Here is a 57,671-nt window from a genome sequence, read left to right as displayed (position 1 = left end):
GAAGTTCAACTCCTTTCATACGCTCCTGTAAAAGTCTGAATTCCATATCCGCATTCTTGGTCTTGGCATAGATGGAAGAAGAAACACGAGAGTAAATCTCCGTTCCTGTCAACTTTTCCAATATTTCAGCCTTCTCTGCCTGTTTAGCTTTCAGAAAAACGGCAAAATCGCCCTGCGCCAATAAGACCGACCGATTGAATTGCTCGAAAGACAGGCCGATGAGTTGGGATACTTTAGCAAGTAGTTCCTTCCTCGTGCCCTGCTCTTCAGTGTTCTTGGAAAGATTCATCAGGCGCAAACCGACACTGCGCAACACACCCGAAGGCTTACCTCCGGCACGACAGACTGTCCAGGTGGAGCGGTAGGTTTCTCCTGTCAAAGCGATGAAGTCCACTTCGGCATAACCTTCGGCTGTTCCGCGACGCAAGACGGAACGGCTGTCACTTTGAGCAATCGTCTTATTACGAACATCGGCCAGCTCCACTTTCGCTTCTCTTGCTTTGGTCATACGCGGAGTGGAATCGAACAGTGCAAGACACAAAGCATCCAGCAAAGTAGACTTACCGGAACCGGTGCTACCGGTAATGGCAAAGATGCCGGCATTTTTCAATGGTTCGACTGTAAAATCCACCTCAAATTCTCCTGCCAAAGAAGCAAGATTCTTTCCACGAATAGTTAATATCTTCATAATGAACGGTTGTCTTAATTACTCTTTACCGGCCTCGCTGATGACTTCCTGCAATAACTCTTTCATAGCAGCAGGCATCTTCTGTCCTTCGTATCTCCTTTTATAATAATCGAGCGCCACATCCAACGGACGAATCCCCCGTAACTCTTCATAGCTCACAGCCCGGAGGCCACTCTCCTTTTGGACAGGCATCACCGCCACCACACGCGCCAACCTCACCGATTTGCCTTGCAGAGCCGATTCTATTTTATATTTATAAGAAGTATCGGGTTCTGTCATCTGTATTTTCACTTCCAGATAGGGCGAACGCGCACTTATCTCTCCATCGGGCAGTCCATGAATGGCTTCCAAAACTTCCTCCAACACCGCAGGCCGGTCAGGAATACTCAGCAGGCGGGCATAGGGCGGCACGTCAATCTGAAGAATCTTCGTTTTATCTTCTTCATAGTCCACCATCACCACACCGCTTCTGTTGCCTTTTTCAGAGAACGACATGGGAATGGGAGCTCCCGAATAACGTACATTCTCTCTTCCGGAAACTCGCTGCGGACGGTGAAGGTGTCCCAACGCCGTATAAATAATCTGCGTATCAAAAGCCTCCGGCGAGATGCCTTCCACACCCCCGATAACGGTACGTTCGGAACGGTCTTCACCGGATATCTCCGAGCCTGTCGCCTGCAGATGCCCCATGGCAATAACAGGTTTTCCTTCATCTTTCAATTCGGCAAACAGTTGTCGGTAGAGGCTCTGAACGCCTTGCGCATAATTTTCGGCAGGCGGATAATCTCCTTGCCGCAGAAAAGGAACGGCAAGGCAGAATGCAGCTATATCGTTTATATTCATATCCTCTTGCGAACGTCCGGCACCGGGTTTGTAAATCGGTACAATGAGGTGTGCCAAGTCTATGTCACCGTCCGCATCCCGCTTCACCACTCCCCTCACAGTGATGTTCATCTCCTCCAGCAATGGGTTCGGCGCTTCCAACCGTGCTGCCGAATCATGATTACCGGCCGTAATAATGATTTGCAGCATAGGACACTCGGTTGTCACCCGGCGGAGAAAGGAGTAATACAGCCGTTGAGATTCGGCCGAAGGATTCGGCCCATCAAATACATCTCCGGCAACGAGAAGAACGTCAATCTTACGTTCTTTGATTAGCCTGCACAACCAGTCAAGGAAACGGACATGCTCATCATGGCGGCTGTATTCATAAAAAGTCTGACCCAAATGCCAGTCTGCGGTATGTAGGATTTTCATATTTCTGATTATACATTCTTAGTGGCTTGTACTTTTGGCACGCATTCCAAATACAGGAGCTAATTTAATAACTGAAGTTTCCTGTTTTCACATATACCTTATAGTCTTTAATCATGCCCGGCGCTCCCTGTTCTGCACGTGGCAGGATACGGAAACCGGTGACATTGTATTCCTTTCCCAAATCAATAACCACCTGATGGGGATAGGCCACATTATCTACCGTCTGCCAGAAAGTGCTTTCCTGCAAATCATAAATCTTATCGGCTGTACGGTTACCGCTGCGGGTTTCCTCGCTGTCGGCATACACAATCTTCCAATTTTCGCGCGGAATCTTCTGTCCTTTTTCATCCAAGACATCAAACTCAGCCACTGCCGCCACATTTGTCCCATCGAAAGAAGACAAACCTTCCAAACAGAAATAACGTCCTTTGACAGCAGGTACTTTTACTTCCTGCCAACCGTTGCCTTTATTAAAACTGCCGGCAGCTGCAGGTGTCTCATTCATCAGCTTCAGGTTTTGTCCCTCTTTCCGATGAGTCTCGGGAACATCTACCCGAAGCATATCCAAAATCGGTTTATCCAGACCGCTGACAGTTGTTTCACGCGGACCTTTCAGGTCAAGGACAATAATCTCATTCACTCCCTTCTTGAGCCAGCATCCCGGCATATAGAGTGTCTGTTGAGGACCGATTTCCCAAAAACGTCCCATCGCATGACCGTTCACCCATACCATACCTTTTCCCCACGATTCCATATTGAAGAAAGTATCTGCCACTTTATCCAAAGTAAAAGTGGCACGGTAATAGGCAGGTACAGACTCGTCGTTTTTCTCGATACCGCAGAAAGCAGAAGAGTTCATATCCTGATAATTCTTGGCTGCCACAAAATCATAGTTCACCGGGAAGTTATAGACTGTCCAGTTCTTCAGCACCTCCGTATCCTTGCCTTTGACGAGTTCCACCTTTTCGGTAATACCTTTGCGGTCATGAATAGACTTGTCGAAGTTCACACGTCCCATCGCTTCTACCAGCAGGTCAAGCTGTGTACCAGCTTTCAGGTCGGGCAGAACGACTTCCTGTTCACCGACACGGCGGTCGAGGCGTGCCAGCAGTTTACCATCGGCAAAGACTTGTGTCCAGTCATGCTGTTCCGTAATTCTCAATACTGTACCCGCTTTTACTTCCTCCGGCAGGTTAGTGCGATAAAGGATGGTTCCCCAGCCCTGATCGAATTTCTCCATCGGCTTGATATCTTCGGTCTGTTTCGGTGTCGGGAGATTATTGATTAACGGAGCAATCTGTGTAAACTTGATGACAGGTACCTCCATAACAGGAAGTGCTTGGGGCACTTCGGGCAGTTTTTCATCCTCTTGCAAATAGTTCTTCAACATATCGCGAAGAGCAAAGTATTTGTCGGTAGTCCAACCGGCCTCACTGATGGGAGCATCATAATCATAACTGCTACACATGGCTGAGTATGCCGGATTATTGGCACCGCCCCACCAGCCGAAAGTAGTACCGCCATGAGTCATATACAGACTGAACGAGATACCCTTGTCGAGCATTTCTTTCAAACCTTCCACCATCACTTCTCCGGGACGAGTCTCGTGTTTGCGTCCCCAATGATCAAACCATCCACTCCAAAACTCACTGCACATTAGCGGAGCTTCGGGACGAACTTCACGCAACTTAGCAAATTGTTTGTCAATATTGGCTCCGGTTCCGAAGTTGACTGTCCAAATCAGGTCGTCAAGACCATTATTGAGGAAATTGGAACTCCAGTCACACTGGAAAAGAGGTACTTCGGTAAATCCTGCCGCACGGACTGTATCGCGGATAGCAGATACATAAGGTTTGTCTGTTGCATAAGAACCGTATTCATTTTCCACCTGCACCATGATAATGTTTCCGCCCCGAGTGATTTGCAAATCCTCCAACTGCTTGCCCACTTCGTGCATAAACATACCGACACGTTCCATGTAGTACGGGTCAAGGGTGCGCAACTTAATACTATCGTTCTTCAACAACCACCAGGGAAGACCGCCCATTTCCCATTCGGCACACACATACGGTCCGGGACGAACGATTACATACATTCCATGCTTCTGCGCCAGTTTACAAAAAGCGGCAAGGTCTTTATTACCCGTAAAATCATAATTCCCGGGTGTTTCTTCATGCAGATTCCAAAAGACATAAAGACAAAGAGTATTCATGCCCAATGCCTTACACATTTCAATGCGGTGCTCCCAATATTCACGCGGAATGCGCGGGTAATGCACCTCGGCAGCCTTAACAATAAAAGGTTTTCCGTTCAACAGGAAGGTATTCTTTCCGGCTTCAAATGTACCGGGCTTATTGCCGCTACATCCTGCCAACAGGAGCACCGCCAATAGCAATGTCAGTAATTTCTTCATATAATAGTTATTCTTTTTAATGTTTTTCCACTCTCATCATGACAAAAGACCAGGCTCGGTCAAATAGAAAACCCTTTCAATCCAATGTCCAACTGTCCTTCCATTCCACCACCGGTACACCATCTTTAAACTGAATAGGCAACCAAATATATCGGGCATCACTCGGATGTTCGGGACGCCAAATGTCTCCCATAAAGATAAAACAATCCTTGCGTCCCTCCACTTTCAGAATATAAGTGCTTTGACCGCCAAAAGTAATTTCCCGGTTCGGCCCCACACAAGGATTAGGGTGCTGTGTCCACGGTCCCCAAATGGATGGGGCGGAGAACATCCGGGCTTCATTGGGAGCCCAGCCGGTGCAACCGGAAGTTATCATCCAATACATGCCCTCCTTCTTAAAAATGGCAGGAGCCTCGTTCTGTCCGGCAGGTGCCACACGCGCATATTTCCCGGTGTGTGAAAGATAGTCGTCACTCAGTTCGGCAATGTGCAGGGTAAGATTCTCTTCTGAAGCAAAAATATGATAAGCCTTACCGTCATCATCCACATACACTGTCATGTCTCTTGCCATCTGTCCGCCTTCGAGGTCGCGTTTCAAGATAAGTCCCTTGCCGACAGCATCCACCCACTGCGGAGTCCACCACTTGGCATAGTGCAATTCATTCAGTGTATCCATTGTCGCCTGTGCCTGTTCGTCCATATCGAAAGGAAGTTTTCCGGCATTGACACGGCCGGAACGGATAAAGTGATAAGGGCCTGTGGGAGTGTCGCTCACCGCCACACCCGAACGAGCTGCTTCATAACCCTTGCCTTTCAGCTCAAGATGAAACCACATCACAAACTTCCCGGTCTTTGCATTATATACTACTTTAGGCCGCTCAAGGATACAGCCGCGTGCAATGTCGCTGCTGTCATTGTCTTCTACGGCAAGTGCTACACCTTCATTTTTCCAATCGGTAAGATTCTGGGATGAGTAACACATCACTCCCACCATGGCACTGCTGGTGGTGTCACATTTATTTTCGCCAAACCAATAGTAAGTACCGTCGTGATACATCACTCCACCGCCATGAGCGTTGATATGTTCTCCGTTATTGTCTGGCCACAATTCACCTGAACGGATGGGAGACGGCTGTGTGCTACAACTGCACAGTAAAATTAATCCCCAAAGGATAACAGCCGAAAGAATCTTATTCATGCTATTCATAGTATATATGTTTTTTTCGTTTACGGATACAAATATAATGAGTTTTATGGAGAACGAGAGCCTAATATCCGGTCATTAAAGAATAAAAAACGGTCATTTTACAATTCAGCCGCCCCGGAACGCTATCCGAGACGGCTTAATCAGTTTCTCTCATTAACAAAAAATTTTTATTGCATAAATTACTGCCTTTACAGCTAAACAGCAGCGTATCACAGATGTACCTTGTTTATAATCTTAAATTTCCACCCTATTAAGATGGTATAAAGGTAGAAAAAAACAACCATATAAGCAAGAAATGTTATTGAAAAGAACTGAAAAATTTACTTTTCGGGAATCAAAACCAATAAATAAAGTCCCGGCGAACGCCTCATCGACGGTCGGAAGAAGGAGGGCGGCTGTTACGGAAGAGCAACGGATACTTCACGCCCCCAGTCCGCGAACTCTCCCTTCTCCCGATTATATGAAGCGGCAATGAGAAGCTCTACCACCTGACCATAATTTTTCTTTCCTCCCGAAACACGGTTCCCTTTCAGAAAAAGATTATAAGCAAAATCCTGTATCCCGCCGAGCAAAGGACTGTACTTCCCGCTCCAATATTTCTGTTTCATCTCGTAATTATGCCATATTTCAGGACGGACACTTTTTCCCCACTCCCGAAACCTGTCATCAGACAATAACTTTTTGGCACTGACCGCCACATAAGGCAGCAGACTAAAGTATCCGCTATATTTCATTGCTTCAGAACCAGACTGTACACAGACCAGGAAAGCAAAATAATTCGCCTCTGCCTCACTGCCTATTCCCAACAAATGGGCAAACTCATGTGCCATCGTAAAGGGATATTGTTCGGGCAGTAACTCTTCATTCACTTGCGCCTCAGCAAAGAACGGCCCCATAGAACCCAATACGCCCACACTCGAATACAGCGGAGTAAATCCAAAATGCTTGACGTGCTGCCACGGCTGCGGACGGGCCAACCCATAACAAGAAGAAATATCGGCATAGCTTCTTTTGACGACAGCCTCCACCTTCTCTCTTTCCATACCTGTGTCAGGTGTAAATGAAGCGTTCAGACCTTCCGTGTAGACATCCAGGAATTTCATGAATATCTCCTCTTCATATTCCACGGGCTTCAAATGGCAACGTGCATAAAAACTCGGACGGAAGTAATTCAATCCCCATGCCATATAGAACCAGATGATTATCCACAGTACCAGCATAGCCAAACGCCGGGAAATGACACGCCAACCATCTCCACGCCTGCGTGCCGCGACGGGAATAAATATCATCAGGAACACCACAACTGCAGCCATTATCTCCTCCCAGGAAACAGGGATAACGGACGAAACGGCCGATAACACAAAGGATACAGCCGGATAGACATAATCGGCATATCCGCGTGCGCAACCGGGAAAGAAGCGGCAGAGCATCATATAAATTAATAACGCAACCGGAAGAATAACACCCCAACGACGCAACATACCCATACTAATTTACTCTTCTTTCGTCAAAATACGTTCCAATTCCTCGGCGGTGAGCCTGAGATGAAACTGCCCCTTATAGGCAACTGAGATACCTCCGGTTTCCTCAGATACGATTATGGCCAGCGCATCCGTCTCCTGCGACACTCCCATGGCTGCACGGTGCCGCAATCCCAACTCCTTGGGAATATTCAAATCATGAGACACGGGAAGAATACAACCGGCCGCCTCGATACGTTTGTGGCGGATAATCATTGCCCCATCGTGTAACGGACTGTTCTTGAAAAAGATATTTTCAATCAGCCTTTGGTTGACATTGGCATTAATTACCTCACCCGTGCGGATAATATCATTCAGCGGCATCGTCTTTTCGATAACAATCAACGCCCCCACCTTGCCTTTGCTCATACTCATACAAGCAAGCACTATCGGCATAATGTCCGCCTTCTCGGTCTTCTCCTGCTTATTTCCCGTCAGAAAACGGAAAAAGCTACCCAACCGCTTATGCGAACCCAGCGTAACAAGAAAACGGCGCAACTCGTCCTGAAATAAAATAATCAGAGCCAGCACACCCACGCTTACCAACTTATCAAAGATAGAGCCCAAAAGCTTCATCTCAAGAACTTGCGACACAATCAGCCAAATGCCGATGAAAACCAGAATCCCCGTAAAAATATTGATTGAGCCCGAATCCTTCATCAGCCGGTAAGTCTGATATAGCAAGTAAGCCACCAGCAGGATATCAATAAGGTCTTTTATACTAAAGTCGATAAACATCTTTCGCTATATTATTATTCAAGATTATACTATTAACAGTCGATAGCACATGACTTCATCTGCTGCACAATCCGCACAGTTTCCACAGCCTCCTTCACGTCGTGCACCCTCAAAATGTTAGCACCCTTCATGAGTGCAATGGTATTGAGTGCGGTCGTGCCGTTCAGTGCATCTTCGGGAGTAGCGTCCAAAAGTTTGTAAATCATCGACTTGCGCGATATCCCCACCAGTATCGGAAGGTCAAAAAGACTGAAGTCTTCCAGACATTCCATGAGCCCATAGTTATGTTCCAGTGTCTTGCCGAAACCGAAGCCGGGGTCAAGAATAAGGTCTTTCAGCCCCAACTCATGCAACTGATGTATCTTCCGTGCAAAATACTGGAATATTTCCTTTACCAAATTATCATAATGCGGAGCCTGCTGCATGGTTTGCGGAGTGCCCTTCATGTGCATGATAATGTAAGGAACGCCCAACTTGGCTACGGTAGAAAACATCCTGGAATCCATCTCTCCGGCCGAGATATCATTAATGATGGCCGCACCGTATTCTTCGACACACATCCGTGCCGCATCCGCCCGGAAAGTATCTACCGAGATGGGAATCGAAGGACATACATCAGTAATCACTTCAAGCCCCATCCGCAGACGACTCATTTCTTCTTCCAATGAAACATGGTCGGCATTCGGACGAGAGGAGTATGCACCGATATCAATAAAGTTAGCGCCCTCATCTACTATTTCCACCACGCGTGCGGCAATCTTTTCCACTGTCTGAAGACGGCTTTCACTGTAAAAAGAGTCGGGCGTTACATTCAGAATCCCCATTACCCGCGGCTCTGACACGTCCATCAACTGCCCCTTTACATTAATATATTTGCTCTCTTTGTTCATTATCTCTACGAAGCGTTATTTACATCGTACAAAAGTACGCACAATTCTTGAGTTTTTGTTATTTCCTGAACTATTTTTCAGCTATCTTTGCCGCAACTAATATTAATAGAAAGGTAAAATGGATATTTCAACTTTATATAAATGTTTTACAGAGTGCAGTGGAGTAACCACCGACAGCCGTAACTGTCCCGAAGGCTCCATGTTCATAGCCTTGAAGGGAGAGACATTCAATGGAAACGCCTTCGCTGTACAAGCGCTGGAGAAAGGTTGCCGATATGCGGTAGTGGACGAAGAACAATACACCGGCGGAAACCCGCATATACTTTTGGTAGACAACTGCCTGCAAGCCTTACAGGAACTGGCCAACTTCCACCGTCGTAAGTTAGGCACCTGCATTGTAGGCATCACCGGTACCAACGGAAAAACTACTACCAAAGAACTGATAGCCGCCGTACTTCAAAAAAAATACCGGGTACTTTACACATTGGGCAATCTGAACAACCACATCGGCGTGCCGCTCACCCTGTTGCGCCTCACCTCCAACGACGAACTTGCCGTGATAGAAATGGGTGCGAACCATCCGGGTGAAATTAAATCGCTCTCTGCCATTGTCGAGCCCGATTATGGTATCATCACCAATGTAGGCAAAGCACACCTCGAAGGATTCGGCTCTTTCGAAGGAGTGATAAAAACCAAAGGAGAGTTGTACGAACATTTGCGTTACGGAGGCAAGCACGTCATCTTTATTGACAGGGATAACGAGCATCTTAATAAAATTTCACAAGGACTGACCTGTATCACCTATGGCACAGAAAACGAAGCGGAACTCTACGTCAGTGGCCGAACGGGGGCATGTGCCCCATTCCTCACTTTCGAGTGGGAGCATGAAGGCAGACAGCACAAGGTAAGCACTCATCTGATAGGCTCTTACAATCTTAAAAATGCCCTTGCCGCCATCGCTATCGGACGTTTCTTCCATGTAACGGAAGAACTGATTTCGGAAGCACTGGAAGAATATGTTCCACACAACAACCGTTCGCAACTCACCCCGACAGCCGACAATAATCTGATTGTGGATGCCTACAATGCCAATCCTACCAGCATGATGGCGGCATTGGAGAATTTTCGTCGGATGGAAATGCCGCACAAGATGGTCATTCTGGGCGATATGAAAGAATTGGGCAAGAGCAGCCATGAAGAACATCAAAAGATAGCCGGTTACCTGGGTGAATGTGAATTTGAACGCGTCATTCTGGTCGGAGAAGAATTCGGGCAAGCGACTTCCTCTTACGAGCATTATCAAGATGCCGGCCAATTGGCGGAAGTTTTGAAAAAGTCTAAGCCAAAGGGATTCTACATTCTCATAAAAGGTTCAAACAGCATGAAACTCGCCCCGCTACAGGAGTTGCTTTAAAGCAGTTCAATATATCAGGAGGATGTTTCTAAAGTAACATATTTTGTAGTATTCGGGAGTGTGTCAAAACTAAACCAGTCTATCCAATCGTCAGCTGTAGGGGCAGGGTTTGCCTGCCCGAAGACACAAAGTAAACTGTTTTCGGGCGAGCAGACCTCGCCCCTACGAACGAAACGACAGCATTATCCACGTTTTGACACATTTACAGTAACTTTATAATCTTAATCCGCCTTTCTTCAGTTAAGCATCAAACTCATGTAAGGGTGCTCCGTCTCAAGTAACTTGGCTGTGAGGCTTTCTATCGTATAACGATGATATTCCCTTCCTTCCCGATATCCATGATAACAATTACCATTTTCCACTATATAGTAACCATTATTTTCAGGAATAGCATCATCGCCCTCTATTTGAATGGAAAAACTCAGCACCGGATGTTTCCTTGCAAGTATGGACAGCATCTTTTCCACATGAATCAAACGTGCCATTCCCAACGTGGACGAATCCCCGGAGGAAGGATGGATATACTCGATAACAGCTTCAGGATATAGGATTGCAGCGGCCGACAACAAGGTATCTTTGACCGCCTCAAAGCCTGCCTGTCCGGGAATACCGTCTGCCAATAACTCTTTAACATACAAAATTCCGGTGTCCATTACCACAAAAGCCAGCCCTGCTATCCGGTCTGCCTTGCGCGCCACAAGCAATTTACCTCCTCCCAGCCGCAAGTCCGCCATAATCACCAGAAAATCTTCATAGCTATGTTGCACACAGCAGACGCGCTCGCGCATACGGCTATCAAAGTACTGATACAATTCAACCCAATCCCCATCTTCCTCTTTCACCCTGTAAGAACCGGAAGGGGTAAGTTCCTCTACGTTTATCCTTTCCATCACATAACCGAATCGCGGAGTATATCCCGACTTTGCATAATAGCCAAGCAACCATTTCTCTGCCGGTATAAGGGTGCTGAGCAAAATACCGTCATCATACATACGGCGGTGAGTCAGCCCCAACAAGCGGCGCATGGCTCCATGCGACCTATAGTCGGGATGGGTGCACGCACCCGAAATGTAAGAAGTAGCAATCGTTTCCCCGCAAAAGGTCATCGGGTAGGGAATCATCTGCAAAGCGGAAATGATTTTCCCCTCTTCGCGAACAGCCATATTGATATCATCTCTATATCTCAGGTCAAAATACAGGTCAGTAAACTCCTCGCTGTCCGTGAAACAGAGTTTCCACAATACTTTTACTTCATCCTTTGTGGTCATTGAGCTCAGCTATACATTTTTCGAGTAAGATAGTCGGCTGATAAGAAAGCTTCGCCTTACGCAGTCCCTCCAGTCCGAGGTCTTCCTCACGATTGATATACATATACTGTTCATCGATATGATTGGCATACTCATAGTTTATCATGGCGTAAGAGCCTTCGATATCGGTATTCGCTTTTTCCACACATGTATCCCATGTCTGATAGTTGATGGGAGCACCATAAGTAAATGCGGCTATCTTGCCGTTCACGTGTAATACTCCTCCGGTCAGTCCCAACTCTTCCAGGTGATGAAGGGCGAAGGTCATGGACTGCCGTTCGGCCCCCAAAGCCATTTGTTCATCACAATTATTGGCACGACACCACTCCTCTTCCATCTTCAGGCATTCAGGAACAAGCTCAGGAGTCAGAGATCTGTACTCGTAATCGGGATACTGTTTCTTGAACTTGTTAATATGATTACGTTTGGACTGATATTTCTTGCCCTTCAAGGTAGCCAGATCAGTGCGCAGATAAAGATAGTCGAAATAGTCACGGTCTTCGGTAAAGGTGAAACGGCCCGGCATCACTGCTTCAAGGTCTGCTTTCATTCCTACGCATACACCCAGCATACGAAACTTTGCCCCCAATGCTTCAGCATCCTCAATCAGTGCCTCCAACACCGGTTTTACGTCTCCCGTTCCTACCGGCATCATGTAGGCCAGTTCTTCACCGGCATAGAAGCGTAGCAACAGATAGCCGTCCAAAACGGCATACTTGGTCTGGTATAGGAATGTCCAACTACAGAGGTTGGCAAATGATAAGTCACAATTGCGACGTTGGCTGTTCAGCGTAAATGACTGTATCAGCTCTTTATCCGCTAAAGTAATGTCTTTGAATTCTATCATAAAATGTTTGTTTCTCTAATAACAAAGATAGAAGCGTTTTTGTTAAATGACACCCAATAATTTGAGAATTGTTGGAGTGAAAATAGCTGTCATTATCCCATTCAGTGTCAATCCCAGACTGGCATAAGCTCCGTATTTTCCACTGATTTCCATAGCCGTAGATGTTCCCACTGCATGAGTAGCCGTCCCCATAGACAACCCTTGAGCTATGGGGCTGCCTACATGTCCCACACGCAACACCTTAAAACCGAACACCGCTCCAAATAATCCCACAACAACGACAACGGCCGCTGTCAATGAAGGAATTCCTCCGGTGGTTTTCGACACCTCCATCGCAATAGGGGTAGTGACTGACTTCGGAGCCAACGAACAGATAATATCGGGTGTAGCTCCCAACAACTTGGCAATGACAACCACAGCCACCAATCCCACCAGGCATCCCGCCAACTGCGAAATGATAATCGGCAATAATTGCTTCTTTATCATCTCCAACTGCAAGTACAGAGGAACACCCAATGCCACTACCGCCGGTTTCAGCCAAAATTCGATGAGCTGTCCGCCCTCATTATAAGTTTCATAACTGATGCCGGCAAATTTCAAAAATAGAATAAGCACGGCAATGGTAAGCAATATCGGGTTCAAGATAACCCAGCCTGTCTTCTTCTGAATGACGCGCGACAGAAAAAACACCCCAAAAGTGACCGCCAACAGAAAGAACTTATTTTCTAAATATTCCATTTGATTTACGAACTAATTGATGAACCCATCCGGTAACCACAAGCACCAGAACAGTACTGACTAAGGTAGCAATCGCAATCGGCCAAAACTGTGCCGCGATTACATCAAAATAAAGCATCAGCGCCACTCCGGGCGGCACAAAGAAGAAGCCAAGATTAGCAACCAGGAAATCGGACAACCCCTGCACCCATTGCAGTTTTATCCAACCCAACTTCAAGAAAAGGGTGAGAAGCAGCATCCCTATGATACTGGAAGGCAGCTTAATGCCTGTCAGAAAAACAATCAGTTCACCCAAAGCCAAACATCCGAAAAGGATAGCGCATTGACGTATCATACCTTATTAATTTAATAAAAACTTATTGAAAACTGCGCAAAGTTAAGGAAACATCCTGTTTGGTGTTCAATAACATACGTTTTTTGCATACTTTAAACCAAAAATAATACAGGTTTTGCAATGTAGATATTGCAAAATTACCTAATTTTGCACCGTGAAAAACAACACTCGTCTTTAGAACGTACATAATTAATATATATCATGGATTTAATATCTGAAATCGTAGAGCGCGCGAAAGCAAACAAACAGCGCATCGTTCTTCCTGAAGGAACAGAAGAACGTACATTAAAAGCTGCCAACCAAATATTGACAGACGGTGTTGCCGACCTTATTTTATTGGGTAATCCCGATGAAATCATGAGCCTGGCTAAAGAATGGGGTTTGGGAAACATCGGTAAAGCCACTATCATCGACCCCGAAAATCACCCTAAGAAAGAAGAATATGCACAACTGCTGTGCGAACTTCGTAAGAAAAAAGGTATGACTATCGAAGAAGCTCGCAAACTGGTAGTCGACCCGTTGTATTTGGGATGTTTGATAATCAAAGCCGGAGATGCCGACGGACAGTTGGCAGGTGCCCGCAACACTACCGGTAACGTGCTTCGTCCTGCATTACAGATTATCAAGACAGTACCGGGCATTACCTGTGTATCAGGCGCCATGCTGCTGTTGACCCATGCTCCCGAATATGGAAATAACGGCGTTTTAGTAATGGGTGATGTTGCAGTAACTCCGATGCCGGATGCCAACCAGTTGGCTCAGATTGCCGTTTGTACCGCCCAAACTGCCAAAGCAGTTGCAGGCATTGACCCGCGTGTTGCCCTGCTGAGTTTCTCAACCAAAGGTTCTGCAAAACATGAAGTAGTAGACAAAGTGGTTGAAGCCTTAGCCATCGCCAAAGAAATGGCCCCCGATTTAAAAATCGACGGTGAACTGCAGGCTGACGCCGCTTTAGTTCCACATATCGGTGCAAGCAAAGCTCCGGGTTCGGAAATTGCCGGAAAAGCCAATGTGCTGGTAGTTCCTTGTCTGGAAGTCGGTAACATCTCTTATAAACTGGTAGAACGTTTAGGACACGCTACAGCTATCGGTCCGATTCTGCAAGGTATCGCCCGCCCGGTGAACGACTTGTCACGCGGATGCTCTATCGACGATGTTTATAAGATGATTGCAATTACTGCAAATCAGGCTATTGCTGCCAAAGCAAACAATTAATATAATAAAGAAACAACATTATGAAAATATTAGTGCTTAATTGCGGTAGTTCTTCTATCAAATACAAGTTGTTTGATATGACTACCAAAGAAATCCTGGCACAGGGTGGTATTGAAAAAATCGGATTGGTAGGTTCTTTCCTGAAGTTGACTTTACCTAACGGTGAAAAGAAGATTCTCGAAAAAGATATTCCCGAACATACTGCAGGTATTGAATTTATCCTGAACACATTGGTCAGCCCTGAATATGGCGCAATCAAATCTTTGGAAGAAATCAATGCAGTAGGTCACCGTATGGTACACGGCGGTGAACGTTTCAGCGAATCTGTGAAACTGGATAAAGAAGTACTGGATGCATTTGCCGCTTGCAACGACCTCGCTCCGCTTCATAACCCGGCTAACTTGAAAGGTGTCAATGCCGTTTCAGCTATCTTGCCCAATGTACCTCAGGTAGGTGTATTCGACACTGCATTCCATCAAACAATGCCCGACTATGCATATATGTATGCCATCCCATACGAACTGTATGAAAAATACGGCGTACGTCGTTATGGCTTCCACGGAACCTCTCATCGCTATGTTTCAAAGCGTGTATGCGATTTTCTGGGCATCAACCCCGAAGGTTCTAAAATCATCACTTGCCACATTGGTAACGGTGGCTCCATCTCGGCCGTTAAAGACGGTAAATGTGTAGATACCAGCATGGGACTTACACCGCTTGAAGGACTTGTAATGGGAACCCGCAGCGGTGACATCGATGCAGGTGCTGTTACCTTCATTATGGAAAAAGAAGGTTTGACTCCGACAGGCGTTTCCAATCTGCTGAACAAGAAGAGCGGAGTACTCGGCGTATCAGGAGTATCCAGTGATATGCGTGAATTGGATGCAGCTTGCAAAGAAGGCAATCCGCGTGCTCTGCTGGCAGAAAAGATGTATTACTATCGCATCAAGAAATATATCGGTGCTTATGCTGCCGCTATGGGTGGTGTAGACGTTATCTTGTTCACCGGCGGTGTAGGCGAAAACCAATCACAATGCCGCGAAGCTGTGTGTGACGGCTTACAATTCATCGGTGTGGAATTGGATAAGGAAATGAACAACAAAATTCATGGTGACGAAGCCATCATCTCTACTCCCGAATCAAAAGTCAAGGTAGTAGTTATCCCGACAGACGAGGAATTAATGATTGCCAGTGACACACAAACAATCTTGGATAAGTAATTTTATTGTTTGGTTAAATAAATATCGAAGGCCGCTTGCGCGAGATGCGTAACGGCCTTCCTTTTTTTTAACTGTTCTTTATTGAGCGATAAGCTCAACTACACGACTTTGTGTCTGTCCGCCGGTAAATACATTCAGTCCGACCTTCATCAGATAATCTCCTGAGAAAGTTCTACCATTGGCATCCAGTCTTGATTTCTTTCCGGGCATCAGATTAATCTCTTCCACCTTATACATCTTCGCCGGATCCAATCCCTGCAATTTCACAGGCAACAGTTTCTCGCCAAAACGGGGATGGATATCATAAGCATACAGCACTGCTTGCTTCCGTCCTTCGCCCACATACATCACAGACATGTGATTGCCTTCATACGGAGAAATCAAGCGATAAAGTTCTCCATCCAGAATAACGGGCTTCAAACGGTTAAAGTTGGCAACCGCATTCTGGCAGTAGGCCAATTCGTCTTCACTCAATTCTTTCAAGCCCATATCGAAACCGAGTTTACACATAGAGGCTACATCAGTACGGAATTTCACACTGGTCTTGCTATTCCAGCTAGTGACATGAGCACACATAGCCTTAGCCGGGAAGAATTGTGAGAATCCCCATTGGATATACAAACGTTCGATAGGATCGGTATTATCACTACACCAAAATTCAGTAAAATATTTCAGTGCCTCATAATCACAACGTGCACCACCGCCCGAACACAGCATCATCGGCACATTGGGATACTTGGCTTTCACTCTTTCCAAAACATTATAAACGCCACGCACATGGTTAATATAGAGTTGGCCTTGCTTCTCTTTCAGATAGGGAGAATAAACATTGGTAATAGGGCTGTTGCAGTCCCACTTAAAGAAAGCCACACCCGGATTCTCAGTCATGATATTATCTACTACACCAAATACAAAATCCTGCACTTTCGGATTGCTCAAATCGAGTACCAGCTGATTACGGTAATAGTATGTTTCACGATTAGGCAGATGGATAGCCCATTCGGGATGCTTCTCAAAGAGCTCACTCTTCGGGTTTACCATTTCCGGCTCAATCCAGATACCAAACTTCACACCGGCTTCTTTGGCAGCAGCCACCAACGCAGGCACTCCATTAGGTAGTTTACTTTTTGTAGCCTCCCAGTCTCCCAAACCGGTATGGTCATTGTTACGAGGATACTTATTGGCAAACCAACCGTCGTCCAGCAAGAACATATCCACGCCCAGATGCTTGGCTTCCTTCATCAGTTCCACCAAGACTTTCTCATCAAACTTAAAACCGGTATTTTCCCAGTTATTGAGCAATGTCATACGATCACCCTTACCATCTTTCAACTGATAGTTACGCGCCCATGCATGAATGTTCCGGCTCGCCTTACCCGTTCCCTCCTTACTCAACGTAAAGATAAACTCGGGAGTCTTGAACACATCCTTCGGAGCCAGTTCATAATAAGAAGCATAAGGATTAATGGCAGGAATCACTCTCAAATTGCCTTCGTTATCAACTTCAAACGTAAAGCGGAAATTTCCGGTCCAACCGATTGTTCCCAACAGCACATCCCCCTGATGCTCATTGGCAGGCCGATCAAAGCCCAACTCAAAGAAAGGCTGGACAAACATAGCCGCACGGCTGCCCAACTTAGTATCCAGAATCTTTTTTCCGAATTGCAACTCTTGCGTACTCATCTGTACCTCTTTGGCCCAATCACTGCTGAACTCAGTCAGGAAATACTTCCCTGCAGAGAAATACAGCATAGTGGACGAATAACGTGAAAGCATCACCGGCTTTTTTTCCTGATGACTGATTTCACTCCAAGTCTTTATGACATCCTCTTTGGGATAAGCTACATAATGTAAGGTTACATCTACAGGATACTGATCATCGCGCAAGCGGATAATTGTTTCCGTCCCTCCCTCTACTGCCTTGCTTTCAGAAGACACATAACGCAATATGGTACACGGATTTCCATCGTTGTGAGTAATGGCAACGGCAGGTTCAAAATAATCTTCGGCACCCGAACCGGCATATACCTCCCAGCCATTGACCGAAGCATCCTTGCCCGAAGCAGACGGAAGACTGACAATATCCTCTTCATTCAGCAGTTTACTGCCCAAATAAGATTGATACAAACGTCCGTTAGGAGCCACTTTCAAGATTAAATCCGTATTGTTGGTCGACACACGAATTGTTTTTCGGTTTTCTGCATTCACTTGAAGATAAGCAAAGAATACAATTAGTAATAGAAAGATTTTCTTCATGGTATAAATTAAAAGGGGGTTATATAATATTCAATCAAGAATACTGACTTTCTCCTTCTATAAACTGCTCTAGGAACATATTTTCACCGTCAAAAACGGCATAAGAAAAGTCTTGTATCCAGTCTCCCAAAATAAGCATGCGCGACGTGCGGCTCAGCATCAGGTCAAGCATTATGTGGCGATGGCCGTAAATAAAATAATTAATATCAGGATGGTTCTTAAGGTACTTCTTGGTAAAAAGCACTAAAGGTTCTTTGTCCTCTCCCATATATTCAGGTTCTTTGCCTCCTTCGCGCTTCATGCGACTGTGTTTCGCCCACTCCAATCCCAAGTCCACACTCCAGCGAGGATGTAAAGTAGAAAAAAGACGCTGCAAAGTGGTACTATGAAACATGGAGCGCAACAACTTGAACTTACGGTCGCCATCTCCCAACCCATCACCATGGGCAAGAAAGAACTCTTTACCATAAATTTCACAGGTAAGCGGCTGGCGATGAATAGTCACGCCACATTCCTTTTCCAGATAATCTCCACACCAGATATCATGATTTCCGATAAAGAAGTGGACTTCCACTCCCATATCGGTCAGTTCGGAGATTTTTCCCAAGAAGCGGGTATAGCCTTTCGGCACTACCAACTTGAACTCATACCAAAAGTCGAACATATCTCCCAATAGATACACTGCTGCGGCATTATGCTTGATTCTGTCCAAAAAGTTCACCAACCGGCGTTCCTGTGTCCGTCCGTGCGCTATTGCACGCGACCCCAAATGTGCATCCGAAAGGAAATATATATTCTTCATAATCTTAAAGGAATCCTAATTCAAGTTTTGCTTCTTCACTCATCATGTCCTTATCCCATTCGGGTTCGAACACCAAATTAATAACGGAAGAGTTTACTCCTTCCACCGAATCCACCTTCTGACGCACATCCTCCATAATGAAGTCGGCAGCGGGACAGTTGGGAGCAGTAAGTGTCATATCAATACTTACATCTCCATCGTCTTGCAAATCAATCTTATAGATTAATCCTAAATCGTATATATTTACCGGAATCTCGGGGTCATATACGGTTTTCAACATCGCTATTATTCTCTCTTCTATTTTCAAACGGGTCTCTGCATCCATAATTCTCGTTATTTTAATTGCAAATTTAATGATTTTGCGACAGTATACCAAACGTTTCCACATATATCTATAGCAGGCGTGCAGACGATGTTTTACCTTGGCCCAACCTCAAAAGAACAGAATAGCCTAATACTTTTTGCCTTTTAAATTTAAACCGGTATATTTGTCACAAAAATCTAATAATCTATCTCTATTATGAACAAATTATCGTATGGTGTATTGTGGGCCGTTACAGTCTTATTGGCCGCCTGTGATGCACAACCCAAACAGGAACCTATCGAAGAGGTTATCGACCGCGGCCTGAAGGCTTCGACCGAACAGGCCCTATTAATGGCAAAAGAACTGGAAACACAGGAAGGTCGTCTGCCAAAAACAATCAATAAAGAAGGTAAGCTTGAAACCAGCGATTACAGTTGGTGGTGCAGCGGTTTCTTCCCGGGTGAATTGTGGTATTTATATGAATACAATCCGACCCCTGAAATGAAAAAATATGCAGAAATGTACACCGACCGTGTAGAAGAGGTAAAACATATCACTTACAGCCATGACGTCGGTTTCATGCTATATTGCAGCTATGGCAACGGTTACCGCCTGACCGGAAAACCGGAGTATAAAGACGTGATGCTGACCGGAGCCAATTCACTGGCTACCCGTTATGACGAACGGGTGGGAGCAATCCGTTCCTGGGACTTCAATAAAAAAATCTGGCAGTTCCCGGTCATCATTGACAATATGATGAATCTGGAATTCTTCAGTTGGGCTTCGAAGGCATCCGGTGACGACCGTTTCCGCAAAATGGCCATTTCTCATGCAGACAAGACCATGCTTCACCATTTTCGTGATGACTATAGCTGTTATCATGTAGTTTCCTATGATACGATAACCGGCATGCCGCATAAAAAGCAGACCCATCAGGGAGCGGCTGACGAATCAGCCTGGGCCCGCGGACAGGCTTGGGCTTTGTATGGCTTCACTATGATGTATCGTGAGACAGGCAAAGCAGAGTATTTGACGCATGCCAAACATATTGCCTCATTTATTATGAACCATCCGAATATGCCGGCCGATAAAGTTCCTTATTGGGATTTTGACGCTCCGGGCATTCCCGATGTACCCCGTGACGCCTCCGCCGCTGCAATCATGGCCTCTGCCCTAATAGAACTGAGCCAACTGGACAAGAGTACGGAGGCAAAGAGTTACCTGGACTTTGCAGAACAACAGATTCGTTCGTTAACAAGTCCCGACTATCTGGCTGCAAAAGGTACGAACTGCAATTTTGCCCTGATGCATTCCACCGGCCATTTTCCCGGAAACAGTGAAGTTGATGTTCCCTTGAGCTATGCCGATTATTATTATGTAGAAGCTCTGATGCGTTTAAGAAACCAGCTGAAGAACTAAATTCTTATCACCAACCCGCCTCCATCCGGCCTATGCGCTTGCTGAACCTTCACAAGGCACAGGCCGAGGCGGTTCTATATTCTTCCCTCATCGGCATAACTATAATATTTGCCGTCTGTTAAAATAACATGGTCAATCAACCTTATATTCATTATTTTGGCAGCTTTATCCAACTGTTCGGTCAGGCAATCATCTTCCCTGCTGGGACGCAGACTTCCCGAAGGATGATTATGGCAAAGCGCCATCGACACAGCACGCTTCATCAATGCCTCTCGCAAGATACAACGAATATCCACAGCAGTGGCAGCCAGTCCACCGGCACTTATTTTCACCCTGTCTATTACTTTTGAGGCTTGATTGAGCAACAACACCCAACATTCTTCCGTAGGCAAATCGCACATCAAAGGATAAAAATATTGATAAACATCACAAGAACTGAGTATCCTTTTCCGCTCCTTCACCTCTTCTTCCTTACGTCGCTTCCCCAGTTCGGAAGCAGCAAGAATACTGATGGCTTTAGCCGGACCTATTCCCTTATAATGGCACAAATCATCAATACTGCATTTGCCCAACTCGTTCAAATTATTATGATAGTCACCCAATATCTTCCGCATCAGTTCCACGGCCGAGTCTTCCGTATTTCCCGAACCTATCAGAATAGCCAATAATTCGGCATTGGAAAGCGCAGCCACCCCATGATGAGCCATCTTTTCACGCGGCCGGTCCTCCTCCGCCCAACGGTTTATAGCCAGTTTCTCCCCCATTATTTATAAAAGTTCTTTTCAAACGCCGCAAACTCGTCTTTCTTCAGCACACAACGCTTCCACCATGCCCGTAAAAAACCCGTTCCGTATCCAGTCAACTGAATGAACGAAGCCACAATAGAAAGCAATCCTATTTTCAAGCTCCTATTTTGCAATGTCGAGTCAATACATATAATGACAGCAAAGAGCAAAAGTAACGACAAACTCCATGCACAGACCAACGAACCCAATAATAAAAACAGTACCCCCAATGTAAAGACTGCCGGTAACAAATGTACTATTTTCAATGATTCCGGATATTTTTTATACAGATTGATGCGTGCAATACCCGAGTTATGCACCTGTTTGAAGAATTTCTTCAAGTCCGTACGGCGTTTGTGCCACACCCATGCCTCGGGAAACAACCGGCAGGCATAACCTCCCTTGAATATCCGGATGCTGAAATCAATATCCTCTCCAAAACGCATTTTGGAGAAGCCGCCCAACGCTTTATATACTTCCGCCCGCACTCCCATATTGAAACTGCGCGGATAGAACTTGTCCATTTTCTTTTTGCCACCGCGAATACCTCCGGTCGTAAAGAATGAAGTCATGGCATAGTTGATAGCCTTCTGCACATCGGAAAACGACTCATGTGCACGGTCGGGTCCCCCGAAAGCATCCGCCCTTTCCCTTTGCAACTCTGCTCCGACCGCCGCCAGATAACCTTCGGGCAATATACAATCGGAATCCAGAATAATAAGATATTCCCCATTACTGCGCTCGGAGCCATAATTACGAGTTTGTCCCGGCCCGGAATTAGGTTTATTATAATAATGTATATCCAAACAATCGACATAACGCTCCACCACCTCTTTACAAGGAACAGACGAGCCGTCCTCCACCACTATCACTTCAAAGTCCTTCTCCGTCTGCCGCGTGAGACTTTCCAGCAACTCATCCACTTCATCCGGACGATTATAAACCGGTATAATAAAAGAATATCTCATAAACTGCTATCATTTTGTCGTACAAAGGAACACAAAAAAGGCGGAGCTTGCAACAAGTTCCGCCTTTTTATATACTGGTTTACAGAGATTATGCTTTCACACGACCCACGTATGAACCGTCACGAGTATCGATTTCGATTGTTTCACCTTCATTGATGAACAAAGGAACGCGAACCGTTGCACCCGATTCCACTGTAGCAGGTTTCAATGTATTTGTAGCTGTATCACCCTTCAATCCCGGTTCTGTATAAGTAATCTTCATCTGTACTTTAACAGGAACATCAGCAAAAAGAACCGTTTCGGTAGAAGCGTCAGAAACTACATCTACCACCATTCCTTCCAGCAGGAAGTCCACACCGTTAATCAAATCGTGAGCGATAGGAATTTGGTCGAATGTTTCCTGATTCATAAACTGATAGTTGTCGCCATCATGATAAAGAAACTGATGCGGACGACGTTCCACACGTACATCTTCCAGTTTTTCACCGATATTGAAACGACGTTCCAGGACGTAACCATTAACTACATCTTTCAATTTAGTACGCATGAACGTATTACCTTTTCCCGGTTTTACATGCAGGAAGTCAATACAGAAATACAACTTGCCGTCCATACGGATAGCAGTTCCGATTTTAATGTCTTGAGCATTAATCATACTTTTCTTTGCTTATATTTGATTATTATTTCAGATTATATTCACTTACGGTCGTGATTTCGGGTGCAAAAGTAATGTAAATCAAGAAAAAACGCAAAAAGAAATCACTAAAAATGAGTTATCTCTTTGTTTATTTCAAAAAAGTCACTAATTTTGCAGCCCGTTACAGCGTGAATAATAACATAAAAATAAGTATATACAATGAAAAGAACATTCCAACCCTCTAACAGAAAGAGAAAAAACAAACACGGATTCCGTGAAAGAATGGCAACTGCTAATGGCCGTCGCGTATTGGCGAGCCGTCGTGCAAAAGGTCGTAAGAAATTAACTGTATCTGATGAATACAACGGAAAATAATTCATCTGACCGGAGAAAATAAAAGGAGTAAAGTGAATCACTTTACTCCTTTTATTTTTTATTCATTCTCGCGTATCCAGTCCATCACGTTTGCCGGGGCACGCTCTGCCAACAGTTCTTTTTTCATGAAATCCATATAGGGAGCTACATGATCAAAGAATTTATAATATCCTTTGCACAGATAGTTCAGTCCCGGTTCTCCGTCCTCCGTCACAGCAAAGCGGTTCTTGGGACATTCGCCGTGGCAGGCAAACTCATATTGGCAATTCAGACATTGCTGCGGCAGGCTGTTGTGCTTCATGGCCCCAAATGCTTCCTGTTCTTTGCTATACATCATCTCTACCAACGTCTTTTGATAGATATTTCCCAATTTATATTCAGGAAATACAAAATGGTCGCACGAATAAACATCCCCATTAAATTCCATCACGGCAGCATGGCCGCAATATTTTGCCATCGAACAGACCCCCGGCTGCTGTCCTACCCAGTTGGCCAGTGTGGAATCAAATATCTGAATAAAGTAATTTCCTACATCCTTCTTCACCCATTCATCAAAAATGGTACAGAGAAATGTCCCCCATTGCTCGGGCGAGACAGTGAAAGGCGCCAATTCTCCGTCTTTTTGTTTCAAAGAAGAGAGTTTCAGTCCGTCCGTACGTTTGGAGAGACGCTCCACGATAGGAGTAAACTGAATATAATGACAATCAAGCTCATCGCGGAAAAAGCGATAGAACTCCAAAGGGTAATCGGCGTTGTAGTCATTCACTACCGCCATGGCATTCCATTCCACCCCATGTTTTTTCAACAAGTTAATGCCACGCATCACCTTCACAAAAGAAGGCTGTCCCATCTTATTCTTCCGATATTCGTCATGAAACTCTTGCGGACCATCAATAGAGATGCCTACCAGAAAATTGTTCTCGCGAAAGAACTCACACCATTCATCGGTCAGCAGTGTACCGTTAGTCTGGATGCAATTATCAATCGTACGGCCTCCGGCATATTTCTTTTGAAGCTCCATCGCCTTTTTATAAAAGGACAAAGGACGCATCAGGGTTTCCCCTCCATGCCAAGTAAACAGCACTTGAGGCATGGTTTGCGATTCAATATATTCCTTTATGAACTTCTCAAGCAGCTCGTCACTCATCACATGGCGAGGTTGTTCTTCATATAACTTTGCTTTTTCCAGGTAATAACAATAGTCGCAAGCCAGATTGCAGACTGCGCCCACAGGCTTGGTCATCACATAAAGCGGCTTTGCAAAAGGGGTTATGGTTGCTTCTTTCATCAGTCTTTCATTTATATCTTAGCGTTCATGTTACAAAGATAAATCTATTTTTCAATCAACAGAGGAGAAAATGCAATTTTCGACATGAAATTCATAACGACCTTCCATCTACTCATATTACATAAAAGTCTTTGAGATAGTGCTAAAGTCTGCCTATAGCATATACAACTCTATATTTTTTTCACCCTACAAGCAGAAATATGTTTCTTCCTTCCTCCTTTCATTAGTCGTTGAAACGCCCTGTTGATGAGGCTTCCGGTAGTGAAGGGACATCCCGTCACCGTCCTTTCAGCCTCCTTTCACTTGTGAAACTTCTTCCAGCTTTTTAACTTTTTCGATAACGCTTTCATTTTCTGTAGGGGCGGACCCATGTGTCCGCCCGATAGCTTAAAGTGAACTGTTATCAGGCAGACACATGGGTCTGCCCCTACAGAAAACGGCAGACTGAAAAGATGTATAGAAAATACACAGGGAATCGCTGAAGGCAGATTGTAAAGGGACTTGGAAAGCACGGCTGAAGGGAGGATGAAGGGATGTGCTGTCATCTTTAACCGTCTGATAGCCAGCGCGCTTTGATTAAAATGTAAGGATGAACGGAGAAGAGGGAATGACCGGTCTAATGAGGGAATACTCCCATCTGCCCCTACATGAAAAACACACCGAGCTTTTTGAAAAAGATGGTGAAGTTTTAAAAAAACACACCGAGCTTTTCTGAAAACTTCAAGGTCTTTTTGTATCCTTCAGCATGTACGTATGCATCGGGCTACACATACGGTGGCATAGGCCTGCACGTATATACGCATAAGCTCACACGTATATACGTATCGGGCTACACGGACGTACGCATCAGCCTACACATATATCGCTGCTGCCGACGACAAAAAAGGAGAAGGATGGGACGTTTGTTTTCCAATATGCCGGCTAGATTATGAGGGGCCATCGCCAGATACTCGATGCGTAAACCAAAACAAAATGAGAGCATAAGAATATATGATACACCAACCCTATATTCTCCACAAAATTCGGAATAAAACTTCTCTCCCTCTTAGTGGAAGGTTAGAATAATACCTGTTGATGCCTGTATTTTGTGTTACTGTATACGACTGGGTATTCAGCAAGTTAGTGACCGAACTCTCATAATTAAATACTTATTCTTGTTCCAACACCAAGCGGACAGGACGCATAAATTCCTTTCCCTGATGCGAAATGCCGTGCAATGAAATGGTATGTTGACCGGCTTTTAACGAAACGGTCCCTAACCGGAGCCTAGCCACTTTATTTGCGGAGCAACCCTCATACTCAAAAGGATAATTCTTTCCCGCAATTCTCAATTCCATCTTTCCTGCATCTCCGCTTCCTGTACCCGTGTACTCCAACGTAAGATTATAATTGGCGGAACGAAGGCTCTTTATCTCCCATGACAGTGTTTCATCCGATTTTGTCCAGTTGGAGATATAGTTACGCAACACTTTACCATCGCCATGCTGAAAGTTGCCACTATTCATATCGGCCTCAAAAGCAGGCAGTTCATTCACCATTCCCGGATGAAGCAATCGCTGTGACGAAGGACGTATATCACCCGACTTGCGAAGCACTACTACCGTATCCATACAGGCCACCTCCGCTTCCGGCAGTTTTATTTTCCACTCGGATGCACTCATGCGGTGCACCTTGACCGGATGTCCCGAAGCCAGGAAACGAGCCTCATTCAAACGGACACCTTCCAGACCGTTTACCAACAGGATGCCATCTTTAGGATAGTGAAAGATATGCAAAAAGAGCGAGTCACCTTTCAGGGTAGTTTCTCCCCATGACTGGGAAGGCAAGCCCGAAGCAACCGTACCATATAAGCTTGAACCACTATGCTGCATCCATCGACCAATACCCTTCAATATCTGTATATCCACATCGTCAATCGCTCCATCACCTTTCGGCCCGACATTCATTAATAAGTTTCCTCCTCGTGCAGCAGCAGATGCCAACAGGCGGATGAAATGACTCACCGGTTTGTGCGAACGGTCGTTGGCATTGTATCCATACGAATCGTTGGTAGTCGGAATCGATTCCCATGCACCGGGAGTAGGGAAAAAGTAAGCAGCCCGGTCACCGGTATTGGTATAATCCCCATACTGACGGTCGCCATTGCGTGCCAACCGCCCGTTAATGACTACATCGGGGGCTATTTTGCGCAGATACTGCAATATGCGTAAGTTCTCAGCCAACGGCAACTTATGAGGAGTATCAAACCAAAGGATATCAGGATGATAGCGGTGTACCAATTCTGCCAATTGGGGCAAACACTTTTCATTGACATATCTGCGGGCCACCGGTAAGAACTGGGGATAATTAATCCACCATTCCGCGCCGTGGAGCAGCTTGTCTCCACCCGGATTATCATACATCCAATCGTTTCCCGGAGCATCCTGATGTTCCCAATCAAACGCATGCGAGTAATAAAATCCGAATTTAATGCCATAACGCCGCGCCGCATCCGCCAACTCCTTCATCGGGTCACCTTTCATTTTTGTCATTCGGATATCATAAGGATACACATCGCTCGGAAACATGGCAAATCCATCATGGTGCTTGGCGGTAATTATGAAATAACGCATTCCGGCTTCATAAGCTAACCGCATCCATTCGTCCGCATCAAAAGAAACCGGGTCAAACGGACGGACCAGTGAATCGGTATACTCTTCAAGTGTTATTTTTTCACGGCGCATTAAATGTTCCGAATATCCCAGCAGTTTCTTTCCTTTCCATGTGCCTCCGGCCTTTGCATATACCCCCCAATGCACAAAACAACCAAACTTGGCTTCATTGAACCATTTCATACGTTCGGCACGTGTGGAATCGCCAAGGCGCCACCAACCGTTCAGTGCCTCTTCCTCCGCACGCTCGTTCAGACCGACCGCCGAATAGACACTCTCCAAACCTTGTTCATCACCCGAATTATTTTGCGCACTGACTGTTTGCAATCCTACCCCGAAACACATAGTCACTATCCATGTAAAGACACAGGCTGCCTGTTTCACGTATTGTTTATTCCGATTCATAAATTCCATTATCAGATATAAGGTTATTATAAGTAACTCACATTAACGAGAGCAAAGTTATGCCCTTTTCTGATAATATATAGTATAAAATCATCCGAAATAAAAAGAATATTTTCCACATTTAGTGTGTAAGGAATTACCGACGGAGGGGATAAGCAGCTAATAATAAAGCATTTTGGGGGATAATGAGGCCAACGTAGTCGCCAGATCGTCTGCCGTGGGAGTGTGTCAAAACTAAACCAGCCTATCCAATCGTCAGCTGTAGGGGCAGGGTTTGCCTGCCCGAAGACACAAAACAAACTGTTTTCGGGCGAGCGAACCTCGCCCCTACAAACTAAACGACAGCATTATCCACGTTTTGACAACCACCACTGCAAAACGATAATGAGAATCACTTTCGGCCACTGCCAAAAGAATATAAAGAAGTTATGTTTCCGTTTATTTCAACAAGACTCCAACCTCGCCAACGGTTGTTGCCGGCTTGTTGTTTATCTCGGCAGTCGGCTCCAGTTTAAAGTAGCGTGCCGGATATTTCTTACCGAACCGGACAAAATAAGGAACAGGATTGTGCATGATGTTGCTGAATTCTCCACTGGCATCACACTTCGTCCAGTTCTTTCCATCGGTACTGACATAGAAGTTATACTTATAAATCGTTCCCGTAAGGTCTTCTTTTTGTGCAGGTGCATAGCTGAAACCGATTATCTCCGATTCTTTACCCATATCCACTACCAAAGGAGTTAGAGCATTGGCAGTCCATGCTGTCTGGGAATCTCCGTCGATAGCATTAGCCGCTTCCGCCGGCATTCCCACCGTTTTCCAATCTTTCACCGAGACATCACTTAATTTCACTTTCGCATTCTTTTCTGTCAAAGGCTGTGCATAATAAAGACCGATGTTGGAAATATTGGCTGTCCCGCGAGCAGCATTTACGGTCACTCTCAACTTTTCCGCTTTGCTGTCGGAGAAGCGTACAAGACGTTTATAGCCAACCGTCGTTCCTTCTGCCACATGACGCCACGCACCATTGGTAAACACCTCAATCGTAAAATCTTCTATACGCTGTCCCTTGGAGATATCTTCCTGAATGAGGAATGTATTGACCAAAGCATCTTTTTTCAGTTTATACACTTTCGACTCACCGGCTTTGGCTGTCCATGCGGCATTACCCTTTTCTACCTGATTGTCGGCAAATGTTTTTTTGACATAAGCAGCCAGTTCCTTGATGCGGTTGGCATCATTCTCGTGAATCAAGCCGCGTCTGTCGGGAGGGATATTCAGCAACAGTACAGAGTTATAGCCCACCGACTTGAAATAAATATCAGTCAGATGCGCCAATGATTTTACCTGATTATCCTGCTCGGCATGGTAGAACCATCCCGGACGGATAGACACATCCACTTCCGACGGATACCAATACAAAGTCGGAGCCTTCTCTAATAAAGCACGGCTTCCCAAGTCTTTTCCGGTTCCTTTAATGCCCAACTTGGCATAACTTTCGTCGGCACCCGCATAAGAATGTGGCATAAGAGCCGTAGCGCTCCACTCGGTTTCACGCCCGATACCGCGTTCGTTGCCCACCCAACGGACATCATCACCCATAATGGCTGTCACAGCTTTCGGTTGCAGACGGCGGATGGTTTTCAAGATGGCATCCCAATCATAAATCTGCTTCTTGCCGTTAGGACCTTCTCCGTTCGCACCGTCAAACCAAACCTCGTGCACTTCTCCGTAATTGGTCAGAAGCTCGGTGAGCTGTTCGATAAAGAATTTATTGTATGCGGGAGAATCGCCATAACATTCGGCATTACGATCCCACGGAGAGAGGTAAACACCAAACTTAATGCCGTACTTGTCGCAGGCGTTGCGCAACTCACGGACGACATCTCCTTTTCCATTCTTCCACGGAGAATTGGCTACGGAATGTTTAGTTGTCTTGGTAGGCCAAAGACAGAAACCATCATGATGCTTGGCCGTAATAATCGCCATTTTGAAGCCGCCTTCTTTCAGTGAGCGCACCCATTGCTCACAGTCCAGTTCGGTGGGATTGAAGATAGCCGGGTCTTCTTTTCCGCTTCCCCATTCATTGCCGGTAAACGTATTGATACCAAAATGGAGGAAAGCGGTAAACTCCATTTGTTGCCACGCCAACTGTTGCGGAGTGGGCACCAGGCGAGAAGCCATATCCACTTTCTGTTCCAAGGTCGCCCCGGCAGGGAAGGTCACTTGCTTCTCATAATACTCCTGAGCTGGTGCACCTAAAAAGGCACAAACCAAAGCTGCGGTCAGAATTGTTTTTCTCATGTGTCTTGTTTTTATTTTGTTAAAGGGCGAATCATAAATTCAAATGTATGTTTTTGCACCGGGACAAGGTATTGAGGCAGCACACCCGGCCCGCAAGTAGCGGTACCCACTCCCGACTGTTCTGCATCGAGATGAACGGTTACGACACCTGTCCGTTGCAGTTCATTGATGTGGGTTGCTTTGTCCACATTCATGTCCGTGAAAGGAATGACGCTGAACTGAAAATGCTTGTCCGAACGGAAAGCCAATCCGTTACCCGCTTCATCCGTCAGGTTCATCCAACGTACATCCGTGCGATTTCCTGTTGCCTGCGGTTTTACATAATAATGGAACATACGCTCTGCATCTGTATGATAAATACCAATACGTCCCGACTGGTTACGGTCTGCATAAGTTTCGTGCTCACCGCGTCCCAAATATGAAACCTGGTTATAAGTATCCGGCATTTCAAAAGCCAGACCGACTCTCGCCAACGAGGTAACAACGGCTGTATCAGGAACAAACGTTGTCTTCACTTCCAGCGTACCGTCCTTTTTCAGCGCATACAGGAAGTCGGCAGTACCCACTTTACGGCCCTCGGCATTCAACAGCTCCACTTTGGCTTTGCCGCCTTTTGCAGACGATTCGACAAAGGTTGCCTTTTGAACCAGATTGTCCAAGCCCGCTTTTTTCCAGGCCCGTGCGCCACCTGTTCTCTCACGGTTGTCATTATCTGTGACAGGACGATAAAGACTCAGCACAACGGGAGATGCCAGCATTTCCTTACCATTATAAATATAAGAGCGCAATGCGCCTGTTTGCCGGTCAATATCCCACTTCACTTCTCCTTCCGGTTTGGGAGCTTGCGCATGGAAACTCTTGTTGGCAGGCAAGACAAACTGGTCATAAGCCACTTCAAAATCTGTACCGATAAATGGTTGGGGCGTATCAGGCGTCCAACTCAGATTAAGATAAGCTTCACGGATATCCGACGGCAGCTCTATACGTCCCAAAGCAAAATCAGCGGTTGCGTGGGGAGCACAGTCTATTTTGTGAATACCTTCTTTGATGACGGTTCCATTATCACCTACCACCTGCCAATGCAGCGTATATGCATTCAGATTGGTGAAGTCATACCAATTCTTCACCTTCAATGCAAGGTTGCGCCGGTCTGTCAGTGCCGACTTGATATACTGATAGTCTTTCTTCACCTCAATCAGATGAGGATGCGGTTCGCGAACGGCATTCACCAGTCCGTTACAACAGAAATTGCCGAAACTGGGTACCCCTTCGGGACCATAATCGCCTCCATAGCTCCAATACCATTTACCGTTTTCATCTATCTCGCGGAACGACTGGTCTACCCAATCCCAAATACAGCCGCCCTGTACAATAGGTTCAGACTCAAATACATCCATATATTCTTTCAATCCGCCACCGCTGTTACCCATTGCATGCAGATACTCGGTCATTATAAAGGGACGGTAAACTTTCGGTTCGGTCTGGCGTGCATACGCTCTGAGTACGTCCACACCGCGATACATACGGCAGTAAATGTCCGTATTGTAATTCTGCTCCGCGCGTTCATACTGTATCGGACGAGATTGCTCTATAGACTTCATCCAATCATAAGTACGTTCAAAGTTGATACCGTTTCCGGCTTCATTACCCAATGACCAAATCACAATGGCAGGATGGTTCTTTGAGCGTTCATACATACGCTGTATACGATCCATGTGAGCCGGCAGCCAGGTAGAGTCTTTTGCCAAAGATGCCGCACCGTACCCCATACCGTGAGATTCGATATTCGCCTCATCAATCATATACAGTCCGTAACGGTCGCACAACTGATACCAATAGGGATGAGTGGGATAGTGAGAATTACGGACAGTATTGATATTATGCTGTTTCATCAGTTTGATATCTTCTTCCATCAGTTCTTTGCTCACAGTACGCCCCAATTGGGAATGCTCATGGCGATTGGTTCCCTTTACCAGCACAGGCACACCGTTGATGCAGAACCGTCCGTCCTTTATCTCGGACGTACGGAAACCGACCGCACATCCGGTCAGCTCGGAAATTTTTCCATCGGTGTCCTTCAGCTCCAAAACCAACGTATAAAGATGGGGATGCTCTGCACTCCAAGGTTTTACATCAGGTATCCGTTGTTCTTCAAAAGCTATGAAGTTGCTAAGGCCTCTCGACTTAATCGGTTGCTCACCCTTCAGTACGGTTTTTCCCGCAGCATCCTCCAAGCGGTAAGACAAGGAAGAGACTGAAGCAGACGGCCCCTCAACAGTCGCTTCCACCCCGAATATACCTTCTTTATAATCTTTCTTATCCAAAGAAGAAATCACTTTATAGTCCGAAATATATTGTTTGGGAGTGCTGTAAAGATATACATCCCGCTCAATGCCGCTCAGCCGCCACATATCCTGACACTCCAGATAAGAACCTGCACTCCAACGGTATACTTCCAACGCAACCGTATTCTCGCCCTCCTGCAACTTGTCCGTAATATCCCATTCTGCAGGAGTCTTCGAACCCTGGTTATAGCCAAGCAGATGGCCGTTCACCCAAATATAATAAAAAGAGATTACCCCTTCGCAGCAAATTACCACCCGGCGGTCTTTCCAGTCTGCCGGTATGCTGAATGTGCGACGGTAAGAGCCGACTTCATTTTCCTCATAAGGCACCAATGGAGGATTCTTTTTGAAATGGAACATTTTGTCATCGAACTCATAAGTCTCGTTGACATAAATGGCTGTTCCATAGCCTTGCCGTTCCCAGTTGCCCGGCACACTGATTTCCGCCCAGCCTCCGTCATAGAAAGAAGGCTTATAAAAATCTTTCGGACGGTTGTCGGGGTTCTTCACCCAATGAAATTTCCATTTTCCATTCAGACTCATATAATAAGGAGAATCCTCATAATTTCCGTTCCGCACATCGGCTGCATTTTTATAAGGCCATACATACGAATGTGGAGCCAGTTTATTCAGCCCGACAGCATACTGACTTTGCCATTCAGGTTGTTGCTGTGCCATCATGGGAAGACACCATACGAAAGCCCAAAGGCCCAGTAGGGTTTCTGTTATTCGCTTCTTCATCGTTCTAAGTATTTTTGTTTATTCTATTATCAACTCGTCCACACATACCCGCGCTTCCTGCCCCGGACGCACGTGGGTAAGCGGACAGCCACCTGCACCAAAGAGGATGACACGCACATAGCGACCGGCATCATCCAAGTTGAACGGCAAGTTTTCTATAAATGTACCTTCGCGGAATATCTCCTCCGGCTCAAACTCTTTGGAAGCCACTTTCCAATATTCAATATCTTCATTGGAAAGCCACACCTCAACACGTTTGGGCTTATGCACTCCCATACCATAATTATTGATGCAGCCCAATACCAATTTATTCAGATGCTCTCTTTTTCTCAAATCCAGCGTAAAGGCAATGGAATCATTCCGTGTCCACGACGCCCATTCCGAATCGGTATATTTCAGGCTGCCGCGAACACCATTCACCATCACACGCTCCACCGGGTTACTGCGCAACATCCGTTTAGCCGTCGCCTTGTTCCATTGAATGGGTAAAGTCAAGGTCTGTCCCATCTGTTTACCGTTTTTAAAGGTAGCGCTTTTGATGGTTTGAGGAGTGGTAACTTGCCATTTGCGTTCATAAAGAGAAGACTTGGCTGTGGGCTGACTTCCGTTTGTGGTATAACGTATCTCCACATCGGGGCGGATACATTCCAACTCTACTTGCAGGCTGCCGTCCATCGGAGTCACTTTATGCTGTATATTGTACATGGAACGGGCATAAGTAATTCCTTTTACATCAAGATGTCCGGTAAAGTTATCCAGAGCCACCAAGAATCTGTCCCAGTCCTTGTGCACCGGGAAAGTCCACGCGCCTTCGGCTACTGCTGCCAGACGAGGGAAAATCAGGTATTCCACTTCTTCAGGCTTGTTGCAGAATTCAGTCCACATAGACCCCTGTATACCCATCAGCAATGAGCGCATCCCGGCTGTCCAACTTCGTTCCACCGGTTCATAATCATATACATCCTTCAATGTATTATTGCCGAAATAAGTGACCGGCTCAAACCATTGCGGACCTTGATAACGAATGAGGTACAACACGCGTGCCGGAGTCATCACGAAACGATGTCCCTGTTTGGCTGCCTTCAATGCAGACTGTCCGTATCCTTGCCAGCCAAAGATAACAGCACCATCGGGAATCTTGGTATTTGTCAGTTCATCCCACCCCATGACTTCGCGCCCTTTGCTCTTCACATAACTGCTCATACGTGCCATGAAGTAACCTTGCAAGTCTTCTTCATCCTTCAGTCCTTCTTTTTTCATCCGCGCCTGACACAGCGGACACACCTTCCAATGGGTTTTACGGGCTTCGTCACCACCCAAATGAATGTATTTGGAAGGAAACAATGCAACCACCTCGTCAATTATATTTTGCAGGAAAGTAAAGACACTGTCGTTGCCGGCACAATAAATGATATCCGCATGATTTCCGCCCAACCCGGGAAGCACACCGATAAATTTATCCACCACCGGACAAGCCAACAAAGGATAAGCAGCCAACGCCGCATTGCTGTGTGCCGGCATCTCTATTTCGGGAATCACCTCTATCCGGCGTGCAGCCGCATAAGCAACAATCTCACGAATATCATCTTGAGTATAGAAGCCTTTTTCCACTGTCGGTTCACCTTGACGCTGATTCCGCCGTTCGGGGAAAAGTTTGCCCGGACGCTCCACCCGGCTAGTCCCAATTTCCGTCAGCAACGGATATTTCTTTATCTCGATACGCCAGCCGTTATCATCCACCAGATGCAAATGCAACGTATTCAGTTTCAACATTCCCATACAGTCAATGATACGAAGCAAATTCTCCTTCGGAGTGAAAAAGCGGGCGACATCCACCATCAGTCCGCGATAGCCGAACCGAGGCTCGTCGGTGATAGTCATTGCCGGCACCACCCATTCCACATCATTCACTTTAACCGCACTTTCTATTGCCGCTGGCAATAGCTGGCGGATGCTCTGCAAAGCATAAAAGAAGCCTTTGGCATCAGCCGCCTTGACGGTTATTTTCTTGGGAGTAATCTCCAGACAATAAGCTTCGCTTTTTATGTTCTTGTCTGTCTGGAACACTAAATCTCCCTTTTTACTGTCAACTTTCAGTTTCGGGGTAAAGCCGGCGGCACAGGCAAACTGCTCGGAAAGCAAACGGATAACGGCAGCCTGTTCCTCCGTTTCGACCGCAAAAACTGTTTTGGGAGTAAATTGAAAGTTTCCCGTTCCAGGCACAACACTGGTCGGACGAGGCACTAAGGGTATGGAAGCGGAATTATCCGCCTCCATATCGACTATGGAAAAAAATAAGCCTAAAATTATCAGATAAATGTATCTCATCATCGTATTTTACTCTTTATCCCTGTCGGGAGAAAAACGGACAGGGTCATTATACTGTTCCTGCAACTTCAGTAATTCTTCTTTCAGTTCCTTCACCACAGGCTCATATTCAGCCTGTCCGTAGAGGTTATGCATTTCTGTCGGATCTGCCTGCAAGTCATACAGTTCCCACACATCGATGTCATTATAGAAATGAATCAATTTATAACGGTCGGTACGCACACCATAATGGCGTTTCACCATGTGCTCTGCTGGATACTCATAAAAATGATAATACAATGCATTACGCCAGTTCTGCGGATGCTCGCCTTTCAGTAACGGAAGCAGTGATACCCCATGTATGTCCTCGGGAACAGGAGCACCTGCCAGTTCAAGGAATGTAGGCGCATAGTCTATGTTCTGAACCATTTCGGTGATATCTCCTTTTCTGTCGAATCCTTTCGGCAGACGCATAATCAATGGTGTGCGCATGGACTCTTCATACATAAAACGTTTGTCAAACCAACCGTGCTCACCCATATAAAATCCTTGGTCGGAAGTATAGACCACCAATGTATTATCCAACAGATTCTTTTCTTTCAGATAATCAAGCACGCGGCCTACATTGTCATCCAATGTCTTCACCACCTTGGCATAATCACGCATATAACGTTGGAATTTCCAATCGGCGAGCTCTTTTCCTTGTGGATTCTTCTGATAGAACTCCTTGATGATAGGCGCATAGAAATCATCATATTGTTTGCGCTCTTCCGGTGTCAGACGCCCGATAAAGTTCAAATAAGCCGATTTCAAGCGTGAATCCTTATTCATATCCAGCATCTTGGTATCATACATGATATCCATATCTTTAAAGATACTCATCTCCTGCGCAGCGGCAGCCGGACGTCCCTCATAATCATCATAAAAATTATCAGGCATGGTGAAGGTTTTGTCTTCGTATTCGTTCAGATATTTCAACTCGGGCAACCAGTTGCGGTGAATGGCCTTGTGATGAATCAAAAGACAAAACGGCTTATCTTTATCGCGTTGGTTCTCCATCCAGTCTATACTCATATCGGTAATGAGGTTCGTCAGATATCCCTGCTTCTCTATCGTATCGTTTTGCATCGTAATGAAACGGGGATTGTAGTAATCTCCCTGTCCGGGCACAATCTCCCAATAGTTAAAGCCGGTCGGCAAGCTTTCCAAATGCCATTTGCCCACCAAAGCAGTTTGGTAACCTGCTTTTTGCAACAACTTAGGAAAAGTCTGCTGTGAAGAGTCAAATACACACGTCGTATTATCATAAAACTTATTGGCACAACTGTGCTTGCCGGTTATCATACAGGCACGACTGGGGCCACTCAAAGAGTTTGCCACAAAACTGTTGGTAAAGCGTACCCCATCATTAGCAATTCTGTCAAGGTTAGGTGTTTCCATATAACGTTTGTCATAGCAGCTCATCATCTGGGCAGTATGGTCATCCGTCATGATATAGACAATATTAAAAGGTTTCTGCTCCTCCGTTTTCTTCTGAGAAGCACATGAAGACATAGATGCCAAAGCCGTGACACCCGTCAAAGAATAAAGTAGGCCGGAATGTAGGTTATTCATAATATAATATTTTAATAATGCATAGATTTAATGCAAATATACAGATTATGAATCACTATCGGGAACAATAATTACTTTTTTAGCATCAAAAAACTCCGCATGGAGCAAGTTTTTCTAACTTACCGGCCATGCGGAGTTCCTTATAGATTAATCAACAGACTACCACTCAATAAATTTACCTCGTGCTTTGCGTTCTTCCAATTCTTTCTGAAGAAACTCCCGACGGTCTTTGGCAATATAACGGCGCGCAAAGATGTTGGGCACAGCAACACCCAATGATATACACAAAATAATAAGTGCAGAATTAATGCCGTTTGAGAAGGCGTTTGTCACCTCACCTATCACACCGTGCATATTAATAAATGCCAACAAGGAACGATACATCAATACACCCGGAACCATCGGAATGACCGAAGGAATTGTCAATACGTGATTCGGCACGTGAAACCAGTGTACGGCCTTCACCGCCAACAGGCTGACAACGAAACTTCCCATAAACGAACCGATGACCGGACCGTATCCCAGTTCAAAGTTCACAAAGTTACGGGTACACACGGCAATTATTCCACCTATAGCCACCACCCACAAAAGGCGGCGTTGAATATTAAAGATAGTGGCAAAGCCCATCGCTGCAATAGCCGCTGCAATAGCATACACCCAATATCCGTCATGCGGAACCATACTCAGTTCACTGAATTTCTGGTCAATCGTCACATCATTCATCACTAAAAGCCTCATCGCAAAGGCAATACCGAATGCCATGCCCCCTACCATCATGACCGTATTGGCGGCACGAGTGATACCCACCAGCAAATGATTATCAATCATGTCATCCACAAAGTTAATTAGCGGGACTCCCGGAACGATATACAGCGTACATGCCAATAAGGGATGATAAGGTGTTACAGACCATCCTGTAAACGAAAAGGCATACGCCAGACACGTGCAGACAAATGCCGAAATAGCAATACTCATGTACACATTTATCCCGAACTCTATGCAACGGGCACGGGTACGGAATCCGACAAAAGTACAGAGTGCGGTTATCAAGAAAGCAATCCAGTCACCACCAAACAATTTACAGAATCCGCCACAGGCAAATCCGGTACAGATGGCAACAACGTAAGGAGTATAATTACGTTTCTGATGGGCAATCTTCTCCAGTTCCTCCTCATACTTATCCAACGAATAATCCTGTTCGATGGCACGCCATGACAATTTACTGATTTTTGAAATGGCTTCCATGTTAATGCCATGTTTCTCACATTTTTGGAACTTGGAAAAAGAATGTTTCTCGTCACTTACATTAACCATCAACATAGTCCACCGGATATCGATGTGCAACTTATCTTCGGGGATGCCGAGATAGGCAGCGACACGCTTCATATTCCGCTCAATTCGATTAGTATCCGCAGCGCTCTCCATGAGCATTTTTCCTGTACGCAGCAACAGGTCCAGTTTGCGGCGTAATAATAGGACCTCGTGCTCGTTTGTTGTCTCGTTTGTCATCTTTTTAGCTTAAAATGTTAATCCTGAATTTAGAATAGGTTCGTTTTCGGGCCGCAAAGGTACAAAAATATCCATTATAATTATACGAAACAGGAGAAACGCTTTAATATAAATACGCTCTTCAGAAGAAAGAAGAAAAGATATTCGGCTATTTACAGATGATATTCGACTATAAATATAGGAACAATTCTGAATTTGTCGTATCTTTGACGCGGAATAATCTAACTAGTTATGGTAACATTCAAAGAATTCTTTTCGTTCAAGAACAACCGCTTCTTTTGGCTCAACCTGGTGGCCATGATTATTGTTGTGATAGCAATAGCTTTAGGAACGCTGCAATGGCTGGACAATTACACCCGCCATGGTGAAGCAGTGGTCGTTCCCAATGTAAAAGGATTGCCTATACGTCAGGCCGAAAACGAAATCTATAAACAAAATCTCAAGGCGGTCGCCATCGACTCCAGTTATGTCAAAGGGATGCCTCCCGGTGCCATACTGGAACAGAATCCTGCCGGAGGTTCAAAAGTAAAAGAAGGAAGAACGGTTTACCTCACCGTCAACATGGACAGTGCGCCCAAAGTGAGTGTTCCCGATATCATGGACAACAGTTCACTGCGCCAAGCCGAAGCCAAGCTGCGCGCTTTAGGCTTCAAGGTGGCCGAACCGGTATACATCAGCGGTGAGAAAGACTGGGTATACAGCGTCACTTACAAAGGCCGCACCCTGAATGCCGGCGACAAAGTTCCTCACGAGGCTTTATTAACCTTGCATGTGGGTAACGGCAATGACGAGTTGACCAATGACTCGACCTTGATAGACTCCACAACCACCGGTGACGATGATACTCCCGTGATAGACAAATCTTGGTTCTAACTATTCCAAATAAAGTGATGATGACAGAAGACTATGCGGATGAAATAGACGATACGCTGGATGATATAGAACGAGTGGTGGAAGACCCTTCGGAGCTATATGAACACTTCCGGGTAGTGGTGGACAAAGGCCAGTCGCAAGTGCGGATAGATAAATACTTGTTCGAACGGTTGGTCAACTCTTCGCGCAACCGAATCCAGAAAGCCGCCGATGCCGGTTTTGTCATGGCAAACGGCAAACCGGTGAAAAGCAGCTATAAAGTGAAGCCCTGTGACGTGCTGACAGTCATGATGGACCGTCCGCGTTACGACAATGATATTATCCCCGAAGACATACCACTGGACATTGTATATGAAGACAATGACCTGATGGTGATTAACAAACCTGCCGGACTGGTCGTACATCCGGGATGCGGCAATTATCACGGCACATTGGTCAACGCCATCGCCTGGCATTTAAAAGACAATCCCAAATATGATCCGAATGATCCGCAGGTGGGACTTGTCCATCGTATTGACAAAGACACTTCCGGCCTGCTGGTAGTGGCCAAGACTCCCGATGCCAAAACACACCTCGGGCTTCAATTCTACAACAAGACCACCAAACGTAAATATAATGCGTTGGTTTGGGGAATAGTAGAAAATGACGAAGGCACTGTAGAGGGCAATATCGGCAGGAATCCGAAAGACCGTATGCAAATGGCGGTATTAAGCGACCCCACACAAGGAAAGCATGCCGTCACCCATTACCGGGTTCTGGACCGGTTAGGCTATGTCACGCTGGTGGAATGTGTACTCGAAACCGGACGCACCCACCAGATACGTGTACACATGAAACATATCGGACACACCTTGTTCAACGATGAACGCTACGGTGGAAACGAAATTCTAAAAGGAACACATTTCAGTAAATACAAACAATTCGTAAACAACTGTTTCGAGACCTGCCCCCGTCAGGCACTTCACGCCATGACGCTGGGCTTTGTCCATCCCCGCACCGGCGAAGAGATGTTTTTCACCTCTCCGTTGCCCGAGGATATGACAAACCTGATAGACAAGTGGAGAAACTATATCAGCAACAGAGAAGAACTATGAAACGTACCATTGCGATAGTAGCCGGAGGAGATTCCAGTGAACTCCCCGTTTCCCTGCGCAGCGCACAGGGAATTTACTCTTTCATTGACAAAGAGCGTTATAACTTATATATAGTAGAAATGGAAGGCCACCGTTGGGAAGTCATCTTGCCCGATGGCACTAAAACTCCTATTGACCGTAACGACTTCGGATTCATAGAGAATGGCGAAAAGAAACTTTTCGATTTCGCTTATATCACCATCCACGGCACCCCGGGTGAGAACGGTATCCTGCAAGGCTACTTTGACTTGCTGGGTATTCCTTATTCCAGTTGCAACGTATTGGTTTCGGCAATAACATTCAATAAGTTCACCTGCAACCAATACCTGAAAGGATTTGGAATACGGGTATCCGAGTCCCTGATTCTCCGCAAAGGTTTTGAAATCACCAACCAAGAAGTAATCAGCAAAATCGGTCTGCCTTGTTTCATCAAACCGAATGCCGGCGGTTCCAGCTTCGGCGTGACGAAAGTCAAAACAGAAGAAGAGATTCAGCCAGCCATCGAAAAAGCCTTCCATGAAAGCGATGAAGTGATGATTGAAGCCTACATGAAAGGCACGGAAGTGACTTGCGGATGTTACAAGACAAAAGATAAAGAAGTGGTGTTCCCCATTACCGAGGTAGTAACCGACAATGAGTTCTTTGATTACGATGCCAAATACAACGGACAGGTACAGGAAATCACTCCCGCACGTCTTCCCGAAGACACGGCAGAACGCGTACGTCTGCTCACTTCCGCCATCTATGATATATTAGGTTGTTCGGGCATTATCCGCATCGATTATATCATTACCGAAGGCGACAAAGTCAACCTGTTGGAAATCAACACCACTCCGGGCATGACCGCTACCAGCTTTATCCCACAGCAAGTGCGTGCCGCCGGACTGGACATCAAAGATGTAATGACCGATATTATCGAAAATAAGTTTTAACTTAAATTAGAAGAGCCATGAACATACCAGCTGAATTTGATAAGATTCGCCCCTACACTCCCGAAGAGTTGCCGAAAATCTATGAAGAGCTAATCGCCGACCCAAGCTTCCGGGCAGTGGTAGAGTCTGTTATGCCGGGCATACCTTTTGAGGCCCTTGCCGAGAAGATGCGCCTATGCCGGACAAACCTGGAGTTCCAAAAAGCATTTTTTTACGGATTATTATGGGATTTGGTAAAGAAATGCGCCAATGGGCTGACATTCGACTGTTCTGCCCTGACGGACAAAACAATGAATTACACCTTCATTTCCAATCACCGTGATATTATCCTCGACTCCGCTTTTCTATGCATTCTGTTGATAGACCAAAAGATGAATACCGTGGAAATCGCCATCGGCGACAATCTGCTGATTTATCCCTGGATAAAGAAACTGGTACGTATCAATAAATCATTCATCGTGCAACGCGGTCTCAGCATGCGTCAGAAACTGGAAGCATCTGCACTGATGTCGCGCTATATGCACTTTGCCATCACCCATAAGCATGAGAACCTGTGGATTGCCCAACGTCAGGGACGCGCAAAAGACTCCAACGACCGCACTCAGGACAGTGTACTCAAAATGATGGCCATGGCGGGAGAAGGAGATGCCATCGCACGATTGAAAGAACTGAATATCGTTCCTCTCTCCATCTCTTACGAATACGACCCATGCGACTTTCTGAAAGCAAAAGAGCTACAACAGAAACGTGACGATGCCAACTTCCAGAAATCTCCGGAAGATGACCTTATCAATATGCAAACCGGACTTTATGGGTATAAAGGCCGTATCCATTTCCAGACTTCAGCCTGCCTGAACAAAGAACTGGATGAGATAAAGGAACGCAACTTATCCAAAACGGAAGTGTTTACCGCCATCTCCACACTGATAGACAAGCATATTCATCAAAACTATCATCTGTATGCCGGCAATTATGTGGCGTGCGATCTCTTAATGGGAGATAACCGCTTCGCCGAAGAATATACCGAAGAAGAAAAGAACAAGTTTGAAAAGTATCTGGAAGGACAGATAGCCAAGATTGATTTGCCCGACAAGGATATTCCTTTCTTGCGCAACAAGATTTTGACGATGTATGCCAATCCGTTAATCAACTATCTGGAGGCAGCCAAAAGCTAATCTCTCCGAATGACGACCCAACAAAGGTAACAGTACAGTTAATGATAAACAGATGATTTACCAATGAAGAAATTTATTCTTTTATGCCTTCTTGCCCCTTCATTGCTCACTGCTTGTAGCGATGACGATTATGTCTATCCCAATGTCTTGACCGAAATGACAGACTTGGTGACAGACCATACGGGAACGGCGGCTTATCTGAAAAACGACGAGGGGATAATGTGGAGCATACAGCCCCGCGCCGGTCTGGACGGCTTGACACCCGACAGCGTTTACCGTACTGTTACCATGTACGCCCCTGTCAATGATTCTGAATCATCGTCACTGAAAGCTATCCTGTATAACACACAGTCGGCCATCTCTCCCATTCCCAAAGCAAAAGATACATTCAAGGAAATACATACAGATCCGGTTGCCATCCAAAGCATCTGGAGAAGTGGCAGTTACCTGAACCTGATAGCACTGGCAATGGTGAAAGACCGCACACACGAGTATCATTTCATCGACAACGGAATTACCCACAACGAGGACGGCACAAAGACACTGCATCTCACTCTCTACCACGACCGCCACAACGATGTGGAAGGTTTCAGCCGCAAAGTCTACCTTTCTGTTCCTCTTTGGGCTTACGCCGACGTATTGCAAGAGGGAGACGAGATTGTCTTTACACTGAATACCTACAAAGAAGGGATGACCAGCCGTTCATTTACTTATTAATAAAAAAGCGATATGATTAAAACCATTTATTTTGTGTTCTTTATCTGCGCCTTTGCACTCGGATTATGGGCATGCACAGGAAAAGAACAAGAGAAGTTCAAAAGCTTATCAACACCCCAATTCGAAGAGTTGATAAAAGACAATAAAATCCAGTTGGTGGATGTGCGCACCGTCGCCGAATACTCGGAAGGGCATATCCCCGGCAGCCTGAACATCAATGTAATGGACGAGAACTTTGCCGCCGCCGTTGATGAACTGTTGCAGAAAGACCAACCGGTAGCTGTATACTGTAAAAGCGGAAGAAGAAGCCGCAATGCAGCAAAACTCTTGGTAAAGAAGGGATTTAAAGTCTACAATCTGGATAAAGGTATCCTAAACTGGATAGACGAAGGCATGGACATCGAGAAGTGATAACCGACTTCAATAATGAGGGAATCATGGGGTGGTGTCAAAACGTGGATAATGCTGTCGTTTCGTTCGTAGGGGCGAGGTTCGCTCGCCCGAAAACAGTTTACTTTGTGTATTTGGGCAGGCAAACCCTGCCCCTACAGTTGACAAAGTGACAGGTCACTTTAGTTTTGACACCCCCAACCATATTCCACTTGACTTGACAACTATGACTCCAACCCTTGCAACAAACGTTTCAGCACCACTGTTGCAGAAATCTCACGATTGGCAGCTTCGGGAATCACCAACGAAGTAGGCGCTTCAATCACATCATCCGTCACAATCATATTTCTACGGACAGGCAGACAGTGCATAAAGAAAGCATTGTCGGTAACTGCCATATGAGCTGTGTCTACCGTCCAACCCATATCTTTACTCAGCACCTTACCATAATCCTCCGGACGAGTCACACCCGGACAAGCCCAGTTCTTGGCATAAATAAAATCAGCTCCCTCAAACGCCTTCATCTGATTATACTCCACTTTGGCATTGCGGACAAACTTAGAATCAAGTTCATAACCTTCGGGATGAGTAATAACAAAATCCACATCAGCCTCATTCATCCAGTCAGCAAAAGAATTGGGAACAGCCTGCGGAAGCGCACGCGGATGCGGTGCCCAAGTCAACACCACCTTAGGACGTTCTTTCTTCTTATATTCCTCAATAGTAATCAGGTCGGCAAAAGCCTGCAACGGATGGCCCGTAGCAGCTTCCATCGAAAACACCGGTTTACCCGAATACTTAATAAACTGATTCAGAATCTTTTCCGTATAATCATCTTCACGGTTCTCAAAATGAGCAAAAGAGCGCACACCGATGATATCGCAATAAGAAGCCATCACCGGAATGGCTTCCAGCAAGTGTTCACTCTTATCACCATCCATAATCACACCGCGTTCTGTCTCCAACTTCCATGCACCTTGGTTCACATCGAGCACAATAACGTCCATGCCCAGGTTGCGTGCAGCCTTCTGAGTACTCAAGCGGGTGCGCAGGCTGTTGTTGAAGAATATCAACAGGCAAGTCTTATGCTTTCCCAGGTTTTCATACTTGTAGCGGTCTTTCTTGATTTCAAACGCCTCAGCCAAAGCTGTCTTCAAATCACCCAAATCGTGTACATTTGTAAAGTATCTCATAATTCGTTCTATATATATAATGTGTAATTTCTATTTCACCGGTCAGTCTCTTACCTGTCCTTCTCCACGGATTATCCATTTATACGTATTAAGCTCCTCCAATCCCATCGGCCCGCGGGCATGAAGTTTCTGCGTACTGATACCTATCTCCGCGCCAAGCCCGAACTCGCCGCCGTCTGTAAAAGAAGTCGGAACATTGACATAAACACACGCCGCATCCACCGCTTTCATAAAATAGTCGGCAGAACGGCTGTCCTCCGTCACAATACATTCACTATGGCCGGAACCGTATCGGGTAATATGGGCCACCGCTTCTTCAGGGCCGGAAAGCACCTTGACAGCCATTTTATAGTCCAGGAATTCGGTACCATAACTCTCACTTGTGGAAGGGCGGAGCAGTTCCGCAGGATAACTTTCCCGCAAAGCCGCAAAAGCTTCCCCATCGGCATATATAGTCACATTGGAATATTGCAGACCACTGCACAACGCCGGAAGGTCAGTCACACGCTCCCTATGCACCAACACGCAGTCCAAGGCATTGCATACACTGACCCGGCGAGTTTTTGCATTCTTGATAATAGTGGCCCCCTTCGTCACATCACCGCTCCTGTCAAAATAAGCGTGACACACGCCGGCTCCCGTCTCTATCACCGGAACAGTGGCATTCTGACGGACAAAATCAATCAGTCCTTTCCCGCCGCGGGGAATCAGCAAATCTACATAACCTCTCGCATTCAACAGTTCGGCAGCAGATTCATGATCAGGCGGAAGCAGAGCAACAAGTTCAGGACTCAATCCCTGCTGTATCAAGACCGAATGAATGACCGATACGATAGCCCGGTTGGAACAATCGGCATCACCTCCCCCTTTCAGCAGGCAAGCGTTTCCCGACTTAAAGCAAAGTGAAAAGACATCCAGCGTAACATTGGGACGCGCTTCGTACACAATACCGATAACGCCGAAAGGCACACTAACCTTCGTCAACGTCATGCCGTTGGGACGAACCGTTTCGCTCAATACCCTCCCTGCGGGAGACGGAAGCCGCGTCACACTGCGAATGCCTTCGGCAATGCCGTGAATACGTTCGGCCGTCAGCTTCAGCCTGTCATACTTCGGATTAGACTCATCCATCCTTGCCAAGTCTTTGGCATTCTCCGACAAAATCTGTCCGGCTTGCGCTTCCGTGGCATCCGCCACGGAACACAAGACCTCATTTATCTTTGCCTCCTCGCAAAAAGCCAGACTCTTGCCGGCTTCCCGCACCTTCTGAAAAGTATCTGTCAGTCTTCCCATTACTGTCAAGTTTGATTAATCCAAATACAGATAATCATAATGTACCACCGGCTTTTGGCCATGTCTGCCCATCAGCTGACGCGCTTCTTCCGAATCGTAACCGGCACGCCCCACTCCTATTTGCTTTCCCTTGTGGTCTATGATTTTCACAATATCATCTTTCTCGAAATCCCCTTCTATGGCAACGATGCCGACCGGCAGCAAACTCACTGCCTTCTTTCCTTTCAACACTTTCACCGCCGGTTCGTTCAAATGTAATTCCCCTTTTGCAAAGCCTTCGCTGTGAGCAATCCATTTCTTTACGCTCGACACCCCATCCGTAGCCGGAATAAAACGAGTACACACCGTTTCTTCGGGATGCAGCAACACATCGACCAATATATTCTCCCTCTTCCCGTTTGCAATAATGACGGTAATGCCTTCATCCGCCACTTTGCGGGCAATGGTCGTCTTTGTCAGCATCCCTCCCCTCCCGAAGCCGGACTTCTCTGTCCTGATATAGTCTGAAAGGTCTTTTCCCTGCTCCACCTCTCTGATTACCCGAACGCCGGGAGCAGAAGGCGAACCGTTATAGATACCGTCGATATTGCTCAGGATGACCAGTGCCTGCATATCCATCATCGAGGCAACCATGCCCGAAAGCTCGTCATTGTCGGTAAACATCAGTTCCGTCACCGATATGGTATCGTTTTCATTTACAATCGGAATCACTCCGTTCTCCAGCATCACCATCATGCAGTTGCGCTGATTGAGATAATGGCGACGCGTGGCAAAACTTTCTTTTGTAGTGAGCACCTGCCCTACGGCAATGCCATGCTCGCGAAACAATTCATAATAGCGGTTTATCAGTTTGGCTTGCCCCACAGCGGAGAAAAGTTGTCGCTGGTCAACACTGTCCAACTTTTTAGAGGGCTTGATTTCACTTCTTCCCGAAGCAACGGCTCCCGATGAAATCAAAATCACCTCCACTCCCGCCTTGTGCAGTTCCGCTATCTGGTCTACGAGTGCCGACATCCGTGTCACATCCAGCGTGCCATCTTTGCGCGCCAGCACATTGCTTCCAATCTTTACTGCTATCCTTGTAAACTGATATGCCATTTCTTTCATTAATTTAGAAACACAAATATAGGTATTTAAATCAATCTGTAAGGTGAAATAAGCTAAAAATTAACCCATAGTTCATTTGTACGCCTTTATTTCCATTCCCGTCATTTGCAGCCACAGTCTCTTTCTTCAGCCTGACTAAGCATTTTCGTCCTTTAGGTTAAGCCCTTTCATACGGTAGACTACTACGGTCTATTGCCGCAGACCGTACAGTCCACTACAACGGACCGTACAGTCCACTGCCTGAGTTCGTACAGTCCACTGCCGCAGTCTGTAGTAATCTGCCGCTTACAGAGGCTTGGATGTCCATAAGAAAAAGCTTAAGCATACGAATAAAGACTCTAATCTATAAAATTATTGCTCAAGACACGCTCTAAGATGCAATCTTTTACGGATTTATGATTAACTTTGCCTATTATACAATCATTCCAATTACCAACTATTATCACTTAATATGAGAAGAACCGGAATAAAAACTGTATGGTTACTGATGCTCTGCCTGCTGACCGTTTCGGCAGCCTCTGCACAAAACCTTCAAAGGAAAGTAAAGAATGCCAAAGGGATTGAAGTCATTTACCAATCCAGCTACAAAGGTAAAATCCGCCCCGGAGAGCTAATGATGACCGTATCGGGCAACCAGGTTGCACTGGAAAGTGTATGGTCCGAAAAGGAAAAAGAAACGACGGCCGGAAACGCCCTTGAGGACAAACAACCCGTCATTAAAAGCTATATCGATTACGATAGCCGCGAAGCCTATAAGTGGGCAGAGTTGCCTGACGGAAAAATTATCTCCGCAGCAACCCCTTTTGAGTTCGGCAAAGGATTTACTCCTGCCGGCGAAGGCAAGCATCTGGGACTGAACTGCAAGATAGTGCGTACTTCCATCAATTCAAACACCATAGAAGTATGGTACACCAATGATATTCCTTTCCGCGGAACACCGCAAGCCAATGTCGGTGTGCCCGACGGACTGGTGCTGAAGGTGGTGCGCAACGGCGACATGATACAAGAAGCTTCCACCGTCACCCCTCTCAAGAAGACACAAGAACTATTGCCGGCTTCGTGGGGAGAAAAGATGGATGCGGCCGATTATCAATATACCATCAACCAAAGTGGTGTCATCACCGTTCCTGTATTCGACCAGGAAACCATTTGTTTCAACAATGCCAAATTGCCGGATACGCTGGAAGACGGAATGACTTACAGCGCAGGAGGCGGAACCATTATCCTGAAAAAAGTGAAACTGCCGGAGTCAGCAAAGAACCGCAGCATCTTTGTAGAAGTTGCCCAATACTCGGACGGCGACGCATACGACCGTACCGGCTCTGTCTTTGTAATCCCGACCGACAAGAAACAATCTTTTCTGGATGCCATACGGAACCTGAAAGACGTACCGGCTTTCCAAGCCAAAGACGGCAACTATCCGGCCCTCATTTCGACAGAAGATTATGAGGCTCCTGTAGAACTGATGCGTTTCTTTACCGGTTTCGGTGTACGTAAGTTCAACCACAACAAAGTGAAAGGGCAACATTGGGTAGACTCGGTCATCTACAAATCAGAGGTGACTCCTCTCGCCTCACAACTGCAAGGCGAAGTATGGATAGGAGCCTACATCGGCAACTGGGATGCCAAAGGCCATCGCCTCTCCCTGAAACTGAAGTATTATCCCGACGACGAACGCCGCGTAAACAAAGCCATGCCTTTGTTCAACACCGTGAATTATCTGGAACAGGCCGGACAAGCCTACCCCATCTTCTTCCTGAATGACTCTCTGCGTGTGAGCTTCACCCTAGAAGAACCGGTCAAAAACGCACGCCTGTTCTATCTCACCACCGGACATGGCGGTTGGGGAAACGGAGATGAATTCAATCAAAAGCCCAATACCGTTTATCTGGATGGCAAGAAAGTGATTTCGTTCATCCCCTGGCGCGATGACTGCGGAACGTATCGTAACTCCAATCCTTGTTCGGGCAACTTCTCAAACGGTCTGAGTTCTTCGGATTTGAGCCGCTCCAATTGGTGTCCCGGTACGGTAACTACGCCCGAATATATCTACTTGGGCGATTTGGAAGCAGGAGAACACACCCTCTCCGTCCGGATACCGCAAGGAGCTCCCGAAGGAGGAAGCAACAGTTACTGGTGCATCTCAGGCACACTACTTTATTAATCCGTTCATTATTAAATTAAATACCAATGAAGAAAAGTTTCTATTTTCTATGTACATTAGCCCTGACCGGGACATTGTTCAGCTGCAACCCCACTGAGAACGAACCGGCGGAAACAGACTACACAAAGTACGTGAACACCTTTATCGGGGCTGCCGACAACGGGCATACTTTTCCCGGTGCCTGCCGTCCTTTCGGCATGATTCAAACCAGTCCGGTCACCGGTGCGGTGGGCTGGAGGTATTGTTCCGAATATGTCAATAATGACTCCATCATCTGGGGATTCACTCAAACACATCTCAACGGAACCGGATGTATGGATTTGGGCGATGTGCTCGTCATGCCTGTCACCGGAACACGCACCCGCGCCTGGGATGCCTACCGCAGCCGTTTTTCCAAAGAACAGGAAGCCGCCACACCGGGATATTATACGGTAGAGCTGGCCGAACCGAATGTAAAGGCAGAACTGACTGCCACCCCTCATGTAGCCTTGCACCGCTACACCTATCATAATGCCGACTCCGCTTCCGTCCTCATCGACCTGCAACATGGGCCGGTGTGGAATGAAAACCAATATCACTCTCAGGTAAAAGAGTGTGAAGTGAACTGGGAAGATGCCCAAACCCTGACCGGGCATGTACGCAACAGCGTTTGGGTCAATCAGGATTATTTCTTCGTGATGAAATTCAACCGCCCCGTCACCGATACCATCTACCTGCCTATGAGCGAGACAGAAAAAGGGAAACGCATCGTTGCCTCTTTTGATATGCAGCCCGATGAAGAACTGCTGATGAAAGTCGCTCTTTCCACTACCGGCATAGAGGGTGCCAAGAAGAATATGGAAGCCGAAGTGCCCGCATGGGACTTTGAAGGAGTGAAAAAGACGGCACATGACGATTGGAACAGCTATCTGAGCCGTATTGACGTGACCGGAACAGAAGATGAAAAGACCAACTTCTACACTTGTTTTTATCATGCACTGATTCAGCCTAACCAAATTTCGGATGTAGACGGCCTTTACCGCAACGCTGCCGATTCCATTGTAAAAGCAGGGACAGGAACATTCTATTCCACTTTCTCATTATGGGATACTTATCGTGCCGCGCACCCGTTCTATACACTGATGGTTCCCGAAAAAGTGGACGACTTTGTCAACTCACTGATAGAACAGAGCGAGGTGCAAGGCTTCCTGCCCATCTGGGGATTGTGGGGCAAGGAAACTTATACCATGGTAGGCAACCACGGCGTATCTGTCGTTGCCGAAGCCTACCGCAAAGGATTCCGCGGATTTGATGCCGAACGCGCTTTCAACGCTATCAAGCAAACCCAGACCGTATCGCACAAACAAAAATCCGATTGGGAAACGTACATGAAATACGGTTACTTCCCCACTGATTTGATTAAGACCGAATCTGTCTCTTCTTCCCTCGAATCGGTATACGACGATTATGCAGCCGCAGACATGGCTAAACGTATGGGTAAGACAGAAGATGCAGCTTACTTCTCCAAACGTGCGGATTTCTACAAGAACCTGTTCGATACGGAAACCCAGTTTATGCGTCCGCGTAATTCGGACGGAACTTGGAAGAGTCCGTTCAACCCCAGTCAGGTGGCGCACGCCGAAAGCACCGGTGGCGACTACACCGAAGGAAATGCGTGGCAATACACTTGGCATGTGCAACATGATGTTCCGGGGCTAATCAGTCTCTTTGGCGGTGAAGAATCTTTCTTGAACAAGCTTGATTCGCTGTTCACACTCAAATTGGAAACGACGCAGGCAGATGTCACCGGCCTCATCGGACAATACGCTCACGGCAATGAGCCTAGCCATCACATTACTTATCTATATGCTTTGGCAGGACGTCCCGAACGTACGCAGGAATTGATTCGCGAGATTTTTGATACCCAGTATCGTCCCGAACCCGACGGCCTTTGCGGTAATGACGATTGCGGACAAATGTCTGCATGGTACATGTTCTCTGCCATGGGATTCTATCCGGTCGATCCGGTAAGCGGAAACTATGTGTTCGGTGCTCCGCAAATGCCGAAGATTGTGCTTCATCTGGCAGACGGAAAGACATTCACCGTTATTGCAGAGGGTATTTCCAAAGAAAATAAATACATCGACAGCATTACACTGAACGGCGAACCCTATACCAAAAACTATATCTCACACGAAGATATATTGAAGGGAGGAACATTGGTGTATAAGATGAAATAATTGTATTCTGAAATATAAAAAGGCGTACCGAAAATGGCACGCCTTTTTATATTATAATAAATTCCGAGTTATTTTACCTCACCGGCACCCTGACCAGCCACTTTTGGCCAACCCGGATTCTGATAAATTACAGAACTGCTCAAATCTGTTTGATCTCCACCTGCTGTTTGACGGAATGCGCTTTGTGGCAATGGTGACAAATAATGTGCAGGAGTGAACTTATAGCCATTGAATACAGAGTTATTAATGCGGCTAATTTGATAAGGGCGGATATAAACACCACTTACAGCTTCACTTGAGATATTACCCGTACCACCATCTACGTCAACAATAACAAGATCCTTACCTGCATCATCTGTCCACGTACCTTCATATACAGAGCCCCAATAACGCATGCCTTCCACTTGATAACCATTGACTTGATCACAAGCTCTCCAACGTTTCAGGTCTGTCCAACGCATACCTTCACCAATAAATTCATTACGACGCTCACGACGGATATTGTATAATGTAGGATCCACTAACTGACCGTGAGAATATGCTCCAAAGTCGCCTTCCGCTTCCTTAGTCATATCAGTAGCAGCAATCGTTTTAGTATAATCAGGATCTACTTTCGCACGCGTACGCAGTGCTCTCCAATAATTATCAGCAGTACCGTCAATGCTTCCATTCTTTTCATAACAAGCTTCCATATAGTTTAACAAAGCCTCTGTACCGCGGAATATAATGCTACCGGTTGTTCCTTTATGATGCAAAGTCTGCATATAATCATTATAATGTTTACCTTTCTTTATAGCATAGCCAGTAACCATACGAGTTTCATTATTCCCTTTTACTACCCATTCCAAATCTACATAGTTGATAGTACCTGCAGAAGTGTAATTTTCGATATCACCATCTTTCTTTGTAAAAATCTGAATACGAGAATCACGATCTTTCAATGTAGCTGTAATACCTTCCTTTTCCCATTCAGGATCATAACCGGAACCAGCAGCATAAATAGGCAAACCATTACGCATCAAGTATGAATTAACCAAACCGCGTGTCCAACCTGAACCACCACCGTTGTTCTGTAACTGCATCTGAATATTATGAGTTACATTTTGTGATTCAAGATATTTGCGCCACATTAATACTTCACTATAATTCTCCATATCCTCATCACAGAACATTGTATAATAAGGATTCAGGCTAGCAAAGCTAGCGTTCATTCCTTCTGCAGCATCTGTATTATTCACTAGATTTCCAGCCAATTGGTCACCTACAACCTTAGCAGACTTCATCGCTTCATCCAGGAAATAATTGATTTCAGTATCAATGTTAAAACCATTCAAAGTAGAAGCATCGCCCGGCCAACCTTGTCCACCCGGAACAAATGCAGTACCTTTATGGTGTTTCAACCATGTTCCTTCATAAAGTGCCACGCGCGAGCGAAGTAAATAAGCCACGTTCTTACTGATACGATTTTTACCACCCGGAGCTTCATTCAACAAAAATTCCACTGCTTTATCCAAATCAGATAAAATAAAACGAGCCACTTCATGACGAGGACGACGTTTAGATGCCTCTATCAATGATTCCTGCTCATCAGTCAATACAGTCTCAATAATAGGGCAATCACCAATATTCTGCAATTTATCAAAATAAGCATATGCGCGAAGAACATACATTTCTCCTATATAGTGACGAATATTCGCTTCTGAACCGGAAATCTGTCCGGCTTCATATTTGGGCAACACCTCTTGAAAGAAATAATTGCAATCACGAATCTGGAAGAAGTTCCATGCGGCTCCTCTTTCATCATCACTGGTAGTCGAACCTACCTTCCATTCACCCGGCACCCAACGAGTGGAATAACCGGTTGCAGCCTGATTGTCTGTTGCATTATCATTTCCGAACACACTAATACCATAACTTCCCGGAGCTATGCAAGTAAAGAAGTTATATAAATTAATAGAATATGCTGCCAAATCCGCTTCAGCTGTAAAATAAGCAGCAGGAGTGACTGAGCTTTCGGGCTCTTTGTCCAAGAAATCGTTACAAGATGTAAAACCAGCAAGCGATACACCCAATAAGAATATATTTAAATATTTCAGTTTCATAGTCGTTTTTTTTAGAATGTTACACTTAAGCCAAGAGAGACTGTTTTTGACAATGGATAAGTTTTACCAAGATTCTCACCATATCCAGCACCAATCAATTCTGGGTCTGCTATACCGGTAAAACTGGTTATAGTCAACAAATTTTCAGCAGAAGCAAAAACACGCAAGTTTTCCACAAAGAATTTTTCAGTCAGATTCTTTGGTAAGGTATAACCCAAAGTCACGTTTTTCAAACGGCAATAAGCTGCATTTTGCAAGTAACGTGTTTGAGTATTGGTATTTCTAGAAGCTCCCCAGTCGGGACGTGGATAGTAAGCATTCGTGTGTTCAGGTGTCCAATAATCTTCATGTTCCTTGAAACCTAAAGCCTGCCATTTACCTGTACCAGTAGCCCCCCAGAATGTAGCACTTCCTGCCATATAATCACGCTTTAATGTTCCTTGGAAGAATACTTTCAGGTCAAAACCTTTCCATGCTGCATCTAAGTTCAAACCAAAGTTATAACGCGGAGTAGAGTTACCAATTACCTTAAGGTCTCCGTGATTGTCCAAAGTATATTCACCTCTATCAACTTTTCCGTCATTATTTAAATCAGCATACATAATATCACCTGCAGTCCAGTTGCTACCCAGGAAACTTTGGTCAGCATCAGCTAAATGAGCATCCATTTCCGCTTGTGAATTAGCGATTCCAACTGTAGTATATCCCCAAATATCCCCAAATACAGCTCCATCATAAACCGCAGAACCATTAGAGGTTATACCCAAGCTTTTTGATGGGTTAGGATATTTATCAATTATGACTTTATTGTCACTTAACGTCAAAGAAATACCATAATTAAAGTCGTTGATTCTATCACGCCAACTAACCTGCAAATCCCAACCTTTTGATGTCATATCCAAGTTGTTTACTTTCGGCTCTTTTGCTCCCAATACATCAGGAAGTTCCTGTGCCGGTCCTACCATATCATAAGTTTTACGTTGGAAATAACCGAATGAACCTGTCAAACGATTGTTAAATGCACCCCAATCCAAACCGATTTCCCAAGTACGACTTTTTTCCCAAGTAAGCAATGCGGAAACCAAAGAAGGTTGTCCTGCTGTATTCGGCTTTGTACCATTTACCAACCAATTTCCATTATTAGGCTTATAATTAATTGTAGGATAGAATGGGTACCAGTTATCTGTATTTTGGTTACCTAACTCACCCCATGAAGCACGAAGTTTCAAAGTATTAACCACATTGGTATAATCTTCCCAAAAGGCTTCCTGAGCAATATTCCAACCAGCCGAGAATGAAGGGAATACATTCCAACGATTGTCGCGAAGGAAGCGAGAAGAACCATCATAACGGATATTAGCTTCCAACAGGTAACGTCCTTTATAATCGTAATTCAAACGACCAAAGAAACCGGCAGTTGTCCAAGTATTATAATTACCACCTACAGTTGGAGTAGCACTTGTAGTATCTAACGTAGGTAAACCTGACAAGATACCATATTGTTGGGCAGTCATTGTACGCTTGCGGAACCATTCACTTTGAAAACCGGCCATTATCTTGAAATTATGCTCATTGAATGAACGGCTATATTCTGTAAAGATGTTCGGATTGAAGTAATTGCTCTTCAAATTGTATTCCTTCACAGCCGAGTTTGCGTTAAAATCGACAAACGGTTCATTATTTACATTGTAGCCATAAGTTGTTTGCCAATCCGTATGGTTATTATCATTATTGATACGATAGTTCAACTCTGCATTGATTACCCAACCTTCCAACGGAGTAATACGAAAAGCCAATTGCTGTGCCAATACATCACCCTGAGTTTTATATAGACCACCATTACTCAAACGTTCGATATATGACTCAGCTACATAATGTCCATTCGGGTCTGTTGTAGGAATAATCGGCCAATAACGACACATATTGTGATAGAATTCATCTGTTCCATTTACCATAACAGTCGGTGCCTGATAATCTGTACGGGTGAAGCGTGCACTATAAGTCATCTTTAACCATTTGGTCAGATTTGCATTAATTTTTGCAGTGATACCATAACGCTGCTTGTTATCATCACCATGACGCAAAATACCGTCCTGATCCAAAAAGTTCGCAGAGAAATAATACTGCATTTTATCTGAACCACCATTAATACTTAATGTATGTTCCTGAGAGAAACTATTGCCGAAATGTTCTTTCAACCAATCTGTATTGGCAATAGGCAAAAGGTCGTTTGCATCCCAAACTTCCCAACGATTATTACTGTTGGCAAACATTGTTTGCATGCTTGGATCACTTTGAGCAGCCTTAATCTGAGCTAATTTCGTTTCAGAAAACCAAGTACCGCCTCCCGAATTAATACTTGCAGCATTCATATAATTAGCCCAAGTATAAGAATCCATCATTTCGGGCATATTCAACGGTGAGTTAAAGCGGAAGCTGTTATTATAATTAATAACTGTTTTACCTTCCTTACCGCCTTTAGTGGTAACCAAGATAACACCACCTGCTGCACGCGAACCATAAATAGAAGAAGCAGAAGCATCTTTCAAGATAGAGATATTCTCAATATCTTGTGGATTCAATGAATTCAAATCGCCTTCCATACCGTCAATCAAAACCAACGGAGTTACAGAAGAACCAGCACCGATAGTACCGATACCACGAATATTCATTGTCTTGTTTGAATTCAGTGTACCACCACTACTAGCTGTAGAAAAGTTCATACCGGCTACAGTACCTTGTAAAGCATCTACTACCGAATTCACCGGACGAGAAGCAATTTCTTTAGCACCTACAGTAGAAACAGCACCTGTAAGGTTTACCTTTTTCTGTGTACCGAAACCTACCACTACTACTTCTTCCAAAGTTTGGGTATCATCTTCCAAAATAATGTTCAAAGGAGTACCGTTCCATTTCACTTCCTGAGTAACATAACCCACGAAAGAAATCTGGAGAATGTCTCCTTTATTAACATTAGGTATTGAGAAGTCACCGTCGATTCCGGTGATTGTTCCGTTAGTAGTACCTTTTACTACTACTGAAGCTCCAATGACGGTCTCGCCGGTTCCGTCTTTTACAATACCGGTACAAGCTCCGTTCTGCTGTGTGATTTTCACATCGGTTACGCTGGGATTGCTAACCGCATACGCTGCTCCGGTAGAGGCTCCCATCAGGAACAGCATCATACTGACTGATTTTAGTCGTTTTAACATAGCTGTGATTTTTAAGTGTTTATTGAAACTTATTAATAACCAACTGTACCAAGTTCTTTCAGAACTATGTTTTTCAATATAATTTAGATTAACGATGCAAATATATAATAATTTTAAAGAATGTAGCTTTCGAATAAAAAATATTTTGGTCTTCGGGTCGTTTTTTAACAAAGGTGAATTCCAAAGCTTGTGCTACAGAAATGAAATTAATGTTTATTTATGAATTAAAAGCTCTCTAAATCTTAAAAATACGATTCTATGAGAAAAACTTATAATTCTATAAGTAGAAACGTAGTAGAGCATTCTTGATATCAACAATGATTTTCTAATATAAGATGCTGTCAATAAATTTTATTGGCCTGTTGTACAGTGGGGTTAAACGTATTGTTAAGGTAGAAAAGAAGTAGAATTATATACATAAATCCATAGCCCAAATTCTCTAGAATGACTATTTGCACATTTTTATGCGTTTTCTTATCGTGCTTATATACAATGGCTTACAGTTTAACATAGTTCTGAAAGAACTTTATGATGAAAGCATTTAATTGAGTTTCAATAAACACTTAAAAATCACAGCTATGTTAAAACGACTAAAATCAGTCAGTATGATGCTGTTCCTGATGGGAGCCTCTACCGGAGCAGCGTATGCGGTTAGCAATCCCA

The 57,671-nt window shown here is 45.3% G+C and carries 43 protein-coding genes (2 of these 43 running past the window's edge); 14 read left to right on the top strand and 29 right to left on the bottom strand.

The genetic code is table 11. The annotated features are described in order from the left end of the window. The 7 genes from QYT14_RS06150 to folP all read right to left on the bottom strand — a co-directional run. Positions 1–688 carry the 5' end (the start) of an AAA family ATPase gene (locus QYT14_RS06150; RefSeq protein WP_288325047.1) on the bottom strand. It extends 2,396 nt beyond the left edge of the window, so only the first 688 of its 3,084 coding nucleotides appear in the window; its start codon is at positions 686–688; the stop codon falls past the left edge of the window. Positions 689–706: 18 nt separating this feature from the next. After that, positions 707–1,945, bottom strand: a complete 1,239-nt coding sequence (locus QYT14_RS06145; protein WP_237039037.1) for an exonuclease SbcCD subunit D — start codon at positions 1,943–1,945, stop codon at positions 707–709. Positions 1,946–2,009: 64 nt separating this feature from the next. Then, the gene (locus tag QYT14_RS06140; RefSeq protein WP_288325046.1) at positions 2,010–4,358 is read right to left on the bottom strand and encodes a beta-galactosidase; all 2,349 of its coding nucleotides are present in this window, start codon (positions 4,356–4,358) and stop codon (positions 2,010–2,012) included. 76 nt (positions 4,359–4,434) lie between these two features. Further along, a complete protein-coding gene (locus QYT14_RS06135; protein WP_288325045.1) occupies positions 4,435–5,565 on the bottom strand; it encodes a glycoside hydrolase family 43 protein in 1,131 nt (376 codons plus the stop codon). Positions 5,566–5,963: 398 nt separating this feature from the next. Further along, positions 5,964–7,052, bottom strand: coding sequence for a DUF3810 domain-containing protein (locus QYT14_RS06130; protein WP_288325044.1), 1,089 nt, complete (start codon positions 7,050–7,052; stop codon positions 5,964–5,966). A 6-nt stretch (positions 7,053–7,058) separates the two neighbouring features. Next, the gene (cdaA, locus tag QYT14_RS06125; protein WP_237039041.1) at positions 7,059–7,823 is read right to left on the bottom strand and encodes a diadenylate cyclase CdaA; all 765 of its coding nucleotides are present in this window, start codon (positions 7,821–7,823) and stop codon (positions 7,059–7,061) included. Positions 7,824–7,855: 32 nt separating this feature from the next. Then, positions 7,856–8,716, bottom strand: coding sequence for a dihydropteroate synthase (folP, locus tag QYT14_RS06120; protein ID WP_288325062.1), 861 nt, complete (start codon positions 8,714–8,716; stop codon positions 7,856–7,858). 115 nt (positions 8,717–8,831) lie between these two features. On the opposite strand from folP, the gene murF reads away from it, so the two are divergent. Continuing rightward, positions 8,832–10,127 carry a UDP-N-acetylmuramoyl-tripeptide--D-alanyl-D-alanine ligase gene (gene murF, locus QYT14_RS06115; protein ID WP_288325043.1) on the top strand — a complete coding sequence of 432 codons (1,296 nt, stop codon included), beginning with the start codon at positions 8,832–8,834 and terminating at the stop codon, positions 10,125–10,127. Between the two features lie 236 nt (positions 10,128–10,363). On the opposite strand, the gene QYT14_RS06110 is transcribed toward murF, so the two are convergent. The 4 genes from QYT14_RS06110 to QYT14_RS06095 are packed head-to-tail and all read right to left on the bottom strand — an operon-like array spanning position 10,364 to position 13,353. Beyond that, positions 10,364–11,395, bottom strand: coding sequence for a GNAT family N-acetyltransferase (locus QYT14_RS06110; RefSeq protein ID WP_288325042.1), 1,032 nt, complete (start codon positions 11,393–11,395; stop codon positions 10,364–10,366). Then, entirely contained in the window at positions 11,379–12,281 is a 903-nt protein-coding gene (locus tag QYT14_RS06105; RefSeq protein WP_288325041.1) for a DUF2156 domain-containing protein, read from the bottom strand. Before QYT14_RS06105 ends, QYT14_RS06110 begins: the two co-directional genes overlap by 17 nt. A 42-nt stretch (positions 12,282–12,323) precedes the next feature. Next, positions 12,324–13,019: an LrgB family protein gene (locus QYT14_RS06100; RefSeq protein ID WP_237039045.1), complete on the bottom strand. Its 696-nt coding sequence runs from the start codon at positions 13,017–13,019 to the stop codon at positions 12,324–12,326. Then, positions 13,000–13,353 (bottom strand): CidA/LrgA family protein, encoded by a 354-nt coding sequence (locus QYT14_RS06095; protein WP_237039046.1) that lies wholly within the window; start codon positions 13,351–13,353, stop codon positions 13,000–13,002. Before QYT14_RS06095 ends, QYT14_RS06100 begins: the two co-directional genes overlap by 20 nt. A 201-nt stretch (positions 13,354–13,554) precedes the next feature. Between QYT14_RS06095 and pta the strand changes: the two genes are divergently transcribed. Both pta and QYT14_RS06085 read left to right on the top strand, forming a co-directional pair. After that, positions 13,555–14,568: a phosphate acetyltransferase gene (pta, locus tag QYT14_RS06090; RefSeq protein WP_237039047.1), complete on the top strand. Its 1,014-nt coding sequence runs from the start codon at positions 13,555–13,557 to the stop codon at positions 14,566–14,568. A gap of 20 nt (positions 14,569–14,588) precedes the next feature. Beyond that, a complete protein-coding gene (locus QYT14_RS06085; RefSeq protein WP_237039048.1) occupies positions 14,589–15,788 on the top strand; it encodes an acetate kinase in 1,200 nt (399 codons plus the stop codon). 78 nt (positions 15,789–15,866) lie between these two features. On the opposite strand, the gene QYT14_RS06080 is transcribed toward QYT14_RS06085, so the two are convergent. Genes QYT14_RS06080 through QYT14_RS06070 form a run of 3 tightly spaced genes read right to left on the bottom strand, consistent with a single transcriptional unit; the run spans position 15,867 to position 19,171 of the window. After that, positions 15,867–18,044, bottom strand: a complete 2,178-nt coding sequence (locus tag QYT14_RS06080; protein WP_288325040.1) for an alpha-galactosidase — start codon at positions 18,042–18,044, stop codon at positions 15,867–15,869. A gap of 34 nt (positions 18,045–18,078) precedes the next feature. Then, the gene (locus QYT14_RS06075) at positions 18,079–18,846 is read right to left on the bottom strand and encodes a UDP-2,3-diacylglucosamine diphosphatase (protein ID WP_237039050.1); all 768 of its coding nucleotides are present in this window, start codon (positions 18,844–18,846) and stop codon (positions 18,079–18,081) included. A gap of 4 nt (positions 18,847–18,850) precedes the next feature. Beyond that, positions 18,851–19,171, bottom strand: a complete 321-nt coding sequence (locus tag QYT14_RS06070; protein ID WP_005941445.1) for a DUF59 domain-containing protein — start codon at positions 19,169–19,171, stop codon at positions 18,851–18,853. Positions 19,172–19,366: 195 nt separating this feature from the next. Here QYT14_RS06070 and QYT14_RS06065 point away from each other — a divergent pair, with 195 nt between their 5' ends. Further along, on the top strand, positions 19,367–20,569 hold the full coding sequence (locus QYT14_RS06065) for a glycoside hydrolase family 88 protein (RefSeq protein WP_288325038.1): 1,203 nt from the start codon (positions 19,367–19,369) through the stop codon (positions 20,567–20,569). A 74-nt stretch (positions 20,570–20,643) separates the two neighbouring features. On the opposite strand, the gene radC is transcribed toward QYT14_RS06065, so the two are convergent. From radC to efp, 3 genes are all read right to left on the bottom strand, one after another. Further along, positions 20,644–21,333 carry a DNA repair protein RadC gene (gene radC, locus QYT14_RS06060; protein ID WP_237039056.1) on the bottom strand — a complete coding sequence of 230 codons (690 nt, stop codon included), beginning with the start codon at positions 21,331–21,333 and terminating at the stop codon, positions 20,644–20,646. After that, positions 21,333–22,322 (bottom strand): glycosyltransferase, encoded by a 990-nt coding sequence (locus QYT14_RS06055; protein ID WP_288325037.1) that lies wholly within the window; start codon positions 22,320–22,322, stop codon positions 21,333–21,335. Before QYT14_RS06055 ends, radC begins: the two co-directional genes overlap by 1 nt. Before the next feature lie 88 nt (positions 22,323–22,410). Beyond that, positions 22,411–22,977: an elongation factor P gene (gene efp / locus QYT14_RS06050; protein ID WP_237039058.1), complete on the bottom strand. Its 567-nt coding sequence runs from the start codon at positions 22,975–22,977 to the stop codon at positions 22,411–22,413. 201 nt (positions 22,978–23,178) lie between these two features. On the opposite strand from efp, the gene rpmH reads away from it, so the two are divergent. After that, positions 23,179–23,334, top strand: coding sequence for a 50S ribosomal protein L34 (gene rpmH, locus QYT14_RS06045; RefSeq protein WP_005840676.1), 156 nt, complete (start codon positions 23,179–23,181; stop codon positions 23,332–23,334). Positions 23,335–23,392: 58 nt separating this feature from the next. Here the strand turns inward: rpmH and QYT14_RS06040 are convergent, their stop codons facing one another. The 7 genes from QYT14_RS06040 to QYT14_RS06010 form a co-directional block, all read right to left on the bottom strand. After that, positions 23,393–24,622, bottom strand: coding sequence for an anaerobic sulfatase-maturation protein (locus QYT14_RS06040; RefSeq protein WP_237039059.1), 1,230 nt, complete (start codon positions 24,620–24,622; stop codon positions 23,393–23,395). Between the two features lie 1,148 nt (positions 24,623–25,770). Further along, entirely contained in the window at positions 25,771–27,678 is a 1,908-nt protein-coding gene (locus tag QYT14_RS06035; RefSeq protein ID WP_288325036.1) for an alpha-L-fucosidase, read from the bottom strand. Between the two features lie 438 nt (positions 27,679–28,116). Then, positions 28,117–29,982, bottom strand: coding sequence for an alpha-L-fucosidase (locus QYT14_RS06030; protein ID WP_288325035.1), 1,866 nt, complete (start codon positions 29,980–29,982; stop codon positions 28,117–28,119). Positions 29,983–29,993: 11 nt separating this feature from the next. Then, positions 29,994–33,068, bottom strand: coding sequence for a glycoside hydrolase family 2 TIM barrel-domain containing protein (locus tag QYT14_RS06025; RefSeq protein ID WP_288325034.1), 3,075 nt, complete (start codon positions 33,066–33,068; stop codon positions 29,994–29,996). An 18-nt stretch (positions 33,069–33,086) separates the two neighbouring features. Next, the gene (locus QYT14_RS06020; protein ID WP_288325061.1) at positions 33,087–35,396 is read right to left on the bottom strand and encodes a family 20 glycosylhydrolase; all 2,310 of its coding nucleotides are present in this window, start codon (positions 35,394–35,396) and stop codon (positions 33,087–33,089) included. A 9-nt stretch (positions 35,397–35,405) separates the two neighbouring features. Next, positions 35,406–36,989 carry a sulfatase gene (locus QYT14_RS06015; protein WP_237039063.1) on the bottom strand — a complete coding sequence of 528 codons (1,584 nt, stop codon included), beginning with the start codon at positions 36,987–36,989 and terminating at the stop codon, positions 35,406–35,408. Between the two features lie 159 nt (positions 36,990–37,148). After that, a complete protein-coding gene (locus QYT14_RS06010; protein WP_288325033.1) occupies positions 37,149–38,498 on the bottom strand; it encodes a threonine/serine exporter family protein in 1,350 nt (449 codons plus the stop codon). Between the two features lie 231 nt (positions 38,499–38,729). On the opposite strand from QYT14_RS06010, the gene QYT14_RS06005 reads away from it, so the two are divergent. From QYT14_RS06005 to QYT14_RS05980, 6 genes are all read left to right on the top strand, one after another. After that, complete coding sequence (locus tag QYT14_RS06005; RefSeq protein WP_237039065.1) at positions 38,730–39,371, top strand: PASTA domain-containing protein; 642 nt, start codon at positions 38,730–38,732, stop codon at positions 39,369–39,371. Between the two features lie 20 nt (positions 39,372–39,391). After that, positions 39,392–40,465, top strand: a complete 1,074-nt coding sequence (locus QYT14_RS06000) for an RluA family pseudouridine synthase (RefSeq protein ID WP_237039138.1) — start codon at positions 39,392–39,394, stop codon at positions 40,463–40,465. Then, positions 40,462–41,436: a D-alanine--D-alanine ligase gene (locus QYT14_RS05995; protein WP_288325032.1), complete on the top strand. Its 975-nt coding sequence runs from the start codon at positions 40,462–40,464 to the stop codon at positions 41,434–41,436. The genes QYT14_RS06000 and QYT14_RS05995 overlap by 4 nt, the downstream gene beginning before the upstream one ends. A 17-nt stretch (positions 41,437–41,453) precedes the next feature. Continuing rightward, positions 41,454–42,611 (top strand): acyltransferase, encoded by a 1,158-nt coding sequence (locus QYT14_RS05990; RefSeq protein ID WP_237039067.1) that lies wholly within the window; start codon positions 41,454–41,456, stop codon positions 42,609–42,611. A 63-nt stretch (positions 42,612–42,674) separates the two neighbouring features. Further along, positions 42,675–43,328 carry a NigD-like protein gene (locus QYT14_RS05985; RefSeq protein WP_237039068.1) on the top strand — a complete coding sequence of 218 codons (654 nt, stop codon included), beginning with the start codon at positions 42,675–42,677 and terminating at the stop codon, positions 43,326–43,328. A 12-nt stretch (positions 43,329–43,340) separates the two neighbouring features. Next, positions 43,341–43,739 (top strand): rhodanese-like domain-containing protein, encoded by a 399-nt coding sequence (locus QYT14_RS05980; protein ID WP_288325031.1) that lies wholly within the window; start codon positions 43,341–43,343, stop codon positions 43,737–43,739. Between the two features lie 203 nt (positions 43,740–43,942). Here QYT14_RS05980 and QYT14_RS05975 read toward each other — a convergent pair whose 3' ends face one another. Genes QYT14_RS05975 through proB form a run of 3 tightly spaced genes read right to left on the bottom strand, consistent with a single transcriptional unit; the run spans position 43,943 to position 47,302 of the window. Further along, positions 43,943–44,911: an acetylornithine carbamoyltransferase gene (locus tag QYT14_RS05975; RefSeq protein ID WP_237039070.1), complete on the bottom strand. Its 969-nt coding sequence runs from the start codon at positions 44,909–44,911 to the stop codon at positions 43,943–43,945. Positions 44,912–44,953: 42 nt separating this feature from the next. Next, a complete protein-coding gene (locus tag QYT14_RS05970) occupies positions 44,954–46,204 on the bottom strand; it encodes a glutamate-5-semialdehyde dehydrogenase (RefSeq protein WP_288325030.1) in 1,251 nt (416 codons plus the stop codon). A gap of 15 nt (positions 46,205–46,219) precedes the next feature. Beyond that, positions 46,220–47,302: a glutamate 5-kinase gene (gene proB / locus QYT14_RS05965; protein WP_288325029.1), complete on the bottom strand. Its 1,083-nt coding sequence runs from the start codon at positions 47,300–47,302 to the stop codon at positions 46,220–46,222. A gap of 460 nt (positions 47,303–47,762) precedes the next feature. Here proB and QYT14_RS05960 point away from each other — a divergent pair, with 460 nt between their 5' ends. Together QYT14_RS05960 and QYT14_RS05955 are read left to right on the top strand one after the other, a co-directional pair. After that, entirely contained in the window at positions 47,763–49,475 is a 1,713-nt protein-coding gene (locus tag QYT14_RS05960; RefSeq protein WP_288325028.1) for a PNGase F N-terminal domain-containing protein, read from the top strand. A gap of 26 nt (positions 49,476–49,501) precedes the next feature. After that, positions 49,502–51,694, top strand: a complete 2,193-nt coding sequence (locus QYT14_RS05955) for a GH92 family glycosyl hydrolase (RefSeq protein WP_288325027.1) — start codon at positions 49,502–49,504, stop codon at positions 51,692–51,694. Positions 51,695–51,762: 68 nt separating this feature from the next. Here the strand turns inward: QYT14_RS05955 and QYT14_RS05950 are convergent, their stop codons facing one another. Together QYT14_RS05950 and QYT14_RS05945 are read right to left on the bottom strand one after the other, a co-directional pair. Next, entirely contained in the window at positions 51,763–53,796 is a 2,034-nt protein-coding gene (locus QYT14_RS05950; RefSeq protein ID WP_288325026.1) for a RagB/SusD family nutrient uptake outer membrane protein, read from the bottom strand. A gap of 11 nt (positions 53,797–53,807) precedes the next feature. Continuing rightward, positions 53,808–57,008 carry a TonB-dependent receptor gene (locus QYT14_RS05945; RefSeq protein ID WP_288325025.1) on the bottom strand — a complete coding sequence of 1,067 codons (3,201 nt, stop codon included), beginning with the start codon at positions 57,006–57,008 and terminating at the stop codon, positions 53,808–53,810. A gap of 578 nt (positions 57,009–57,586) precedes the next feature. Between QYT14_RS05945 and QYT14_RS05940 the strand changes: the two genes are divergently transcribed. After that, positions 57,587–57,671, top strand: partial view of a TonB-dependent receptor gene (locus QYT14_RS05940; RefSeq protein ID WP_288325023.1) — the beginning only. It continues 3,122 nt past the right edge of the window; only the first 85 of its 3,207 coding nucleotides appear in the window; its start codon is at positions 57,587–57,589; the stop codon falls past the right edge of the window.

This window comes from uncultured Phocaeicola sp., assembly GCF_948499155.1.
GTDB lineage: Bacteria > Bacteroidota > Bacteroidia > Bacteroidales > Bacteroidaceae > Phocaeicola > Phocaeicola faecalis.
The sequence above is the reverse complement of the archived record's forward strand: the minus strand, read 5'-3'. Positions and strand labels throughout refer to the sequence as shown.

Excerpts from the sequence above, each read along its gene's own strand:
- QYT14_RS06145 (WP_237039037.1), bottom strand. The coding sequence starts at position 1,945 with ATGAAAATCCTACATACCGCAGACTGGCATTTGGGTCAGACTTTTTAT.
- QYT14_RS06140 (WP_288325046.1), bottom strand. The coding sequence starts at position 4,358 with ATGAAGAAATTACTGACATTGCTATTGGCGGTGCTCCTGTTGGCAGGA.
- QYT14_RS06135 (WP_288325045.1), bottom strand. The coding sequence starts at position 5,565 with ATGAATAGCATGAATAAGATTCTTTCGGCTGTTATCCTTTGGGGATTA.
- QYT14_RS06130 (WP_288325044.1), bottom strand. The coding sequence starts at position 7,052 with ATGGGTATGTTGCGTCGTTGGGGTGTTATTCTTCCGGTTGCGTTATTA.
- cdaA (WP_237039041.1), bottom strand. The coding sequence starts at position 7,823 with ATGTTTATCGACTTTAGTATAAAAGACCTTATTGATATCCTGCTGGTG.
- murF (WP_288325043.1), top strand. The coding sequence starts at position 8,832 with ATGGATATTTCAACTTTATATAAATGTTTTACAGAGTGCAGTGGAGTA.
- QYT14_RS06110 (WP_288325042.1), bottom strand. The coding sequence starts at position 11,395 with ATGACCACAAAGGATGAAGTAAAAGTATTGTGGAAACTCTGTTTCACG.
- QYT14_RS06105 (WP_288325041.1), bottom strand. The coding sequence starts at position 12,281 with ATGATAGAATTCAAAGACATTACTTTAGCGGATAAAGAGCTGATACAG.
- QYT14_RS06100 (WP_237039045.1), bottom strand. The coding sequence starts at position 13,019 with ATGGAATATTTAGAAAATAAGTTCTTTCTGTTGGCGGTCACTTTTGGG.
- QYT14_RS06095 (WP_237039046.1), bottom strand. The coding sequence starts at position 13,353 with ATGATACGTCAATGCGCTATCCTTTTCGGATGTTTGGCTTTGGGTGAA.
- pta (WP_237039047.1), top strand. The coding sequence starts at position 13,555 with ATGGATTTAATATCTGAAATCGTAGAGCGCGCGAAAGCAAACAAACAG.
- QYT14_RS06085 (WP_237039048.1), top strand. The coding sequence starts at position 14,589 with ATGAAAATATTAGTGCTTAATTGCGGTAGTTCTTCTATCAAATACAAG.
- QYT14_RS06080 (WP_288325040.1), bottom strand. The coding sequence starts at position 18,044 with ATGAAGAAAATCTTTCTATTACTAATTGTATTCTTTGCTTATCTTCAA.
- QYT14_RS06075 (WP_237039050.1), bottom strand. The coding sequence starts at position 18,846 with ATGAAGAATATATATTTCCTTTCGGATGCACATTTGGGGTCGCGTGCA.
- QYT14_RS06070 (WP_005941445.1), bottom strand. The coding sequence starts at position 19,171 with ATGGATGCAGAGACCCGTTTGAAAATAGAAGAGAGAATAATAGCGATG.
- QYT14_RS06065 (WP_288325038.1), top strand. The coding sequence starts at position 19,367 with ATGAACAAATTATCGTATGGTGTATTGTGGGCCGTTACAGTCTTATTG.
- radC (WP_237039056.1), bottom strand. The coding sequence starts at position 21,333 with ATGGGGGAGAAACTGGCTATAAACCGTTGGGCGGAGGAGGACCGGCCG.
- QYT14_RS06055 (WP_288325037.1), bottom strand. The coding sequence starts at position 22,322 with ATGAGATATTCTTTTATTATACCGGTTTATAATCGTCCGGATGAAGTG.
- efp (WP_237039058.1), bottom strand. The coding sequence starts at position 22,977 with ATGATTAATGCTCAAGACATTAAAATCGGAACTGCTATCCGTATGGAC.
- rpmH (WP_005840676.1), top strand. The coding sequence starts at position 23,179 with ATGAAAAGAACATTCCAACCCTCTAACAGAAAGAGAAAAAACAAACAC.
- QYT14_RS06040 (WP_237039059.1), bottom strand. The coding sequence starts at position 24,622 with ATGAAAGAAGCAACCATAACCCCTTTTGCAAAGCCGCTTTATGTGATG.
- QYT14_RS06035 (WP_288325036.1), bottom strand. The coding sequence starts at position 27,678 with ATGAATCGGAATAAACAATACGTGAAACAGGCAGCCTGTGTCTTTACA.
- QYT14_RS06030 (WP_288325035.1), bottom strand. The coding sequence starts at position 29,982 with ATGAGAAAAACAATTCTGACCGCAGCTTTGGTTTGTGCCTTTTTAGGT.
- QYT14_RS06025 (WP_288325034.1), bottom strand. The coding sequence starts at position 33,068 with ATGAAGAAGCGAATAACAGAAACCCTACTGGGCCTTTGGGCTTTCGTA.
- QYT14_RS06020 (WP_288325061.1), bottom strand. The coding sequence starts at position 35,396 with ATGAGATACATTTATCTGATAATTTTAGGCTTATTTTTTTCCATAGTC.
- QYT14_RS06015 (WP_237039063.1), bottom strand. The coding sequence starts at position 36,989 with ATGAATAACCTACATTCCGGCCTACTTTATTCTTTGACGGGTGTCACG.
- QYT14_RS06010 (WP_288325033.1), bottom strand. The coding sequence starts at position 38,498 with ATGACAAACGAGACAACAAACGAGCACGAGGTCCTATTATTACGCCGC.
- QYT14_RS06005 (WP_237039065.1), top strand. The coding sequence starts at position 38,730 with ATGGTAACATTCAAAGAATTCTTTTCGTTCAAGAACAACCGCTTCTTT.
- QYT14_RS06000 (WP_237039138.1), top strand. The coding sequence starts at position 39,392 with ATGACAGAAGACTATGCGGATGAAATAGACGATACGCTGGATGATATA.
- QYT14_RS05995 (WP_288325032.1), top strand. The coding sequence starts at position 40,462 with ATGAAACGTACCATTGCGATAGTAGCCGGAGGAGATTCCAGTGAACTC.
- QYT14_RS05990 (WP_237039067.1), top strand. The coding sequence starts at position 41,454 with ATGAACATACCAGCTGAATTTGATAAGATTCGCCCCTACACTCCCGAA.
- QYT14_RS05985 (WP_237039068.1), top strand. The coding sequence starts at position 42,675 with ATGAAGAAATTTATTCTTTTATGCCTTCTTGCCCCTTCATTGCTCACT.
- QYT14_RS05980 (WP_288325031.1), top strand. The coding sequence starts at position 43,341 with ATGATTAAAACCATTTATTTTGTGTTCTTTATCTGCGCCTTTGCACTC.
- QYT14_RS05975 (WP_237039070.1), bottom strand. The coding sequence starts at position 44,911 with ATGAGATACTTTACAAATGTACACGATTTGGGTGATTTGAAGACAGCT.
- QYT14_RS05970 (WP_288325030.1), bottom strand. The coding sequence starts at position 46,204 with ATGGGAAGACTGACAGATACTTTTCAGAAGGTGCGGGAAGCCGGCAAG.
- proB (WP_288325029.1), bottom strand. The coding sequence starts at position 47,302 with ATGGCATATCAGTTTACAAGGATAGCAGTAAAGATTGGAAGCAATGTG.
- QYT14_RS05960 (WP_288325028.1), top strand. The coding sequence starts at position 47,763 with ATGAGAAGAACCGGAATAAAAACTGTATGGTTACTGATGCTCTGCCTG.
- QYT14_RS05955 (WP_288325027.1), top strand. The coding sequence starts at position 49,502 with ATGAAGAAAAGTTTCTATTTTCTATGTACATTAGCCCTGACCGGGACA.
- QYT14_RS05950 (WP_288325026.1), bottom strand. The coding sequence starts at position 53,796 with ATGAAACTGAAATATTTAAATATATTCTTATTGGGTGTATCGCTTGCT.
- QYT14_RS05945 (WP_288325025.1), bottom strand. The coding sequence starts at position 57,008 with ATGTTAAAACGACTAAAATCAGTCAGTATGATGCTGTTCCTGATGGGA.